The 57,619-nt window shown below is 74.2% G+C and carries 17 protein-coding genes and 1 pseudogene; 10 read left to right on the top strand and 8 right to left on the bottom strand.

Annotation, left to right across the window (positions count from 1 at the left end; genetic code table 11):
- Positions 1-124: 124 nt before the first annotated feature.
- From ACWEVP_RS25015 to ACWEVP_RS24995, 5 genes and pseudogenes are all read left to right on the top strand, one after another.
- Entirely contained in the window at positions 125-21,712 is a 21,588-nt protein-coding gene (locus tag ACWEVP_RS25015; protein WP_452064973.1) for a type I polyketide synthase, read from the top strand.
- Complete coding sequence (locus tag ACWEVP_RS25010; protein ID WP_452064972.1) at positions 21,709-30,624, top strand: type I polyketide synthase; 8,916 nt, start codon at positions 21,709-21,711, stop codon at positions 30,622-30,624. Before ACWEVP_RS25015 ends, ACWEVP_RS25010 begins: the two co-directional genes overlap by 4 nt.
- A 19-nt stretch (positions 30,625-30,643) precedes the next feature.
- A pseudogene (locus ACWEVP_RS25005) lies at positions 30,644-41,056 on the top strand (type I polyketide synthase); the annotation flags it as partial.
- Entirely contained in the window at positions 41,053-41,811 is a 759-nt protein-coding gene (locus tag ACWEVP_RS25000) for a thioesterase II family protein (RefSeq protein ID WP_452064971.1), read from the top strand. The pseudogene ACWEVP_RS25005 and the gene ACWEVP_RS25000, both read left to right, overlap by 4 nt.
- An 11-nt stretch (positions 41,812-41,822) precedes the next feature.
- Complete coding sequence (locus tag ACWEVP_RS24995; RefSeq protein ID WP_452064970.1) at positions 41,823-43,073, top strand: activator-dependent family glycosyltransferase; 1,251 nt, start codon at positions 41,823-41,825, stop codon at positions 43,071-43,073.
- Between the two features lie 33 nt (positions 43,074-43,106).
- Here ACWEVP_RS24995 and ACWEVP_RS24990 read toward each other — a convergent pair whose 3' ends face one another.
- Positions 43,107-44,303 (bottom strand): aminotransferase class I/II-fold pyridoxal phosphate-dependent enzyme, encoded by a 1,197-nt coding sequence (locus ACWEVP_RS24990; protein ID WP_452064969.1) that lies wholly within the window; start codon positions 44,301-44,303, stop codon positions 43,107-43,109.
- A gap of 264 nt (positions 44,304-44,567) precedes the next feature.
- Between ACWEVP_RS24990 and ACWEVP_RS24985 the strand changes: the two genes are divergently transcribed.
- Complete coding sequence (locus ACWEVP_RS24985) at positions 44,568-45,782, top strand: macrolide family glycosyltransferase (RefSeq protein ID WP_452064968.1); 1,215 nt, start codon at positions 44,568-44,570, stop codon at positions 45,780-45,782.
- The gene (locus ACWEVP_RS24980) at positions 45,779-46,837 is read left to right on the top strand and encodes a ketoacyl-ACP synthase III family protein (protein WP_452064967.1); all 1,059 of its coding nucleotides are present in this window, start codon (positions 45,779-45,781) and stop codon (positions 46,835-46,837) included. The genes ACWEVP_RS24985 and ACWEVP_RS24980 overlap by 4 nt, the downstream gene beginning before the upstream one ends.
- Before the next feature lie 191 nt (positions 46,838-47,028).
- Here ACWEVP_RS24980 and ACWEVP_RS24975 read toward each other — a convergent pair whose 3' ends face one another.
- From ACWEVP_RS24975 to ACWEVP_RS24960, 4 genes are all read right to left on the bottom strand, one after another.
- Positions 47,029-47,196 (bottom strand): hypothetical protein, encoded by a 168-nt coding sequence (locus ACWEVP_RS24975; protein WP_400904872.1) that lies wholly within the window; start codon positions 47,194-47,196, stop codon positions 47,029-47,031.
- A gap of 69 nt (positions 47,197-47,265) precedes the next feature.
- A complete protein-coding gene (locus tag ACWEVP_RS24970) occupies positions 47,266-47,958 on the bottom strand; it encodes a helix-turn-helix transcriptional regulator (protein WP_452064966.1) in 693 nt (230 codons plus the stop codon).
- Positions 47,959-48,308: 350 nt separating this feature from the next.
- A complete protein-coding gene (locus tag ACWEVP_RS24965; protein ID WP_452064985.1) occupies positions 48,309-49,424 on the bottom strand; it encodes a cytochrome P450 in 1,116 nt (371 codons plus the stop codon).
- A gap of 85 nt (positions 49,425-49,509) precedes the next feature.
- The gene (locus ACWEVP_RS24960; protein WP_452064965.1) at positions 49,510-50,733 is read right to left on the bottom strand and encodes a macrolide family glycosyltransferase; all 1,224 of its coding nucleotides are present in this window, start codon (positions 50,731-50,733) and stop codon (positions 49,510-49,512) included.
- Positions 50,734-50,875: 142 nt separating this feature from the next.
- On the opposite strand from ACWEVP_RS24960, the gene ACWEVP_RS24955 reads away from it, so the two are divergent.
- Positions 50,876-51,832 (top strand): ATP-binding cassette domain-containing protein, encoded by a 957-nt coding sequence (locus tag ACWEVP_RS24955; protein WP_452064964.1) that lies wholly within the window; start codon positions 50,876-50,878, stop codon positions 51,830-51,832.
- An 85-nt stretch (positions 51,833-51,917) separates the two neighbouring features.
- Positions 51,918-52,676 (top strand): ABC transporter permease, encoded by a 759-nt coding sequence (locus tag ACWEVP_RS24950; protein ID WP_452064963.1) that lies wholly within the window; start codon positions 51,918-51,920, stop codon positions 52,674-52,676.
- 4 nt (positions 52,677-52,680) lie between these two features.
- On the opposite strand, the gene ACWEVP_RS24945 is transcribed toward ACWEVP_RS24950, so the two are convergent.
- The gene (locus ACWEVP_RS24945; RefSeq protein WP_452064962.1) at positions 52,681-53,907 is read right to left on the bottom strand and encodes a macrolide family glycosyltransferase; all 1,227 of its coding nucleotides are present in this window, start codon (positions 53,905-53,907) and stop codon (positions 52,681-52,683) included.
- Between the two features lie 206 nt (positions 53,908-54,113).
- Between ACWEVP_RS24945 and ACWEVP_RS24940 the strand changes: the two genes are divergently transcribed.
- The gene (locus ACWEVP_RS24940) at positions 54,114-55,568 is read left to right on the top strand and encodes an ArnT family glycosyltransferase (RefSeq protein ID WP_452064961.1); all 1,455 of its coding nucleotides are present in this window, start codon (positions 54,114-54,116) and stop codon (positions 55,566-55,568) included.
- 1 nt (position 55,569) lies between these two features.
- Here ACWEVP_RS24940 and rfbB read toward each other — a convergent pair whose 3' ends face one another.
- Together rfbB and rfbA are read right to left on the bottom strand one after the other, a co-directional pair.
- Positions 55,570-56,541, bottom strand: a complete 972-nt coding sequence (rfbB, locus tag ACWEVP_RS24935; RefSeq protein ID WP_452064960.1) for a dTDP-glucose 4,6-dehydratase — start codon at positions 56,539-56,541, stop codon at positions 55,570-55,572.
- 19 nt (positions 56,542-56,560) lie between these two features.
- The gene (gene rfbA / locus ACWEVP_RS24930) at positions 56,561-57,448 is read right to left on the bottom strand and encodes a glucose-1-phosphate thymidylyltransferase RfbA (protein WP_452064959.1); all 888 of its coding nucleotides are present in this window, start codon (positions 57,446-57,448) and stop codon (positions 56,561-56,563) included.
- Positions 57,449-57,619: the final 171 nt, after the last annotated feature.

Below are 57,619 nucleotides of genomic sequence, written 5' to 3'. Positions count from 1 at the left end.
TCGTGCGGCCGTTCGAACCACCAGGGTAGCCGTTGCGCCTCGCGGCCCTCTCGGGTGCTCGGCGCTGCTGCGCCGCGACCGGCCGGAGGTTCCGGCCGCGCTGGCCGGCCTGGCCAAGGCGCACGTGTCCGGGCACGGACCCGGCTGGCCGGCCGTCCTGCCCGGTGGCCGCCGGATCGACCTGCCGACGTACCGCTTCCAGCGGCAGCGTTACTGGCTGGAGCCGTCTGTCGCCGCCGGGGCCGGAGACGACGCGTTCTGGTCCGCTGTGGACACCGGCACCCTCGCCGACGTGCTGGACCTGCCGGCCGACGCGGTCGGGGAACTGCTGCCGGCGCTGTCGGCCTACCGCGCCCGGCGGCACGAGCAGTCCACTGTGGACCGATGGCGGTACGGGATCGGCTGGGCGCCCGTGCCGGCCGCGCCGGCCGAGCTCACCGGGACGTGGCTGGCGGTCGTGCCGGAGGGCTTCACCTCCCCGGTCCTCGACGCCCTGGAGCGCCGCGGGTTCCTGCCCGTCACGCTCGACCGGCTGCCCGAGCGCGCCGACGGTGTCCTTTCCCTGCTGGCTCTCGATGGTGAGGCGTCCACGACCCTGCTGCGCACCATCGAGCTGGTCCGCGGTGCGACCGCCCCCGTCTGGGTCGCCACGCAGGGCGCGGTCTCCACCGGGCGGTCCGACCCGCTGCGCGCACCCGGGCAGGCTCCGCTGTGGGGCCTCGGCCGGGTCGCCGCGCTGGAGTACCCGCAGCTCTGGGGCGGTCTGGTCGACCTGCCCGCCGAGCTCGACGACCGCGCCCTCGACCGGCTCGTGGCCGTCCTGACCTCGGCCGAGGACCAGGTGGCGCTGCGCGCTTCGGGTGTCTTCGGCCGCCGGCTGCGGCGGACCGCCGGCGAGACCGCCGAGCCGTGGTCGCCGACCGGGACCGTGCTGATCACCGGCGGCACCGGCGCGCTGGGGTCGGTGGTCGCGCGGACGCTGGCCGAGAGCGGTGCCGGGCACCTCGTCCTGGCCGGCCGCCGCGGTCTCGAAGCCCCGGGCGCGGCGGCGCTGCGGGACGAGCTGACCGCGCTCGGCACCCGCGTCACCGTCGCCGCCTGCGACGTCGGCGACCGGGACGCCGTCGCCGGGCTGCTGGCCTCGCTGCCCGACCTCGACGCCGTCGTCCACACCGCCGGCGTCCTCGACGACGCCGTGCTCGAAGGCGTCACCGCCGAGCAGCTCGACACCGTGCTGCGGCCCAAGCTCGCCGCCGCGCGGCACCTCGACGAGCTGACCCGCGACCGCCCGCTGTCGGCGTTCGTGCTGTTCTCGTCGTTCGCGGGCAGTCTCGGCGCGGTCGGGCAGGCGGCCTACGCCGCCGCGAACGCCGGGCTCGACGCGCTCGCCGAACAGCGCCGCGCCGCCGGGCTCCCCGCCACCGCGGTGGCCTGGGGTCCGTGGGGTGGCAGCGGTATGGCGGCCGACGACCTGGTCGCCGACCGGATGCGCCGGGGTGGCGTGCCGCCGATGGCACCGCGCCTGGCCGTCGCCGCGTTGCGCCGCGCGATCGCCGGCGGGGAGCCGAACCCGATCGTCGCCGACGTCGACTGGGCGAAGTTCGTGCCCGGGTTCACCGCCACCCGCCCCAGCCCGCTGCTCGGCGACCTGCCCGAGGCGCGGGACGCGATGCGCACTCCCGGCGAACAGCCACTGCCGGAGCGGCTGGCCGGTCTGTCCACGGAGGACCAGTACGCGCTCCTGCTGGATCTCGTCCGTACCCAGGCCGCCGCCGTGCTCGGCTACCCCGGGCCGGAGGCGGTCGAGCCCGAGCGGGCGTTCAAGGACCTCGGCGTCGACTCGCTGACCGCCGTCGAGCTGCGCAACGGCCTCGGCGCGGCGACCGGGCGCCCGCTGCCCGCGACACTGGTGTTCGACTACCCGACCCCGGCCGCCGTCGCCACCCACCTGCGCGGCGAGCCGGCCGCGGCCCCGGCTGCCGCGCGGCCCGCCGTCGTCGAGGACGAGCCGCTCGCCATCGTGTCGATGGCCTGCCGCCTGCCCGGCGGGGTGCGCTCGCCCGAAGACCTGTGGGACCTCCTGGCCGGCGGCCGCGACGCCGTCACCACGTTCCCCGACGACCGCGGCTGGCCCCTGGCCGACCTGTACCACCCGGACCGCGGCCGCGAGGGCACCACCTACACGCGTCACGGCGGTTTCCTCGACGGGGTGGCCGACTTCGACGCCGGCTTCTTCGGCATCTCGCCGCGCGAGGCCCTCGCGATGGACCCGCAGCAGCGGCTGCTGCTGGAGACGTCTTGGGAGACCTTCGAGCGCGCGGGCATCGACCCGTCGTCGCTGCGCGGTGCCCAGGTCGGTGTCTACATCGGAACCAACGGCCAGGACTACGCGGCCCTGCTGCGCGAGGCCGGTGAAGGCGGTTCGGAAGGCCACGCCGGGACCGGGAACGCCGGCTCGGTCGTCTCCGGCCGGATCTCCTACGTGCTCGGCCTGGAAGGCCCCGCGGTCACGGTCGACACGGCGTGTTCGTCGTCGCTGGTGGCCCTGCACTGGGCGGCGCAGTCGCTGCGCTCGGGCGAATCCTCGATGGCGCTCGTCGGCGGCGTGACGGTGATGACGACGCCGGGCGCGTTCCTGGAGTTCGGCAAGCAGGGCGGCCTGGCCGAAGACGGCCGCTGCAAGGCGTTCGCGGACGGCGCGGACGGCACGGGCTGGGGCGAGGGCGTCGGCCTGCTGCTGGTGGAACGGCTGTCCGACGCGCGCCGCCACGGGCACCCGGTGCTCGCGCTGGTGCGCGGCTCCGCGGTGAACCAGGACGGTGCGTCGAACGGGCTGACCGCGCCGAACGGGCCTTCGCAGCAGCGGGTGATCCGGGCGGCGCTCGCTTCGGCCGGGTTGGCACCGTCCGATGTGGACGCCGTGGAGGCGCACGGCACCGGCACGACCCTGGGTGACCCGATCGAGGCGCAGGCGCTGATCACCGCCTACGGGCAAGACCGCGAGCGGCCGCTGTGGCTCGGTTCGCTGAAGTCCAACATCGGGCACACGCAGGCGGCCGCGGGAGTCGCGGGGATCATCAAGATGGTCCTCGCGCTGGAGCACGGCCTGCTGCCGAAGACCCTGCACGTCGACCGGCCGTCGCGGCACATCGACTGGAACGGCGGCGCGGTGGCGCTGCTGACCGAGGCGCAGGCCTGGCCGCCGGACGCCGGCCCGCGTCGTGCGGGCGTGTCGTCGTTCGGGGTCAGCGGCACGAACGCCCACGTGATCCTCGAAGGCGTGGCCACGACGGAGTCTCCGGCGGCCGCGGCCGGTCTCGTGCCGTGGGTGCTGTCCGGTCGGTCCGAAGCCGCGCTGCGGGAGGCCGCCGGTGACCTGCTGCGGCTGCCGGACGCCGATGTCGCGGACGTCGCCGCCGGTCTGGCCGGGCGAGCCGGTTTCGAGCACCGGGCCGTCGTGCTCGGGGCGGATTTCGCCGAGCTGGCGGCCGGTCTGGAAGCTCTCGCGGCCGGCGGGACGGCGGCGAACCTGATCCGCGGGGTGCAAGCCGCCGGCAAGTCGGCGTTCCTGTTCTCGGGCCAGGGCTCGCAGCGCGCCGGCATGGGGGCGGAACTGTACGCGCGGTTCCCCGTGTTCGCCGATGCCTTCGACGCGGTCTGCGCGCTGGTGGACCCGGCGCTGGAGCACCCGCTGCGGGAGGTCGTCTTCGGCGACTCCGCGCTGCTGGACGAAACCGGGTACACCCAGCCCGCGTTGTTCGCGATCGAAGTGGCGTTGTTCCGGCTGCTGGAGTCGTGGGGCGTCCGGCCGGACCACGTGGCGGGCCACTCGATCGGCGAGCTGGCGGCCGCGCACGTCGCCGGGGTCCTCTCCCTCGAGGACGCTTGCCGGCTGGTGGCGGCCCGGGCGAGCCTGATGCAGGCCCTGCCCTCGGGCGGGGCGATGCTGGCCGTGGAGGCCACCGAGGAGGAGGTCGCCGGGGTCCTGGGCGACGGCGCGGGTTTCGCGGCCGTCAACGGTCCACGAGCGATGGTGGTCTCGGGTGAGGTCGACGCCCTCGAGCCGATCGAGCGGCACTTCGCCGGGCTGGGCCGCAAGGTCCGGCGGCTGGCGGTGTCGCACGCGTTCCACTCGGCGTTGCTGGACCCGATGCTGGACGCGTTCGCGGCGGTCGCCGACGAGCTGACCTTCCACCCGCCGAAGATCCCGCTGGTGTCCACTGTGTCCGGCCGCTTGGCCGGCGACGAGATCCTGACGCCGGTGTACTGGGTGCGCCAGGTCCGCGAGCCGGTGCGGTTCGCCGATGCCGTCGCCACGTTGGCCGAGCTGGGCGTGACCGGCGGCGTCGAACTGGGCCCGGACGGCGTGCTTTCGGCGCTGGCCGCGTTCCCCTCGGTGCCGCTGCTGCGCAAGGACCGGCCCGAGGAACGGACGCTGCTCACCGCGCTGGCCCACCTCCACGTCGGCGGCCGCGGCCCGGACTGGGCCGCGGTGGTGCCGCGGGGGCGGTTCGTCGTGCTGCCCACCTACCCGTTCCAGCGCGAGCGTTACTGGCCGCGCATCACGAAGACCGCACCGGACGCCGAATTCTGGACGGCGGTCGAGCACGCCGGCCTGGCCGCGTTGTCGTCCACTCTGGACGCCGCCGAACGGGCCGGCCTCGAGACGGCGTTGCCGCTGCTTGCCCGGTGGCACAACGAGCGGGCCGGACTGTCCGCTGTGGACAAGTGGCGGTACGCGGTGAACTGGCGTCCGCTGTCCGGGCAGGCCGACCGGGCGCCGGGGACCTGGCTGCTGGTGCTCCCCGAGCACGGTGTCGAGCCGGACTTCGCCGAGGCGCTGACCGCGGGCCTCGACTGCGTTCCCGCGCGCCTGGCTGACTTGCCTGACGGCGACTTCGCGGGGGTGCTGTCCCTGCTCGCCTTCGACGAACGTCCTACAGCGGAAGGGATTCCGGCCGGGCTGGCGGCGACCCTGGAACTCCTGCAGACGCTCGGCGACACCGTGCCCCTGTGGTGCGTGACGTCGGGTGCGGTCTCCGTCGGCGGCGCCGACCCGGTCCGCAGCGCGACGCAGGCGGCGTTGTGGGGCTTCGGCCGGACCGCGGCGCTGGAACACGCGGGCCGCTGGGGCGGTCTGGTCGACCTGCCGCGGGCCCTCGACGACCGCGCGGTCGCCCGGCTCGCGAGCGTGCTCGGTGGGACCGAGGACCAGGTCGCGGTTCGCGACTCCGCTGTCTTCGGCGCGCGCCTGGAGCGCGCCCCGGCCGCGGCAGGCCGATCGTGGCGGCCCAGCGGCACCGTGCTGATCACCGGCGGGACCGGGGCGCTCGGCGCCGAAGTGGCCCGCTGGCTGGCCGGCGCCGGCGCCGGGCACCTCGTCCTGACCTCCCGCCGCGGCCTCGACGCCGCCGGCGCGCCGGAGCTGCGCGACGAACTGACCGCCCTGGGCGTCACCGCCACCGTCGCGGCCTGCGACGTCACCGACCGCGAAGCCCTCGCCGACCTGATCGGCGGCCTCGACGACCTCCGCGCCGTCGTGCACGCCGCCGGGGTCGCCCAGTCCGCGCCCCTCGCCGGGCTCACTCCCGCCGGGTTTGCCCGGTTCACCGCCGCCAAGCTCGCCGGCGCCGAGAACCTCGATGCCGTCCTCGGCGACCGCGAGCTGGACGCGTTCGTGCTGTTCTCCTCCATCGCGGGCGTCTGGGGCAGCGGGGGCCAGAGCGCCTACGCGGCCGCCAACGCCTACCTCGATGGCCTCGCCCACCGGCGCCGAGCGGCGGGGCTGGCCGCGACATCGGTCGCGTGGGGGCCCTGGGCCGGCGGGGGCATGCTCGCCGACGAGGGCGCCGAAGACCACCTGCGCCGCCGCGGTCTCCGCCCGTTGGCGCCGGACCTGGCGATCACCGCGCTGCGGCAGGCACTCGACGCCGGTGACACCGCCGTGACCGTGGCCGACGTCGACTGGGCGCGGTTCGCGCCCGGCTTCACCGCGGCCCGCGCCAGCGCCCTGCTCGGCGACCTGCCCGAGGTCCGGGACGCCCTCGACGTCCCGGTGGGAGCCGCCCCGCGTCCCGAGCTCTCCGCCGGCGAACTGCTCGACCTCGTCCAGCGCGAAGCCGCGGCCGCCCTCGGGCACGCCGACCCGGCGTCCGTCGCCGTGGACCGGCCGTTCCGCGACCTCGGCTTCGACTCCCTGACCGCCGTCGAGCTGCGCAACCGCCTGAGCACGGCCACCGGCCTGAAACTGCCGTCGACGCTCGTGTTCGACCACCCGTCGGCCACCGTGCTCGCGGACTTCCTCGTCGCCGAGCTCTTCGGCGGCGACGAGGAAGTCCCGGCTCAGCGCGTCGAAACGACCGACGAGCCGATCGCCATCGTCGGCATGAGCTGCCGCCTGCCCGGCGGCATCGCCTCGCCGGAGGACTTGTGGCGGCTGCTGGCCGACGGCGGCGACGCCATCTCGGCCTGGCCCGCCGACCGCGGCTGGGACGTCGAGGGCCTCTACGACCCCGATCCCGACGCCGAGGGCAAGAGTTACTCCCGCGACGGCGGCTTCCTGGCCGGCGCGGCCGAGTTCGACGCCGCCTTCTTCGAGATGAGCCCGCGCGAGGCCCTGGCCACCGACCCGCAGCAGCGGCTGCTGCTCGAAAGCTCGTGGGAAGCCCTGGAACGGGCGGGCATCGACCCGCGGTCCCTCGCCGGGACCAGCTCCGGCGTGTTCGTCGGCGCGGGCGTCTCCGGCTACGCCGCCGGCCTGCGCGAAGCCCCGGAAGGTCTCGGCGGGCACCTGCTCACCGGCAACGCGGGCAGTGTCCTTTCCGGACGGATCGCCTACCACCTCGGCGTCGAAGGCCCGGCCGTCACGCTGGACACCGCGTGCTCGTCCTCGCTGGTCGCCCTGCACCTCGCCGCCCGGTCCCTGCGCTCGGGCGAGTGTTCCCTGGCCCTGGCCGGCGGGGTCGCGGTGATGGCCAACCCCGCCGCGTTCGTCGAGTTCAGCCGGCAGCGCGGGCTCGCGCCCGACGGCCGGTGCAAGGCGTACTCCGCCGCCGCCGACGGCACCGGCTGGTCCGAAGGCGCCGGCGTGCTCGTGCTGGAACGGCTTTCCGACGCCCGGCGGCTCGGGCACCCCGTCCTGGCCGTGGTCCGCGGCTCCGCGGTGAACTCCGACGGCGCGTCCAACGGCCTGACCGCCCCGAACGGCCCGTCGCAGCAGCGCGTGATCCGGGCCGCGCTCGCCGACGCCGGGCTCGAACCGTCCGATGTGGACGCCGTCGAGGGGCACGGCACCGGTACCCGGCTCGGCGACCCGATCGAGGCGCACGCACTGCTGGCCACCTACGGCCGCGACCGCGACCGCCCGCTGTGGCTCGGTTCGCTGAAGTCCAACCTCGGGCACACCCAGGCCGCGGCCGGCGTCGCCGGGGTGATCAAGATGGTGCTCGCCCTGCAGCGCGAGCTCCTCCCGAAGACCTTGCACGCCGCGCAGCCGTCGTCCGAAGTGGACTGGACGGCGGGCAGCGTTTCCCTGCTCACCGAACCGGTGCCGTGGCGGGCGGGCGGACATCCGCGCCGGGCCGGCGTCTCGGCGTTCGGCGTGAGCGGCACCAACGCCCACGTCGTCCTCGAAGAGGCACCCGCGAGCGAACCCGAGCTACCCCGGCCGCGGCGCACCGGGCTCGTGCCCGTGGCGTTGTCCGGCCGGTCGGAGAAGGCGCTGCGGGCGCAGGCCGCCCGGCTGCTCGACCACGCCGCGGGCGACGTCGGCGACCTGGCCTGGTCGCTGGCGGCGACCCGGTCGGCGTTCGAGCACCGCGCCGTCGTACTGGCCGAGGACGCGACCGAACTCCGGGCCGGGCTCGCGGCCCTGGCGGAGGGCACCAAGTCCGCCGGGGTGGTGCGCGGGACGGCCGCCAAGGGCCGGACGGCGTTCCTGTTCACCGGTCAAGGCGCGCAGCGCGCCGGCATGGGCGGCGAGCTGTACCGCGAGTTCCCGGTGTTCGCCGGCGCTTTCGACGCGGTGTGCGCGCACTTCGGCGGTTCGCTGCGCACGGCGGTCACCTCGGGGGAGCGGCTCGACGAGACGGCGTACACCCAGCCCGCGCTGTTCGCGGTCGAGGTCGCGCTGTTCCGGCTCCTCGAAAGCTGGGGCGTCCGGCCCGACTTCGTGGGCGGGCACTCGATCGGCGAACTCGCGGCGGCGCACGTCGCCGGCGTGCTGTCCCTCGAGGACGCGTGCACGCTCGTCGCCGCCCGCGCTCGTCTGATGCAGGCGCTGCCCGGAGGCGGCGCGATGGTCGCCGTGCAGGCGAGCGAGGACGAGGTCACGCCGCTGCTGACCGACCGCGTGTCGCTGGCCGCGGTCAACGGGCCGTCGTCGGTCGTGCTGTCCGGCGACGAAGACGCCGTCCTCGCGGTCGCCGCGAGGTTCGGGAAGACCCGGCGGCTGAAGGTGAGCCACGCGTTCCACTCGGCCCGGATGGACGGCATGCTCGCGGACTTCCGCGCGGTGGCGGCCGGGCTGACCTACCACGAGCCCACCGTGCCGGTGCTGTCCAACGTCACCGGGGAGATCGCCACCGGCTTGGCCGACCCGGAGTACTGGGTCCGGCAGGTCCGCGCCACGGTCCGGTTCGCCGACGGCGTCCGCACGCTGGCCGGTCGCGGCGTGACGCGGTTCCTGGAGCTGGGCCCGGCCGGGGTCCTCTCCGCGATGGTCGCGGAGTCCGTGGAAGGGATCGCCGTGCCGGCGCTGCGGTCCGGCCGTCCCGAGGCCCGCACGGTGCTCTCGGCGCTCGCCGAGCTGCAGGTCGACGGCGCCGGCGTGGACTGGGCCCGCGTCGTCGGCGACGGCTCGCGCGTCGAGCTGCCCACCTACCCGTTCCAGCGCGAGCGCTACTGGCTGGAGGTGCCGGACGCCGACGGCGACCCGGCGTCGCTGGGCCAGTCCGGCGCGGCGCACGGCCTGCTGGGTGCGGCCGTGGAGCTGGCGGGCGCGGACGCTGTCGTGCTCACCGGGTTGCTCTCGGTCGACAGCGCGCCGTGGCTGGGCGAGCACCGGGTGCACGGCGAGATCCTGTTCCCGGGCGCGGGGTTCGTGGAGCTGGCGCTGCGCGCGGCCGACGAGGTGGGCTGCGACCAGGTCGAGGAACTGGTCCTCGAAGCTCCGCTGGTCCTGCCGGAGCACGGCGGGGTCCCGGTGCAGGTCCGCGTCGAAGCCACCGAGGGAACCCGGCGGGCGTTCGGCGTCTACACCCGCGGCGACGGCTGGATCCGGCACGCCTCGGGAACGCTCATCAACGGACTGTCTACTTCGGACGCGTTGACGCAGTGGCCGCCCGCGAACGCACTGCCGATCGACGACTTCTACACCCAGCGTGCGGCGGCCGGATTCGCCTACGGGCCGACGTTCCAGGGCCTGCGAGCCGCGTACCGGTCGGGCGACGACGTGTTCGCCGAGGTGGCCTTGCCCGCCGGAACCGACACCGAGGAGTGGGGACTGCACCCGGCGCTGCTGGACGCGGCGCTGCACGCGCTGGCGTTCGCCGGCCTGCCGGACATGCTGCCGTTCTCGTGGTCAGGCGTCAGCCTGCACGCGACGGGCGCGACCGAGCTGCGCGTCCGCCTGCGCCGGACGGAAAACGCGGTCCAACTGACCGTGGCGGACCCGACGGGCCAGGTCGTCGCGGCGGCCGACGCCGTCGTCCTGCGCCCCGCCACCCGCCACGCACCCACCACGCACCACCGCGTCGAGTGGGTCGTGAGTGAGAAACAGTGTTCTAACCCTGTTTCACACTCACGACCGGCCGCGGTGATCGGTGACCTCGGGCTGGGGGAGCTGCCCGCCTACCGGGAGTTCGCCGAACTGGCCGCCGCCGATGCGGTGCCCGAGGTCGTGTTCGCGTCCTGCCGACCTGAGGACACCGACGACCTCACCTGGGCCGTCTGGGCTTCCGCGCAACGGGCGCTGGCGCTGGTCAAGGCCTGGCTCGCCGACCCGCGGTTCGCCGGTGCCCGGCTGGTGTTCGTGACCCGCGGCGCGGTCGCCGTCCGCGCCGGCGAGGTGCCGGACGTGGTGGAAGCCGCCGTCTGGGGGGCCGTGGAGCCGGTGCTGGCTCAGCACCCCGGCCGGTTCGCGCTGGTCGACGGCGAGGTCGTCGAGCCGGAAGCGGATCGGCTCGCGCTCCGCGACGGCGTGGTCTACGAACCCCGGACCACCGCGGTCACGCCGGACGCCTGGAAGCCCGAGGGCACCGTGCTGCTCACGGGGGCCTCCGGCGAACTGGGCGCCGCCGTCGCGCGGCACCTCGTCGAGGAACGGGGTGTCCAGCGGCTCGTCGTGCTGGGCGCGGCGCAGGTGCCCGGGTACGAGGGCGTCGTCTGCGACCCCGCCGACCGCCACGAACTGGCGCGGGCGCTGCGGAACCTCCCGGACGTGACCACCGCTGTCCACATCGGACTGGGCGAGGGGCCGGCCGGACTGCGCGACCGCGCCGACACCGCCTTCAACCTCGCCGAGCTGGACGTCGACCTCGTGGTCCTCACCGCCGCGGGCGGCGACGGCTTGGCCGCCGCCCAGACCGCGGTGCTCGAAGCCGTCGCGCACAGCGCGCTCGCCTACCGCCCCGAGGGGACGTTCGACCTGCTGGGCACGCGGGGCGCGCTCCGCGTCGCCGAGAAGGTCCCGGCCAAGGCCAAGACCCGCCGCGCGGTCGCCCGGGTGGCCGACGCGGGCAACGCGCTGCACCAGCGGCTGGCCCGGCTGCCCGAGGCCGACCGGCACCGGGCGCTGCTCGACCTCGTCCGCACCGAAGCCGCGCTGGTCCTCGGCCACGGCGGGCCCGAGGCGGTCGGCGCGGACCGGGCGTTCAAGGAGCTCGGCGTCGACTCGCTGACCGCCGTCCAGCTGCGCACCGCGCTGAACACCGTGACCGGCCTGCGCCTGCCCGCGACCTCGGTCTTCGACCACCCGACCCCCACGGCGCTGGCGAAGGCGCTGCACGCCGAGCTGTTCGGCGCGGAAGAGGAGAGCGCCGAGGCCGTCACCCGGGTCGACGAGCCGATCGCGATCGTCGGCATGGCCTGCCGTTACCCCGGCGGCATCGCCGACCCCGACGACCTCTGGCGGCTGGTCGCCGAGGGCGGTGACGCGATCTCGCCGTTCCCCACCGACCGCGGCTGGGACCTCGAGGCCCTCTACGACACCGACCCCGACGCCCCGGGCACCTGCTACGCCCGCGAGGGCGGCTTCCTGCACGACGCGAGCGCGTTCGACCCCGGCTTCTTCGGGATAAGCCCGCGCGAAGCCGTCGCGATGGACCCGCAGCACCGCCTGCTGCTCGAAGTGTCCTGGGAGTCGATGGAACGCGCCGGCCTCGACCCGGCCACGCTGCGCGGCAGCCGCACCGGCGTCTTCGCCGGGATCACCTACCAGGACTACGGGGGCCTGCTCGGCGCCGCGACCGACAGCTTCGAGGGCTTCCTCGGCACCGGCAACTCGCCGAGCGTGCTCTCCGGCCGCGTCGCCTACACCTTCGGCCTGGAAGGGCCCGCGGTCTCGATCGACACCGCGTGCTCGTCTTCGCTGGTCGCGATCCACTGGGCGTGCCAGTCCCTGCGCGACGGCGACTGCACGCTGGCCCTCGCCGGCGGCGTCACGGTCATGTCGACGCCGGTCTCCCTGGTCGAGTTCAGCCGCCAGCGCGCGCTGGCCGCGGACGGGCGCAGCAAGCCGTTCTCGGCCGACGCCGACGGTGCCAGCTGGGCCGAGGGGGCGGGAATGCTGATGCTGGAACGGCTTTCCGACGCCGAGCGCAACGGCCACCGCGTCCTCGCGGTGATCAAGGGTTCCGCGATCAACTCCGACGGCGCGTCCAACGGCCTGACCGCCCCGAACGGGCCGTCGCAGCAGCGGGTGATCCGGCGGGCGCTGGCCAGCGCGCGGCTGGCGCCGTCCGAAGTGGACGTCGTCGAGGCGCACGGCACGGGTACCAAGCTGGGCGACCCGATCGAGGCGCAGGCCATCATCGCCACCTACGGCCAGGACCGTGACCGGCCGGTGTACCTGGGGTCGTTCAAGTCCAACGTCGGGCACGCGCAGGCGGCTTCGGGCGTCGGCGGCGTGATCAAGATGGTCCAGGCCATCCGGCACGGCGTGCTGCCGAAGACGCTGCACGCGCAGGTCCCGTCCCCGCACGTCGACTGGTCCGCGGGCGAGGTCAGCCTGCTCACCGAGACCCGGCCGTGGCCCGCCGACGGCCCGCGCCGGGCCGGGGTCTCGTCGTTCGGCATGAGCGGCACCAACGCGCACCTGATCCTCGAGCAGGCCACGGAGACCACGCGACGACCTGAGCGCGAGATGCCGGCCGCGGTGCCGTGGGTGCTGTCCGGGCGCACGGCCGACGCACTGCGAGGGCAAGCCGAACTGCTGTCCACGGTGGACTCCGACGTCGCCGATGTCGCCGTGTCCCTGGCCACCACGCGGTCGGCGTTCGAACACCGGGCCGTCGTCGTCGGCGCCGGCCGGGACGAGCTGCTCGCCGGGCTGGCCGATCCCGCCGTGCGCGGGGTCGCCCGGACACCCGGCAAGACCGTGTTCGTCTTCCCCGGGCAGGGCTCGCAGTGGGCCGGGATGGCCCTCGAACTCGCCGGCGCCGCGCCGGTGTTCGCCGAGCGGCTCGCCGAGTGCGCGGCCGCGCTCGAGCCGTTCGTCGACTGGCGGCTGACCGACGTCCTGGGCGACGCCGAAGCCCTGACCAGGGTCGACGTCGTGCAGCCCGCCTGCTGGGCGGTCATGGTGTCGCTCGCCGCGCTGTGGGAGTCCTACGGCGTCCACCCCGACGCCGTCATCGGCCACTCCCAGGGCGAGATCGCCGCCGCCTGCGTCTCCGGCGGCCTCTCCCTCGAAGACGGCGCGCGGGTGGTCGCCCTGCGCAGCAAGGTGATCCGGACGTCGCTGGCGGGCCGGGGCGCGATGGCGTCGGTGGCGCTGCCCGCCGAGGACATCGAGCTGCCGCCCGGGCTGTCGATCGCCGCGCTCAACGGCACGAACGCGGTCACCGTCTCCGGTGACCCGGAGCAGGTCGACGCCCTGCTGGCCCGCTGCGCCGCCGACGGCGTCCGGGCTCGCAAGGTCCAGGTCGACTACGCGTCGCACTCCGCGCACGTCGAGGCGATCGAGGCCGAGCTCATGGACGTCCTCGCGCCGGTCACGCCGGAGCCGGGGCGGATCCCGTTCTACTCGACCGTCACCGGCGACTGGCTCGACACCACCGAGCTGACCGCCGCGTACTGGTACCGGAACCTGCGGCAGCGGGTGCTGTTCGCGCCCGCCACCGTGGCGCTCGGCGAGCAGGGCTTCGACGTGTTCGTCGAGTCCAGCGCGCACCCCGTGCTGGGCACCGCGATCGCCGGGACTCTCGCCGACGCCGTGGTCACCGGTTCGCTTCGCCGCGGCGAAGGCGGGCTCGCCCGCTTCCTGGCCTCCGCCGGCGAGCTGTGGGTGCGTGGCGCCGACGTGGACTTCACGCCCGTGCTGACCGGGTCCGTGGTGGACTTGCCGACCTATCCGTTCCAGCGGCAGCGCTACTGGCCGACGCTGCCCGGCCCGGGCGACGTCGCCGCGGCCTCCGACGCCGCCGACGCCGGCTTCTGGTCGGCCGTCGAGCGCGACGACGCCGTCGGGCTGGCCGGCACGCTCGGCCTCGACGCGGCCGCCGTCGAGGAGCTGCTGCCCGCGCTGGCCGCGTACCGCAGGCAACGGCGCGAAGAATCCACTGTGGACAACTGGCGGTACCGCGTCGGCTGGCAGCCGGTCACCGCCGGCGCCCCGGCCCGGCTCGACGGCACCTGGCTCGTCGTGCGCCGTCCGGGCGACGAGACCCCGCTGCCCCTCGAACGCTTCGGTGCCGAGACCGTCACGGTCGAGGTCGAGCCCGGTCTCGACCGGGCCGCACTGGCCGAGCGGATCGGGGGCGTCGAAGCCGCCGGAATCGTCTCGCTGCTGGGCACGGACGTGTCCTACCGCGGGCTCGTCGACACCCTGACCCTGATCCAGGTAGTCGGCGACGCTCCCTTGTGGACCTTCACCCGCGGCGCGGTGTCGACCGGCAAGGCCGACCCCCTCCGCAATCCCGCCCAGGCATCGGTGTGGGGTCTCGGCCGCGTCGCCGCGCTCGAACACCCCGGCCGCTGGGGCGGGCTGCTCGACCTGCCCGCCGACCTCGACGACCGCGCTCTCGCCCGGGTGGCCGCCGCGCTCACCGGCGACGAAGACCAGGTCGCCGTCCGCGCGTCCGGCGTCTTCGCCCGCCGCCTCCTGCGGTCGCCGTCGAGCGCGACCCCACCGGACCGCGAGTGGACGCCGGAGGGAACCGTGCTGGTCACCGGCGGTACCGGCGCGCTCGGCGCGAAGGTTGCCCGGTGGCTCGCGCGCCGCGGCGCCGGGCACCTGGTGCTCACCAGCCGCCGCGGGGCCGATGCCCCCGGCGTGGCGGAGCTGTGCGAAGAACTCGCCGGTCTCGGCGCTCGCGCGACCGTCGTGGCCTGCGACGTCGCCGACCGCGACGCACTCGCCGCCGTGCTGGCCGAACACCCGCCGGCCGCCGTCGTGCACGCCGCCGGGGTTCTCGACGACGGCGTGCTGGACTCGCTCACCCCGGACCGGCTGCTGGGGGTGCTGAAGCCCAAGGCGCTGGCCGCGTTCCACCTGCACGAGCTGACCAAGGACCTGGACCTGACGGCGTTCGTCTCGTTCGCGTCGACGGCCGGGGTCTGGGGCGGGCCCGGCCAGGGCAACTACGCCGCCGCCAACGCCTACCTCGACGCGCTGGCCGAGCACCGGCGCTCGCTCGGGCTGGCCGCGACGTCGATCTCCTGGGGCCCGTGGGCCGACACCGGGATGGCCGACGCCGCGGCCGTCGCCGAGCGGCAGCGCCTCGGCGGCATCCGGGCGCTCGACCCGGAGCTGGCGATCGCCGCGCTGCAGCAGGCCCTCGACCACGGCGAGACCACGCTGACCGTGGCGGGCGTCGACTGGGCGCGGTACGTGCCGTCGTTCACCGCCGTCCGGCCGAGCCCGCTGCTGCTCGGCGTCCCCGAGGCCGGCGCGGCGATGGAAGCCGCGGCGGAGCACCCCCAGGGCGTGAGCGAGCGTGACGTGCTGGACTTCGTCCGCACCCAGGTCGCCGGCGTCCTGGGCTACGGCGGGCCGGGCGAGGTCGAGCCGAACCGGGCGTTCACCGACCTCGGGTTCGACTCGCTGACCGCGGTCGACCTGCGCAACCGGCTGGCCGCGGCCACCGGGCTCAAGCTGCCCGCGACGCTGATCTTCGACTACCCGACGACGACCGCGCTGGTCGCGCACCTGAAGTCCGAACTGGGCGAGGAAGCCACAACGCCGTCCCCGGTGGACGTCACAGCGAAGGCCGTCGACGACGACCCGATCGCCATCGTTTCGATGGCCTGCCGGTTCCCCGGTGGCGTGCGGTCGCCGGAGGACCTGTGGGCCCTGCTGTCCGAAGGCGAAGACGCGATCACCGACTTCCCGGACGACCGCGGCTGGGACCTCGACGCGCTCTACGACCCGGACCCCGACCACCAGGGCACGTCCTACACCCGCCGCGGCGGGTTCCTCGACGGTGCCAGCCGGTTCGACGCCGCGTTCTTCGGCATCAACCCGCGCGAAGCCCTGGCGATGGATCCGCAGCAGCGGCTGCTGCTCGAGACGGCGTGGGAAGCCGTCGAGCGGGCCGGGATCGACGCGGCGTCGCTGCGTGGTGGCCCGGTGGGTGTGTTCGCCGGTTCGAACGGGCAGGACTACACCCCGCTGCTCGCGCTCGGCGACGACGAGGGGGTCGAGGGCTACACGATGACCGGCAACGCCGGTTCCGTGGTTTCCGGCCGGATCTCCTACGCGCTCGGCCTGGAGGGCCCGGCCGTCACGGTCGACACGGCGTGCTCGTCGTCGCTGGTCGCGGTGCACCTCGCCGCGCGGGCGCTGCGGGCGGGGGAGTGCGCGCTGGCGCTGGCCGGCGGCGTGACGATCATGTCGACGCCGTCCGGGTTCATCCAGTTCAGCCGCCAGCGCGGGCTCGCGCTCGACGGCCGCTGCAAGGCGTTCTCCGACGACGCCGACGGCACCGGCTGGGGCGAAGGCGCCGGGATGGTGCTCCTCGAACGGCTCTCCGACGCCCGCCGCAACGGCCACCCGGTGCTCGCGCTGGTCCGCGGCAGCGCGGTGAACCAGGACGGCGCGTCGAACGGCCTGACCGCCCCGAACGGGCCCTCGCAGCAGCGGGTGATCCGTGCCGCGCTGGCCGACGCCGGACTGGCACCGTCCGAAGTGGACGCCGTCGAAGCGCACGGCACCGGCACGGTGCTGGGCGACCCGATCGAGGCACAGGCCGTCCTGGCCACCTATGGGCAGGACCGCGAGCGGCCGCTGTGGCTCGGCTCGGTCAAGTCCAACATCGGGCACACCCAGGCCGCCGCGGGGGCCGCCGGGATCATGAAGATGGTCCTCGCGCTGGGGCACGACCTGCTGCCGAAGACGCTGCACGCCGACGTCCCGTCGTCCCACGTGGACTGGACGGCCGGGGACGTGCGGCTGCTGTCCGACGCCGTCGAGTGGACGCCGAACGGGCACCCGCGCCGGGCCGGGATCTCGTCGTTCGGCGTGAGCGGCACCAACGCGCACGTGATCGTCGAGCAGGCGCCCGAAGAGCCCGCGGCGCCCGAACCGACGTGGTCCGGCCCGGTGCCCTGGGTCCTTTCCGGACGGTCCGAAGCCGCGCTGCGGGCCCAGGCGGCCCAGCTCGCCGACCGCCTCGGCGGGGACCGGCCGGCCGACGTCGGCTGGTCACTGGCCACCGGCCGCTCGGCGTTCGAACATCGCGCGGTGGTGGTCGGTACCGACACCGAGGAGCTGGTACGGGGTCTGCGCGGCCTCGTCGACGGACCCCTGCCCGGTCCCACGAGCGAGGGCCGGACCGGGTTCCTCTTCACCGGGCAGGGCGCGCAGCGGCCCGGCATGGGCCGCGAGCTGTACGACGAGTACCCCGCGTACGCGGAGGCGTTCGACGCGGTGTGCGCGCACTTCGACACCGAGCTGGACCGGCCGCTGGCCGAAGTCGTCTTCGGTGACGAGGACCTGCTGAACGAGACCGGCTACACCCAGCCCGCGCTGTTCGCGGTCGAGGTCGCGCTGTTCCGGCTGCTGGAGTCGTGGGGCGTGCACCCCGGGTACCTGGCCGGGCATTCGATCGGCGAGCTGGCCGCCGCCCACGTCGCGGGCGTGTTCTCCCTGGCCGACGCGTGCCACCTGGTCGCCGCGCGCGGCCGGCTGATGCAGGCGTTGCCGCGTGGTGGCGGCATGCTGGCGGTGTCGGCGACCGAGGACGAGGTCACGCCGTTGCTCACGGACACGGTGAGCATCGCCGCGATCAACGGGCCGACGTCGATCGTGGTCTCCGGCGCCGACCTCGACGCGATCGAGCAGCACTTCACCGCACTGGGCCGCAAGACCAAGCGGCTCACGGTCTCGCACGCGTTCCACTCACCGTTGATGGATCCGATGCTGGCCGAGTTCGCGAAGGTGGCCGAGCGGATCACCTACGCCGAACCCGGCCTGCCGATCGTGTCCACGGTGACCGGTGCCGTCACGTCCGTGGCCGCACCGGAGTACTGGGTCGGCCAGGTGCGCGCGGCGGTGCGGTTCGCCGACGCCGTCACGACCCTGCACGGTCTGGGGGTCAACCGGTTCGTCGAGATCGGGCCGGACGCCGTCCTCACGCCGATGGTCGACGCGGCGCCGGCGGTGCCCACCCTGCGCGCGGGCCGCGCCGAGCGGGTCACCCTGCTGAGCGCCGTCGGTGAGCTGCACGTCCACGGGCAGAGCCCGGATTGGCCGGCCGTGTTCGCCGGAACCGATGCCCGGCGGGTCGATCTGCCGACGTACGCGTTCCAGTACCAGCGGTTCTGGCCGCGCCTGACCGGGCTGCCGGCCGGCGACGTCACCGCCGCGGGCCTCACCGCCGTCGACCACCCGCTGCTCGGCGCGGCGGTCTCCGTGGCCGGCTCCGCGGAGGTGCTGTTCACCAGCAGGCTCGCGCTGGCCACGCACCCGTGGCTGGCCGGGCACGAGGTCATGGGGCAGGTGCTGCTGCCGGGCACGGCGTTCCTGGAGCTGGCCGTGCGCGCCGCGGACCAGGTCGGCTGCGCGCGCGTGGACGAGCTGACGCTGGCCGCGCCGCTGGTGCTGCCCGAGCGCGGCGGCGTCCAGCTGCAGTGTTCGGTGGGCGCGCCCGGCGAGGACGGCAGCCGGACGTTCACCGCGCACTCGCGGGCCGAGGACACCGACGACTGGGTCCGGCACGCCACCGGCGTGCTCGCCGTCGAAGCCGGTGAGCCCGGTGAACCGCTGACCGAGTGGCCGCCCGCGACGGCGGAACCCATTGCCGTGGCGGACTTCTACGATACCTACGCGGCCGGCGGGTTCGCCTACGGAGACGCCTTCCGCGGCCTGACCGCCGCGTGGCGCCACGGCGACGACGTCTTCGCCGAGATCGCGCTACCCGAACCGGCCCGTGCCGACGCGCGGCGCTTCGGGCTGCACCCGGCGTTGCTCGACGCGGCCCTGCAGGCCCTGCTCTACCTTCCGCTGGAAGGTTCCGGGCAGAGCCGGCTTCCGTTCTCCTGGTCGGACGTCACCCTCCACGCTTCCGGTGCCGCCGCGCTGCGCGTCCGCCTGAGCCTGGCCGGCCCGGACGCCCTGGCGCTGACCATCGCCGACAGCGCGGGCACCCCGGTCGCCACCGTGGGGTCGCTGGCCATGCGGCAGGTGTCGGCCGACCTGCTGACCGAGCCGCGGCGGCTGCACGACTCGCTGTTCCAAGTGGAGTGGGTCCCGCTGACCGGCGGCGCCGAACCGGACACCGCCACCTGGGCCGTCCTCGGCCCGGACCCGCACAAGCTCGGCGTCCAGCTCGGCACGGCCGGCCCGCTGAAGTCCTATGTGGACATCGACGCGGTGGTCGCCGAAGGCGGCACCCCACCCGAGGTGGTCTTCGCCCCGCTCGTGCCGGACCGCGCGGCGGACCTGCCGGACGCGGTCCGCGCGGCCACCGGTCTCGCCCTGAAGACGGTGCAGCGCTGGCTGGCCGAGGACGCCCTCGAAGCGGCGAAGCTGGTGTTCGTCACCTCGGGCGCGGTGGCTCACGGCGGCGAGGTGACCGACCTGGCCAACGCCGCGGTCTGGGGCCTGGTCCGCTCGGCCCAGGCCGAGAACCCGGGCCGGTTCCTGCTGGTGGACGTCGACGGCAAGGAAGCGTCGTACGCGGCGATCCCCGCCGCCCTCACCAGCGGCGAACCGCAACTGTCCCTTCGCGACGGTGAACCCCACGCGGCCCGCCTGGTGCGCGCGGAAACCGCGGGCGGCGTGCTCACCGCGCCCGCCGGCGGACCGTGGCGGCTCGACGTCGTCGACAAGGGCACCCTCGAGAACCTCACCCTGCTGCCCTGCCCCGAGGTCGACGGCCCGCTGCCGGAGGGGCACGTGCGGATCGCCGTCCGCGCGGCGGGCGTCAACTTCCGCGACGTCCTCAACGCGCTCGGCATGTACCCGGGCGAGGCCGGGCGGATGGGCCTGGAAGGCGCGGGCGTCGTCACCGGAGTCGGCCCGGGCGTCACCGGGCTCGCGGTGGGTGACCGCGTGCTCGGCATGTTCCCCGGCGCGTTCGGCCCGGTCGCCGTCGCCGACCAGCGGCTCGTCGCCCGCGTCCCGGACGGCTGGTCGTTCGCCGAGGCGGCGTCCGTGCCGATCGTGTTCCTCACCGCCTACTACGCGCTGGTCGACCTCGCCCGTGTGCGGCCGGGGGAGACCGTGCTGGTCCACGCGGCCGCCGGCGGCGTCGGCATGGCCGCGGTCCAGCTCGCGAAGCACCTCGGCGCCGACGTGTTCGGCACCGCGGGCGCCGGCAAGTGGGCCGCCCTGCGCGACCACGGCCTCGCCGACGACCGGATCGCGTCCTCGCGCACCCTCGACTTCGAGGAGCGCTTCCTCGCGGCCACCGAGGGCCGGGGCGTCGACGTCGTCCTCGACTCCCTGGCCGGGGAGTTCGTGGACGCGTCCCTGCGGCTGCTGCCGCGCGGCGGCCGCTTCCTGGAGATGGGCAAGACCGACGTCCGCGAACCCGCCGTCGTCGCCCGGGACCACCCGGGCGTCGCCTACCGGGCGTTCGACCTCATCGAGGCCGGCCCGGACCGGATCGCCGAAATGCTGCGGGAGATCCTCGACCTGCTCGGGAAGGGCGCCCTGCGGCCGATCCCGGTCACCGCGTGGGACGTCCACCGCGCCCCGGCGGCGTTCAAGCACCTCCAGCAGGCCAAGCACGTCGGCAAGGTCGTGCTGACCGTGCCCACGCCGCTCGACGCGCAAGGCACGGTCCTGATCACCGGCGGCACCGGCGGCCTCGGCGGGCTGCTGGCCCGGCACCTGGTCACCGAGCACGGCGCGCGGCACCTGCTGCTCACCAGCCGCCGCGGGCTCGCGGCCGAAGGCGCGGCGCGGCTGCGGGACGAGCTGACCGAGCTGGGCGCGACCGTCACCGTGGCGGCGTGCGACGCGGCCGACCGCGACGCGCTGGCCGCGTTGCTCGCCGGGATCCCCGCCGAGCACCCGCTGCGCGCGGTCATGCACACCGCCGGTGTGCTCGACGACGGCGTCGTCGGCTCCCTGGACGCGGCCCGCCTGGACAAGGTGCTGCGGCCCAAGGTCGACGCCGCCGTGCACCTCGGCGAGCTGACCCGGCACGCCGACCTGACCGCGTTCGTGCTGTTCTCCGGGGCCGCTGGGCTGTTCGGCGGCGCCGGGCAGGCGAACTACGCGGCCGCCAACGCGTTCGTCGACGCCTTCGCCACCCACCGGCACGCCCTTGGGCTGCCCGCGGTGGCGCTCGCGTGGGGACCGTGGTCGGCCGCGGCGGGCATGACCAGCGGGTTGACCGAGACCGACCTGAGCCGGATGGCCCGCGCGGGGCTGCTGCCGCTGTCGGCCGAACTCGGGCTCGCCTTGCTCGACGCGGGCGTCGCTTCCGGCGAAGCGGCCGTGGTGCCGATGCGCGTCGACCCGGCCGCGCTGGCGTCCTCCGGCGCGCCGCTGTTCCGGGAGTTCGCGACCGCTCCGGCACGGCGGGCGGTCGCGCCGGTTGCCGAGGCCGCGCCCGCGGGGCTGGCCGAGCGGCTGGCCGCGACGCCGGTCGCGGACCGCGAGGACCTCGTGACGGCGCTGGTGTCCGGTCAGGTCGCCGCGGTACTGGGGCATACGTCCACAGTGGACATCGATCCGGCGAAGGCGTTCTCCGAACTGGGCTTCGACTCGCTCACCGCGGTCGAGCTGCGCAACCGGCTCGGTGCGGTCGCCGGGAAGCGGCTGCCCGCGACGCTGGTGTTCGACTACCCGACCGTCCGGGAGCTGGCCGGCTACCTGCTCGCCGAGATCGCTCCGGCGGCCCCGCCGGTGACCGACGCCGTCGACGAGCTGCGCGGTTCCCTCGCCGCGCTGCCCGAAGGCTACGAGGGCCGTGAGGAGATCACCGAGCGCCTGCGGAGCCTGCTCGCGTGGTGGACCGGTGAACCGCGGCTGGACGAAGAAGTGGCGGCGGCGTCCGCCGACGAGCTGTTCGACCTGATCGACAAGGAGTTCGGGGCGTGACCTCCGACAACGAGAAGAAGCTGCTCGACTACCTCAAGAAGGTCACCACCGACCTGCGCGCGGCGAACCAGCGCCTGCGCGAGGTGGAGGAGCGCGACGCCGAGCCGGTCGCGGTGATCGGGATGGGCTGCCGGTTCCCGGGCGGCGTCCGCACCCCCGACCAGCTGTGGCAGCTGCTCGCCGACGGCGGCGACGGGATGGCGGGCTTCCCCGCCGACCGCGGGTGGCCCGCGGCGCTGTACTCCGGCGACGCCGGCCGAGCGGGCACCAGCTACGTCCGGGAGGGCGGGTTCGTCTACGACGCGGCCGGGTTCGACCCCGGCTTCTTCGGGATGAGCCCGCGCGAGGCGCTGGCCACCGACCCGCAGCAGCGGCTGCTGCTCGAAACGGCGTGGGAGACGATCGAACGCGCCGGGATCGACCCGCTCTCGCTGCGCGGGACGAAGGCCGGCGTGTTCGTCGGCGGCACGTCCACCGGCTACGGGTCCGGCCTGACCGCGCTGCCCGACGGCGTCGAGGGGCACCTGCTCACCGGCAACTCGACCGCCGTGATCTCCGGCCGGGTCGCCTACCAGCTCGGCCTCAGGGGCCCGGCGGTCACCGTGGACACCGCGTGCTCGTCGTCGCTGGTCGCGCTGCACTGGGCGGCCCAGTCGCTGCGGCGCGGCGAGTGCTCGCTGGCCCTGGTCGGCGGGGTGACGGTGATGTCCACGCCGGGCATGTTCCTCGAGTTCAGCCGCCAGCGCGGGCTCGCCCCGGACGGGCGGTGCAAGCCGTTCGCGGCCGCGGCCGACGGCACCGGCTGGTCCGAGGGCGTCGGCCTCGTCCTGGTCGAGAAGCTGTCGGACGCGCTGGCCAACGGGCACCCGGTGCTGGCGGTGGTCCGCGGCTCGGCGGTCAACTCCGACGGCGCGTCCAACGGGCTCACCGCGCCCAACGGCCCGGCCCAGCAGCAGGCCATCCGCGCCGCGCTGGCGAGCGCCGGGCTCGCACCGTCCGACGTGGACGTCGTCGAGGCGCACGGAACGGGCACCACCCTGGGCGACCCGATCGAGGCGCACGCGCTGCTGGCGACCTACGGCCAGGACCGCGAGACGCCGCTGTGGCTCGGCTCGGTGAAGTCCAACATCGGCCACACCCAGGCCGCGGCCGGTGTCGCCGGGGTGCTCAAGGTGATCCTGTCGATGCGGCACGGGCTGCTGCCGCGCACGGTCCACGTCGACGAGCCGTCGCCGCACATCGACTGGACGTCCGGGCGGGTCGAGCTGCTCACGGAGAACGTCGAGTGGCCGGCGGGGGAGACCCCGCGCCGGGCCGGCGTGTCGTCCTTCGGCATCAGCGGCACCAACGCGCACGTGATCCTCGAAAGCCACGAGCCGGCTCCGGCCCCGGCGACCGAGGCGGCCGGAGCCGTTCCCCTCGTCCTCTCGGCCCGGTCCCGCGAAGCCCTGCGGGAGCAAGCCGTCCGGCTGCGGGAGCACTTGACGACGGGCTCGTCGCTGGCGGACACCGGGTGGTCGCTGGTCACCGGGCGGTCGGCGTTCGAACACCGGGCCGTCGTGCTGGCCGCCGACACGGCTTCGGCGGTGACCGCACTGGACGCGCTGGCGGCCGGAGCGCCGTCGGCGTCCGTTGTGGACGGTGTCGTCGGCAAGGCGGGCAAGACCGCGTTCCTGTTCTCCGGTCAGGGTTCCCAGCGGATCGGGATGGGCGCCGGGCTGCGCCGCGAGTTCCCGGTGTTCGCCTCGGCCTTCGACGAGGTGTGCGCGGGTTTCGGCGTTCCACTGGCCGAGGTGATCTCGGGCGAGTCCCTGAACGACACCGGCCACACGCAGCCGGCGCTGTTCGCCGTCGAGGTGGCCCTGTTCCGGCTGCTGGAGTCCTGGGGCGTGAAACCGGACTTCCTGGCCGGGCACTCCATCGGCGAACTGGCCGCGGCGCACGTAGCCGGAATCCTCTCGCTGGCCGATGCCTGCCGGCTGGTCGCCGCGCGCGCCCGGCTGATGCAGGCCCTCCCCGCCGGCGGGGCGATGGTCGCCGTGCAGGCGACCGAAGCCGAGGTCACCCCGCTGCTGGGCGAGCGCGTGAACCTGGCCGCGGTCAACGCGCCCGGCTCCGTCGTGCTGTCCGGCGACGAAGAGGCGGTGCTCGCGGCCGCGGCCGAACTGGCTTCCCGCGGTCGCAGGACGAAGCGGCTCTCCGTGTCGCACGCCTTCCACTCGGTGCTGATGGACCCGATGCTGGCCGAGTTCCGCCGGGTGGTGTCCGGGGTGACGTTCTCGGCGCCGGAGATCCCGATCGTCACCGGCGACGCCGCCGACCTCACCGACCCGGAGTACTGGGTGCGGCACGTGCGCGAACCGGTCCGGTTCGCCGACCGGATGGCGGACCTGGAAGCCCGTGGTGTGACGCGGTTCGTCGAGGTCGGCCCGGACGGGACCCTCGCCGGGATGGCGGGCGTGCCCGTCGTGGCGGTGCTGCGCGCGGCGCGTGACGAACGCGAGTCGGCGCTGGCCGCGCTCGCCGAGTTGCACGTCCGGGGTGGTACGCCCGACTGGACGGCCCTGCTCGGCGGCGCCCGGCGGGTCGACCTCCCGACGTACGCCTTCCAACACGAACGCTTCTGGCTCACCTCGCCGGAAGCCGGCACGACCGTGGACACCGACGCGGACCGCTTCTGGTCGGCGGTCGAGCACGAGGACCTCGCCGCGTTGACGAACGCGCTGGAGGTGCCGGCGGAGACCCCGCTGAGCGAGGTCGTCCCCGCGCTGGCCGCGTGGCGCCGCCGTCAGCACGAAGAATCCCTCGTGGACCGTTGGCGCTACCGGGTCGCTTGGCGCCCGGTCACCGGGCCGGCCGCGAACCGGCTCTCCGGCCGCTGGCTCGTGGTGGGCGAAGATGCCGGCGACGTGGTCGAGGGCTTGCGCGACCGGGGCGCGGACGTGCTGCACGTCCCGGCCGTCGCCGCCTTGCCGGGCGACGAGCCCGCCGGGGTGCTTTCGACGCTGCCGGTGGCCGGCACGCTCGCGCTGATCCAGGCGCTCGGCAAGCTCGGCTGGTCCGCGCCGCTCTGGTGCGTCACGCGAGGCGCGGTCTCGACCGGCCGGTCCGACCCCCTCGGCCACTTCGAGCAGGCCCAGGTGTGGGGCCTCGGCCGGTCCGCCGCCGTGGAACACCCGCGCCGGTGGGGCGGGCTGGTCGACCTCCCCGCGCGGCTCGACGACCGCGGCCTCGACCGGCTGTGCGGCGTGCTCGCCGACGGCGCCGAAGACGAGGTCGCCATCCGGCCCGCCGGGGTCTTCGCCCGCCGGCTCGTGCGCGCCCCGCTGTCCGGCGATTGTCCCGAGTGGACGATGGCCGGAACGGTGCTGATCACCGGCGGCACCGGTGCGCTCGGCGGCCACCTCGCGCGCTGGGCACTCGACCGCGGCGCGGCGCGCGTCGTGCTGGCGAGCCGGCGCGGCGCGATCGACCCTGCCCAGCCCGGGATCACGGTCGTGGCCTGCGACTGCGCCGACCGGGACGCGGTCACCGCGCTCGTGGCGTCCCTGCCGGACCTGTCCGTCGTGGTCCACGCGGCCGGGGTCCTCGACGACGGCGTGCTCGACGGGCTCACGCCGGAAAAGCTCGACCGCGTGCTGCGAGCCAAGGCGACCTCCGCCCGGGTGCTGCACGAGGCCACCGCGGACCGCGAGCTGGCGGCGTTCGTGCTGTTCTCCTCGCTCGCCGGCACCGTGGGCTCGGCCGGGCAGGGCAACTACGCGGCGGCGAACGCCGCCCTCGACGCGCTGGCCGCGTACCGGCGGGCCCGGGGGCTTCCGGCGACCTCGCTCGCGTGGGGGCCGTGGGCCGACGCGGGGATGGCGGCCGACGCCGCCGTCCGCGACCGGTTGCGCCGCGGCGGTCTCACCCCGCTCGACCCGGAACTCGCGGTGGCCGCGCTCGACCGGGCGCTCGCGGCCGGGGACGTCTCGGTCGCGCTCGCCGACGTCGACTGGCCCGTCTACGGCCCCGCGCTCACCGCCGTCCGGCCGGGCCGGCTGCTGTCCGAACTGCCCGAGGCGGCCGGTACCGCGCTGGTGGATCCGTCCGATGTGGACATGCTGACCCTGGTGCGCCGTCAGGTCGCCGCGGTGCTCGGGTACACCGAAGAGGTCCCGGCGGACAAGTCGTTCAAGGACCTCGGGTTCGACTCGCTGACTGCCGTCGAGCTGCGCAACCGGCTCGGCGCGGCCACCGGCACGGACCTGCCCGCGACGCTGGTCTACGACTACCCGACGGCGGCCGACCTGGCCGCGCACCTGGCGGGCACCTCGAGCGAGGAGCCGGTGGTCTCGCGCGCTGCGGTGTCCACTGAGGACCCGATCGTCGTCGTGGCGATGGGCTGCCGGTTCCCCGGCGGCGTGCGGACGCCGGAAGACCTGTGGGAGCTGCTGGTTTCCGGGCGCGACGCGGTCTCCGGCTTCCCCGCCGACCGGCACTGGGACGTCGCCGGCCTCGCGGCGGCGGGGGTCGTCACGGGCGGCGGCGCGTTCGTCGACGGCGTCACGGAGTTCGACCCGGCGTTCTTCGGCATCTCGCCGCGGGAAGCACTGGCGATGGACCCGCAGCAGCGGCTCGTGCTGGAGACGGCCTGGGAGACCTTGGAACGCGCGGGCGTCGACCCCTCGGGCGGCCCGGACGTCGGGGTGTTCCTCGGCACCAACGGGCAGGACTACCCGGCGGTGCTCGCCGGCTCCGGCGAGGACTTCGGCGGGTTCGTCGGCACCGGGAACGCGGCTTCGGTCGTCTCGGGCCGGGTGTCGTACGTGCTGGGCCTCGGCGGCCCGGCCGTCACCGTGGACACGGCGTGCTCGGCGTCGCTGGTCGCGCTGCACATGGCGGCGCAGTCGGTGCGCGCGGGGGAGTGCGCGATGGCGCTGGCGGGCGGGGTGACGGTGATGGCGACGCCCGGCGCGTTCGTCGAGTTCTCCCGGCAGGGCGGGCTCGCGGCGGACGGCCGGTGCAAGGCCTTCGCCGACGGCGCGGACGGCACGGGCTGGGGCGAAGGCGCCGGCGTCGTGCTGGTCGAACGGCTGTCGGACGCGCGCCGGCAGGGGCACCCGGTGCTCGCGGTGCTGCGCGGCTCGGCGATGAACTCCGACGGCGCGTCGAACGGGCTCACCGCGCCGAACGGGCCGTCCCAGCAGCGCGTGATCCGTTCCGCGCTGGCCGCCGCCGGGCTGTCACCGTCCGATGTGGACGCTGTCGAGGCGCACGGCACGGGGACCGCGCTGGGCGACCCGATCGAGGCACAGGCGCTGCTGGCGACCTACGGCCAGGACCGCCGCACGCCGTTGTGGCTGGGTTCGCTGAAGTCCAACATCGGGCACACGCAGGCGGCGGCCGGGATCGCCGGGGTGATCAAGATGGTGCTCGCGCTGGAGCACGGCGTCCTGCCGAAGACGTTGCACGCGGACCGCCCGTCCCGGCACGTCGACTGGAGCAGCGGCGCGGTGGCGCTGCTGACCTCGCAGCAGCCGTGGCCGGCCGGCGAGCGGCCGCGCCGGGCGGGGATCTCGTCGTTCGGCTTCAGCGGCACGAACGCCCACGTCATCATCGAGGAGCCGCCGGTCTCGGAAGTCACTCCGGTCGAGGTCGGCGTCGTGGCGTGGCCGCTGTCGGCGCGGTCGGAGCCGGCGCTGCGGGAGCAGGCGCGCCGGCTCGCGGCCTTCGGCTCGGACGCCGCTCCGGCCGACGTCAGCCTGACCCTGGCCGGCCGGGCGGCGTTCGACCACCGGGCGGTGGTGACCGGCGCGTCGCGGGCGGACCTGCTGGCCGGGCTGGCCGTGGTGGCGTCGGGCGGGAAGGGCCCCGGAGTCGTCGCCGGGCAGGTCGTCGGCGGTGCGACGGGGCTGCTGTTCGCCGGGCAGGGTTCGCAGCGCGCCGGGATGGGGGCGGAGCTGTACTCGCGGTTCCCGGCCTTCGCGGACGCGTTCGACGCGGCCTGCGCGGTGCTGGACCCGTCGCTGGACCGGCCGCTGCGGGACGTCGTGTTCGGCGACGCTGCCGCGCTCGACCGGACGGGGTACACGCAGCCGGCGCTGTTCGCCTTCGAGGTCGCGCTGTTCCGCCTGCTGGAGTCGTGGGGCGTCCGGCCGGACTACCTGGCGGGCCACTCGATCGGCGAACTGGCCGCGGCGCACGTCGCCGGAGTGTTCTCGCTGGCGGACGCGGGCACGCTGGTCGCGGCGCGGGCCGGCCTGATGGAGGCGTTGCCGCCCGGGGGCGCGATGCTCGCGGTGCAGGCCGCCGAGCAGGAGGTCCTGCCGGTGGCGGCGGGCCGCGCGGACCTGGCGGCGGTGAACGGGCCGCGGTCGGTGGTCCTCTCGGGCGAGGCCGGCGTCCTCGCCGAGATCGCCGCCGAGCTGACGGCCCGCGGGGTGAAGTCTAGGGATTTGCGGGTCTCGCATGCGTTTCACTCGGCTCGTATGGACGCGATGCTGGAGGACTACGCCGAGGTGGCGCGCGGGATCGGCTACGCCGGGCCGCGCGTTCCCGTGGTGTCCACGGTGACCGGGCGGGTCGCGGAGGAGCTGACGGATCCGGGGTACTGGGTCCGCCAGGTGCGCGAGCCGGTGCGGTTCGCCGCGGCGGTCGAGACGCTGCGGGCGGCCGGGGTGACCCGGCTGGTCGAGCTGGGCCCGGACGGCACGTTGTCGGCGCTGGCCCCGGGGTCGGTCCCGATGGTGCGCAAGGACCGGCCGGAGGTTTCTTCGGCGCTGCTGGCGCTGGGATCGTTGCACGTGAGCGGGCAGCCGGTGGACTGGGCGGAGTTGTCGTCCGGGACGCGGAAGGTGGTGTTGCCGACGTACCCGTTCGAGCGGCGGGTGTGCTGGCCGGAGCCCGCGGCGCCGAGCGGCTCGCCTTCGGACGCCTGGCGTTACCGGGTGGCGTGGCGGCCGGTGACGGATCGGCCCCGGGCGGGGTCGACCGGCCGGTGGCTGGTGGCGGTGCCCGCCGGGTTCGACGGTGATCCGCTGGTCAAGGGAGTGCTGACGGCGCTCGCGGAGGCGGGGGCCGAGCCGGTCCCGGTGCTGCTGGGAGAGGCCGACCTCGACCGGGAGACGCTGGCTGCGCGCTTGCCGGCGGGCGGTGCGGGTGCCGAGCCGGCGCCTGGCGCGCTCGGCGGGGCCGGCTGGACCGGGCCCGGCGACACCGGGCCGTGGGCCGACCGCGGCCCGGCCGCCGGTGCGGAGCCGGTGCCCACCTCGCTCGCCGAAGCCGGCCTCAGCCCGGTCATCGGCGTTCTTTCCCTGCTCGGCCTGGCCGTCCACGCCGTCGCCGACCTCCCGTCCGTCCCGCTCGGGCTCGCGCTGAGCACCACCCTCCTCCAGTCCCTCGGCGACGCCGGCATCACCGCGCCGCTGTGGCACGTCACCGCCGGAGCCGTCGCCGTCGAAGCCGAAACCCCCGCGGAGCCGCTGTCCGCCGGGATCTGGGGCCTCGGCCGGACCGCCGCCCTGGAACACCCCGACCGGTGGGGTGGTCTCGCCGACCTGCCCGCGGACGCCGGTGAACCCGAGCTGGCCGCCCTGATCGCCGCGCTGGCCACCCGCGAAGGGGACGACCAAGTCGCCATCCGCCCCTCCGGCACCTACGCGCGGCGGCTCGTGCGCGCCCCGATCACTCCCGCCGAGCCGTGGGCCCCGCGGGGAACCGTGCTGGTCACCGGGGGTACCGGCGCTCTCGGGGCCGAAGTCGCCCGGTGGCTGGCCCGTGCCGGCGCTTCCCACGTCGTGCTCGCCGGACGACGCGGTCCCGCCGCCCCCGGCGCCGCCGCGCTCGAGGCCGAACTCCGCTCGCTCGGTGCGGAAGTCACCGTCGCCGCGGTCGATCTCGCCGACCGCGACGCCGCCGCCGGACTCCTCGGCGGGCTGCCCGATCTCGACGCCGTCGTGCACGCCGCCGGTGTCCTCGACGACGGTGTTCTCGACTCCTTGACCCCGCACCGGCTGGCGACCGTGCTGCGGGCCAAAGTGGACTCGGCGCGCAACCTCGACGAGCTGACCCGCGACCGGGACCTCTCCGCCTTCGTCCTGTTCTCCTCCCTCGCCGCCACCCTCGGCGCGGCCGGGCAAGGCAACTACGTCGCCGCCAACGCCGTCCTCGACGCCCTCGCCGAGCGGCGGGCCGGCCTCGGCCTGCCCGCCACCTCGATCGCGTGGGGCCCGTGGGCCGGCGCCGGCATGGCCGCCGGGACCACGGCCCGCGCCGAACGCGGCGGGATCCGGCCGATGGCTCCCGCCCTGGCCACCGCCGCCCTGCACCGAGCGCTCACGGGCAGCGAGCCGGTCGTCACGGTGGCCGACTTCGACTGGGACCAGTTCCGCGCCGGGCGGCTGTTCGACGAGCTGCCCGAAGCCAGGCAGGCCACCCCGGAGGTGGACTTCCGCGCGAAGCTCGACGCCCTGACCGGGCCCGAACGGGACCGCGCGCTGCTCGAGCTGGTGCGCGCCGAGGTCGCCGCCGTGCTCGGGTACGCCGGCCCGTCCACAGTGGACCCGGGGCTGGCGTTCAAGGAGCTGGGCCTCGATTCGCTCACCGCGGTCGAGCTGCGCAACGGCCTCGCCGCCGCCACCGGCCTGGCCCTTCCCGCGACGCTCGGCTTCGACTACGCGAACCCGGCCGCGCTCGCCGCGCACCTCGGCCGCGAACTCGGCCCGGCCGACCCGGCCGAAGCCGCGTTCGAACGCATCGAAGCGGTTCTCGCCGGCCTGACCGCCGAGCAGGGCACCCGCGTCGCCGGCCGGTTGCAGGCCCTGCTGGGCCGCCACGGCGGGGCACCGGCGGAAAGCCTGCGGCGGAAGCTCGAAACGGCAGGCGAGACCGAGATCTTCGACTTCATCGACAACGAGCTGGGACTCGCGTGACGGGGGCGACGTGAACGAGGAGAAGCTGCTCGGCTACCTGCGCAAGGTCACCGCCGACCTGCACGAGACGCGTGAGCGGCTGCGGGCCGCCGAGGCGGGCGCGCCCGAGCCGATCGCGATCGTGGCGCTGGCGTGCCGGTTCCCCGGCGGTGTCGAGACGCCCGAGGACCTCTGGCGGGTCCTGGAGACCGGCACCGACACGCTGACGGACTTCCCGGACGACCGCGGCTGGGACCTCGACGCGGTCTACCACCCCGACCCGGCGCACCCGGGCACGAGCTACGTCCGCCAGGGCGGGTTCGTCCGCGACGCGGGCGCGTTCGACGCCGCCTTCTTCGGGATCTCGCCCCGCGAGGCCGTCGCCATGGACCCGCAGCAGCGGCTGCTGCTCGAAACCTCTTGGGAGGCACTGGAACGCGCCGGGATCGACCCGCTGTCCCTGCGGGGCGAACCGGTCGGCGTGTTCGCCGGCACCAACGGCCAGGACTACCCGGGGCTGCTCAGCCTCGCCCCCGGCGTCGGCGACGGCTACGAGAGCACCGGCAACGCGGCCAGTGTCCTTTCCGGACGGATCGCCTACGCGCTCGGCCTGGAGGGCCCGGCCGTCACGGTCGACACGGCGTGCTCGTCGTCGCTGGTCGCGCTGCACTGGGCGGCGCACGCGCTGCGCGAGGGGGAGTGCGCCCTCGCGCTCGCCGGCGGGGTCACGGTCATGACCACGCCCGGCGCGTTCATCGGGTTCAGCAGGCAGCAGGGACTGGCCGCGGACGGCCGGTGCAAGGCGTTCGCCGACACCGCCGACGGCACCGGCTGGGGCGAAGGCGCCGGGGTCGTCCTGCTGGAACGGCTGTCCGACGCCCGCCGCAACAACCACCCGGTGCTCGCGCTCGTCGCGGGCTCGGCGATCAACTCCGACGGCGCGTCGAACGGGCTCACCGCCCCGAACGGCCCGTCGCAGCAACGGGTCATCCGCGCCGCACTGGCCGACGCCGGCCTGTCGCCGTCCGAGGTGGACGCCGTGGAAGCGCACGGCACGGGGACCGGCCTGGGCGACCCGATCGAGGCGCAGGCCCTGCTGGCCACCTACGGACGCGACCGCCGGACGCCGCTGTGGCTCGGCTCGGTCAAGTCGAACCTCGGGCACACCCAGGCCGCCGCGGGGGTGGCCGGGGTGATCAAGATGACCCTCGCGCTGCGCAACGGCGTCCTGCCGAAAACGCTGCACGTCGACCGGCCCTCGTCGCGCGTGGACTGGTCGGCCGGCGACGTCCGCCTGCTGACCGAGCCGGTCCCGTGGCCGGAGGAAGGGCGGGTGCGCCGCGCGGGCGTCTCGGCGTTCGGCGTCAGCGGGACCAACGCGCACGTGCTCCTGGCCGCGCCACCTGCCGAAGAACCCGCGCCGGTGACCGCAAGCACACCGGACGTCGTGCCGTGGGTCCTTTCCGGACGGTCGGAAGCCGCTCTGCGCGCTCAAGCCGCGCGGCTGGCCGGGGTCGAGGGTGATCCCGCCGGGATCGGGCTGGCGCTCGCCACGACCCGCTCGGCCTTCGAGCACCGGGCAGTGCTGGTCGGCGACGCGGCCGAGCTGGCCGCCGGAGCGCGTGCGCTCGCCAAGGGCGAGGAGGTCCCCGTACGTGGCATGGTCACCGAAGGGCTGACCGCGTTCCTGTTCACCGGCCAGGGCGCCCAGCGCGCCGGCATGGGCCGCGAGCTGTACGACCGGTTCCCGGCCTACGCCGACGCGTTCGACGAGATCTGCGCCCACTTCGACCGCCACCTCGACCGGCCGCTCAAGACGGTCGTCGATTCCGGGGTGGACCTCGACGAGACGGCGTTCACCCAGCCCGCGTTGTTCGCGGTCGAGGTCGCGCTGTTCCGGCTGCTGGAATCCTGGGGCGTGACGCCCGACCACCTCGCCGGGCACTCCATCGGCGAGCTGGCCGCCGCCCACGTCGCCGGCGTCTTCTCCCTCCCCGACGCGGTCGAGCTGGTCGCCGCCCGCGGACGGCTGATGCAGGCGCTCCCGCGAGCCGGGGCGATGGTCGCCGTCCAGGCGACCGAAGCCGAGGTGACGCCGCTGCTCACCGGCGCCGTCTCGCTCGCCGCCGTCAACGGCCCGGATTCGGTCGTGGTGTCCGGCGACGGCACCGGGGACATCGAGCGGCACTTCGCCGCGCTCGGCCGCCGGACCCGGCGGCTCACCGTCTCCCACGCGTTCCACTCCCCGCTGATGGACCCGATGCTGGCGGAGTTCGGGCGGGTCGCGGCGCGGATCACCTACACCCGCCCGCGGCTCCCGGTCGTCTCGACGGTGACCGGGACACCGCTGACCGACGAACTGGCGACGCCGGAGTACTGGGTGCGCCAGGTCCGGGAACCCGTGCGGTTCGCCGCCGCCGTGGCGGCGCTCGCGGACCTCGGGACCACCCGCTTCCTGGAGGTCGGGCCGCACGGCGTGCTCACCGCGATGGCCGAGGAGTGCCTGCCGGGCGCGACGGCCGCCGCGCTGCTGCGCAAGGACCGCGACGAGGTCCGGACCGCGCTCACCGCCGTGGCGACGCTGTACGTCCGGGGCGCGCGAGCCGGCTGGGGCGCGCTGTTCCCCGGCGCGCGGGCCTGCCCCCTGCCGACCTACGCGTTCCAGCGCGAGACCTACTGGCCGGAGCTGCCCCGCCCGGCCGGCGGCAGCACCGGCGACGCCCTGCTCAAGCTCGGCTGGGTGCCGGTCCCGGCGGCCGAGCCCGTCCCGGCGACCTGGGCGCTGCTCGGCTCCGGCCACCGGGAACTCGCCGCGGGCCTGTTCGCCGAGCTGGGTGCCCTGTCCTGTCACCCCGACCTCGACGGCGTCGCCGAAGCGGGCTCGCTGCCCGACGTCCTCGTCGCCCCGTTCCTTTCACGGTCCGAAGTGGACACGCCCGGCGAGGCGGCCCGCCGCGCGCTGCACCTCGTGCGCTCCTGGCTGGCCGACCCGCGGTTCGACGGCCGCACCCTGGTCGTGCTGACCCGCGGCGCCGCCGTCGCCGACGGCGTTTCGGACCTCGCGCAGGCCCCGGTGTGGGGTCTGGTGCGCTCGGCCGCGGCGGAGAACCCCGGCCGGTTCGTGCTCGCCGACGTCGACGACCCGGCGGCCGCGCGTCTGCTGCCCGCCGCGCTCGCCACCGGCGAACCCGAGTTCCTGCTGCGCGACGGCGAAATCCGGGCGTCCCGCCTGACCAAGGCGGCCGAGCCGGGGCCGTCGGCGTCCTTCGGTCCGGAAGGGACGGTCCTGGTCACCGGCGGGACCGGGGCGCTGGGCGCGCAGATCGCGCGGCACCTGGTCGCCCGGCACGGCGTGCGGTACCTGCTCCTCGCGAGCCGCCGCGGCCCGGCCGCCGCCGGCGCCGCCGAACTGGCCGCCGAGCTGACCGAGCTGGGTGCCGAACCGGTCGTCGCGGCGTGCGACGCCGCCGACCGCGACGCGCTGGCCGCACTCTTGGCGGCCATCCCGGCCGACCGGCCGCTGACCGGGGTCGTCCACGTCGCCGGGGTCCTCGACGACGGCGTGGTGTCCGCGCTGACCCCCGAGCGCCTCGACACGGTGCTGCGGCCCAAGATCGACGCCGTCACGAACCTCCACGAGCTGACCGCGGGCGCCGAGCTGACGGCGTTCGTTCTTTTCTCCTCGATCTCCGGCACGCTCGGCCCGGCCGGGCAGGCGAACTACGCGGCGGCCAACGTCTGGCTCGACGCGCTGGCCCGGCACCGCCGCGACCGCGGCCTGCCCGGGCTCGCGCTCGGCTGGGGCCTGTGGGCGCAGGACGGCGGCATGACCGGCGGGCTCGCCGACCGCGACCGCCGCCGCCTGGGCGCCACCGGGATGATCCCGCTGTCCACCGGGGAAGGTCTCCGGCTGTTCGACGCGGCCTGCCGCGGCGGCGAACCCGCGGTGCTGCCGATCCGGTTCGACTTCGACGTGCTGCGCGCCGCCCCGGCCCTGCCGCCGGTCTTCGCCGGGCTCGTCCCGCCCCGGCCGGCCGAACCGGTGGCCGAGCGGCCGGCCGACGTGCTCGACGTCGTCCGCACCGCCGTGGCGCTGGTGCTCGGCTACGCCGGCCCGGCGGCCGTGGCGCCGGAACGCGCGTTCAAGGACCTCGGCTTCGACTCGCTGACCGCCGTGGAACTGCGGAACCGCCTCGCCGCGGCCACCGGGCAGCGGCTGCCCGCCACGCTGATCTACGACTACGCCACCCCGAAGGCGCTGGCCGCGCACCTGGCCGGCGACGCGGCTCCCGCGGCACCGGTCCCGGTCGCCCCGACCGGCGACGACCCGATCGCGATCGTGTCGATGGCCTGCCGGTTCCCCGGCGGCGTCCGCACCCCGGACGACCTGTGGGCCCTGCTCGCCGACGGCCGGGACGCGATCGGCGGGTTCCCGGCCGACCGCGGCTGGGACCTCGACGCGCTCTACGACCCCGACCCCGACAGCGAAGGCACGTCGTACGCCCGCGAAGGCGGTTTCCTCGACGACGCCGCGTTGTTCGACCCCGGCTTCTTCGGCATCTCGCCGCGGGAAGCCCTCGCGATGGACCCGCAGCAGCGGCTGCTGCTCGAGACGTCGTGGGAGGCCCTGGAGCGCGCGGGGATCGACCCGGAGTCGCTGCGCGGCGCGCCGGTGGGCGTGTTCGCCGGGACCAACGGCCAGGACTACCCGGCGCTGCTCGCGCTGGCACCGAAGAGCGCCGAAGGCTACCTGGGCACCGGCAACGCCGCTTCCGTGCTCTCGGGCCGGATCTCCTACGCGCTCGGGCTCGAGGGGCCCGCGGTCACCGTCGACACCGCTTGCTCGTCTTCGCTGGTCGCACTGCACTGGGCGATCCAGGCCCTGCGCGCGGGGGAGTGCTCGCTCGTGCTCGCCGGCGGCGTCACCGTGCTGTCGACACCCGGGTCGTTCGTCGAGTTCAGCAGGCAGCGCGGGCTGGCCCCGGACGGGCGGTGCAAGGCCTTCTCCGACGACGCCGACGGCACCGGCTGGGGCGAAGGCTCGGGAATGCTGGTGCTGGAACGGCTTTCCGACGCGCGTCGCAACGGGCACCCGGTGCTCGCGATCGTGCGGGGCAGCGCGGTCAACCAGGATGGTGCCTCGAACGGGCTGACCGCGCCGAACGGGCCTTCGCAGCAGCGGGTGATCCGGGCGGCGCTCGCTTCGGCCGGGTTGGAACCGTCCGATGTGGACGCCGTGGAGGCGCACGGCACCGGGACGTCGCTGGGCGACCCGATCGAGGCGCAGGCGCTCATCGCGACCTACGGGCAGGACCGCGACCGGCCGCTGTGGCTCGGGTCCGTCAAGTCCAACGTGGGCCACACCCAGGCGGCGGCGGGCGTCGCCGGCGTCATGAAGATGGTGCTGGCACTGCGGAACGAGGTGTTGCCGAAGACCCTGCACGCCGACGTGCCGTCGTCCCATGTGGACTGGTCCGGCGGGGACGTGCGGCTGCTGTCGGATCCGGTGCCGTGGCCGGACGACCGCGTGCGCCGCGCCGGGGTGTCGTCGTTCGGGGTGAGCGGGACGAACGCCCACGTCATCATCGAAGCCGCACCCGAAGCGGAGCTTTCACGTGAAAGCCCCGCTCCCGGCTCGCTGACGGCGTGGAGCGTGTCGGGCCACAGCCCGGAGGCCCTGCGGGCGCAGGCCGGGCGGCTGCTGAACCACGTCGCGGCCGAGCCGGCCGAGATCGGCACGGCGTTGGCCGCACGGACCGTCTTCGCCCATCGGGCGGTCGTCGTGGGCGCCGGCCGGGACGAGCTGGCCGGCGGGTTGGCCGCCGTGGCCGCTGGCCGGCCCGCGCCCGGCGTCGTCACGGGCGTGCGCGCCGAGGGCGCGACCGCGTTCCTCTTCACCGGCCAGGGCGCGCAACGGCCCGGCATGGGTGCCGAACTGCGTCGCGAGTTCCCGGTGTTCGCCGACGCCTTCACCGAAGTCTGCGCGGAGTTCGACACCCACCTCGACCGGCCCCTGCGCGAAGTGATCGACACCGAACCGGCCCTGCTCGACCGGACCGGGTACACCCAGCCCGCGCTGTTCGCGGTCGAGGTGGCCCTGTTCCGGCTCCTGGAATCCTGGGGCGTCCGGCCGGACGCGCTGGCCGGGCACTCGATCGGCGAGCTGGCCGCCGCGCACGTCGCCGGCGTGTGGTCGCTGCCCGACGCCTGCACCGTCGTCGCCGCACGAGGCCGCCTCATGCAGGCCCTGCCCACCGGCGGTGCGATGCTGGCGATCGAAGCGAGCGAGAGCGAAGTCGTCCCGACGCTGCCCGCGGGGGTCGGCCTCGCCGCGGTCAACGGGCCCACGTCCGTCGTGGTCTCCGGTGCCGAAGACGGCGTCCTCGAGGTCGAGCGGCACTGGGCCGGCCGCAGGACCCGGCGGCTGCGCGTTTCGCACGCCTTCCACTCGGCGGACATGGACGCGATGCTCGCCGGCTTCGGCCGGGTCTTGAACGGCGTCACCTTCACGCCGCCGGCCATCCCGGTCGTTTCGACGCTCACCGGAGCGGTCGCGACCGAGCTGACCTCGCCGGAATACTGGCTGCGCCAGGCGCGCGGGACCGTCCGGTTCGCCGACGCCGTCGCCACCCTCACCGGGCTGGGCGTGACCCGGTTCGCCGAGCTGGGCCCGGACGGCGTGCTCACCGCGATGGCCGCCGCCTGCCTCGACGACCGCGCGCAGGCTGTCGCGCTGGTGCGCGAGGACGAGCCGCGGGACCTGCTGACCGGACTGGCGAAGCTGCACGCCGCCGGCTCCACTGTGGACTGGGCCCGCGTCCTGGGCGGGCGGGGCGACCCGGCGGCCCTGCCGACGTACGCCTTCCAGCACGAGCGGTTCTGGCCCGAGTTCTCCCCGGCACCGGCCGGGGACGTCACCTTGGCGGGCCTCGACCGCCCGGACCACCCGCTGCTGGGCGCGTCGGTCACGAACGCCGAGAACGGCACCGTGGTGTGCACGGGCCGGATCTCCCCGCGCACCCACCCCTGGCTCGCCGACCACGTCGTCGCCGGTCGCACGCTGTTCCCGGGCACCGGGTTCGTCGAGCTGGTCCTGCGCGCGGCCGAGCAGGCGGGTGCCGGCGGCATCGACGAGCTGGTCATCGAGACACCCCTGGACCTCCCCGGCGAAGGCGTCCAGCTTCAGGTCGTCGTCGGCGCGCCGGACGAGCCGGGGACGCGGGGAGTCACCGTCCATTCGCGACTCGACGACGAGCCGTGGACCCGGCACGCCAGTGGCAGGCTCGCCGCCGGACCCGGCCCGGCGCCCGACGACCTCGCGGAGTGGCCGCCGGCCGGCGCCGAGCCCGTGGACCTCGACGGCCTCTACACCGACGGCAGCGAATTCGGCTACGGCCCGGCTTTCCAGGGCCTGCGGGCGGCCTGGCGGCTCGGCGACGAGGTGCACGCCGAGGTGGCCTTGCGGCCCGAGGAACACACGGACGCTGCCCGGTCCGGCCTGCACCCGGCGCTGCTCGACGCGTCCCTGCACGTCTTGGGCACGGTCGCCGAGTGGGCGGGCCGCGCCTACCTGCCGTTCTCCTGGAGCGGGGTGACGCTGCACGCGAGCGGTGCCACCGCGGTCCGGGTCACGGTGACCCCGAACGGCCACGACACCGTCAAGCTGAGCCTGGCCGACCCGGCCGGCCGCGCGGTGGCGACGGTCGACGCGCTGGTGCTGCGGCCGCTGGCCGGGGCGGCCGCGCGACCGGTCCGGAAGGCGCACGACTCGCTGTTCCGGCTGGACTGGCGGCCGGTCCCGATGCCGCCGGTCGACGGCGCCCGGCGGTGGGCGGTGCTCGGTGCCGACGAGCTCGGGCTCGGGCCGGCGCTCGACGCGAGCGGCGTGACCTGCGAGTCCTACGTGGACCTCGACGCGCTCGGGACGGCGGTGGGGCTCGGCATGGCCGTGCCCGAGGCGGTGCTGGCCGTCCCGACGCCGGCGGCGGGTGCGCTACCGGATGCCGCGCGGGCGAGCGCCCATGAGGTGCTGGCCTTGCTGCGGGAGTGGCTGGCCGACGAGAGGTTCGCGGGTTCCCGGCTGGTGGTGGTGACCCGCGGCGCGGTGGCCGCCGCGGCCGGCGACGACATCCCCGCCCTGGCGGCCGCGCCGATCTGGGGCCTGGTCCGCTCGGCGCAGTCGGAGCACCCCGGCCGCGTGCGGCTCGTCGACTTCGCCGCGCCGACCGGCCGCGACCGGTCGGCGGCCGGGGTGCCCGGCGAAGAGCCGCGGCCGGCCGAGCGTGGGGCGGAGCGCCTCGACCCGCCGACCGGCCGCGACCGGTCCGCGGCCGGGGTGCCCGGCGAAGAGCCGCGGCCGGCCGAGCGTGGGGCGGGGCGCCTCGACCCGCCGAGCAGTCCCGACCGGTCCGCTGCCGCGCTGGCGGCCGCGGTCCTCAGCGACGAGCCGCAACTCGCGGTGCGCGAAGGCGCCCTCCTCGCCGCCCGGCTGAGCCGGGCCACCACGGAGTCCGCCACCGGGAAGCAGCCGTTCGGGCCGGACGGCACGGTGCTGCTGACCGGCGCCACCGGCAGCCTGGGCCGCGTGCTGGCCCGGCACCTGGTCACCGCGCACGACGTCCGCCGGCTCGTCCTGACCAGCCGGAACGCCGCCGTCGCCACCGACCTCCGGGACGAGCTGGCCGCGCTCGGCGCGGACGTCCGGCTCGCCACGTGCGACGCGGCGGACCGGGACGCGCTCGCCGAGCTGCTGGCGGGGATTCCCGACCTCGCGGCGGTCGTGCACGCGGCCGGCGTCCTCGACGACGGCGTCATCGAGGGCCTCACCCCGGGGCGGCTGGACGCGGTGCTGCGGCCCAAGGTCGACGCCGCCTGGCACCTGCACGAGCTGACCGCCGACCGCCACCTCTCGGCGTTCGTGCTGTTCTCCTCGGTGGCGGCCACCTTCGGCGCACCGGGGCAGGGCAACTACGCCGCGGCCAACGCCTTCCTCGACGCGCTCGCCGCCCACCGGGCCGCCCGCGGGCTGCCCGCCCAAGCGCTGGCCTGGGGCCTGTGGGAAACCGGGATGAGCGCCAAGCTGGACTCCGCCGACCGGAACCGGATGTCCCGCGGCGGCGTCCGGGCACTGCCGGTCGAGCAGGGGCTGGCGTTGTTCGACGCCGCCACCGCGCTCACCGAACCCGCGCTGGTCCCGGCGAAGCTGGACCTGTCCGGCGGGCCGGTCGCCGCTGTCCTCAAGGGACTCGTGCGCCCGGCCCGGCGCGCCGCGGCGGCCGAGGTGTCCGGAAAGGACACGCTGGGCAGGGCGTTGGCCGGCAAGTCCGCCGGGGAACGGGAAGCCGTCCTGCTGGATCTGGTCCGCGGCGCCGCGGCCACGGTGCTGGGGCACGCCGGTCCCGAAGCCGTCCGCCCGGACGTCGGGTTCCTCGTCGCCGGGTTCGACTCGCTCACCGCGGTCGAGCTGCGCAACACCCTCGGCGCGGCCACCGGCCTGCGGCTGCCGCCGACGCTCGTCTTCGACTTCCCGACCCCCGAGGACCTCGCGGCCCACCTGCGGGCGGAACTGAAGGTGACCGACGAACCGAAGGTGTCCACTGTGGACGCCGGAGAGACCCTCGGCGCGCTGTTCCGCACGGCCTGTGAGCTCGGCAAGATGAAGGAGGGCTTCGAGCTGCTGCACAACGCGGCGCTGCTGCGCCCCACCTTCGGCTCGGCCGCCGACCGGGAGAACGACCTCGGGTCGGTGAAGCTGGCCGCCGGGGAGCGGACACCGAAGCTGATCTGCTTCAGCTCCTACGTCGCCTTGGCCGGCGTGCACCAGTACGCCCGGTTCGCGTCGCCGTTCCGCGGCGACCGGGACGTCCACGCGCTGCCGGCACCGGGCTTCGTCAAGGGCGAGGCGCTGCCCACCAGCGTCCGCGCGGTCGCCGAGGTGCAGGCGGACGCGGTGCTGCGGGCCGCCGCCGGTGCGCCGTTCGTGCTGCTCGGTTCGTCCTCGGGCGGGATGCTCGCGCACGCCGCCGCCGAACTCCTCGAAGAGCGGGGCACGCCGCCGCTGGCCGTCGTCCTGCTCGACAGCTACCTGCCGCGCGCGGACTCGCCGCTGGACCGGTTCCGCGACGAGCTGTTCGGCGGCATGTTCGACCGCGAAGCGGTGTTCGCGCCGATGGACGCCGCGCGGTTGTCGGCGATGAGCTGGTACTTCCGGCTGATGGCAGGCTGGGAACCCGCGAAGCTGTCCGTGCCGCTGCTACTGGTCCGCTCGTCCGAGCCCCCGGTCGCCGACGCGGGGCTGGCGCCCGAGGAGTGGCAGACGCACTGGGACACCGCCGACACCGTCGTCGACGTGCCGGGCAACCACTTCACCATGGTCGAGGACCACGCCGCCACGACCGCCGAGACCGTGCGCGGCTGGCTCGGCACCACCCTCCAGGACGGAGTCCACGCATGACCGACGACCCGGAGCTGTGGCTCCGCCGCTACCACGACGCGGACGCGGGAGCCGTCCGGCTGTTCTGCCTGCCGCACGCGGGCGGCTCGGCCAGCTTCTACTTCCCGATGTCCGCCGGGCTCGGCCGCTCGGTCGAGGTCCTCGCCGTCCAGTACCCGGGCCGCCAGGACCGGCGGCTGGAGCCGGGGATCGACAGCCTGCCCGTGCTCGCGGACCGGCTCGCCGAAGTGCTCGCCGGGCGGACGGAGCGGCCGTTCGCGCTGTTCGGCCACAGCATGGGCGCGACGCTGGCGTTCGAGGTCGCCGCCCGGCTGGAACGGACCGGGGTGACCCCGCTGCACCTGTTCGCCTCCGGCAGGCGGGCGCCCGCCTGCCGCCGCGACGAATCCGTGCACCTGCTCGACGACGACGGCGTCATCGCCGAGGTGCGCCGGCTCGGCGGCACGAACGCGGCCGTGCTGGGCGACGAAGAGATCCTGCGGATGGCACTGCCCGCCATCCGCAACGACTACAAGGCCGCGGAGACGTACGTCAACGGACCGGGACCGAGGCTGGCCACGCCGATCACCGTGCTGACCGGTGACGCCGACCCGAAGACCACCCTCGACGAGGCGCGCGCCTGGGCGGGCCACACCGACGGCGAATTCGAGCTGAAGGTGTTCCGCGGCGGCCACTTCTTCCTCGCCGACCACCAGCCCGAGGTGCTGCGGCTGATCTCCGCGCGGCTGGCGGGCACGCTCTCCGGCCACCACTGAAAGGCGAACCCGTGCGCGTGCTGTTCGTGACCCTGGACGAGAAGTCCCACCTGTACTGCATGGTCCCGACGGCCTGGGCGCTCGTCGCGGCCGGGCACGAGGTGCGGGTCGCGGCGTCGCCGGGGTTCACCGACGTCGTGACCGGCACCGGGCTGACCGCGGTGCCGGTCGGCGCGGACAACACGATGCACGAGGGCATGAAGCGCAACCGCGACGCCCAGGAAGCCGACATCGCGAACTGGAACGACACCGATCCGGCGTCGCACACCTGGGAGGCCCTCCACCAGCGCTACACGTTCACCGTGTGGGCCGGGTTCGCCATCTACAACGACGACATGGTCGCCGACCTGGTCGCCTACGCGCGGGAGTGGCGGCCGGACCTGGTCGTCTGGGACGCGCTGACCTACGCCGGGGCGATCGCGGCGAAGGCCTGCGGCGCCGCGCACGTCCGGCAGCTGTGCTGGGCCGACGTCTGGTGCGCGATGCGCCGGACGTTCCTCGAGGTGCTGGCCGCGCAGCCGCCCGCGGAGCGGGAAGATCCGCTGTACGACTGGCTGGAGCTGACCGCCCGGCCGTACGGGGTGGGCTTCGCCGAGGAGCTGGTCACCGGCCAGGCGACGATCGACCCGCTGCCGGAGGCGCTGGGCGCGCGCTCCGGCGTCCGGCGGCTGCCGGTGCGGCACGTGCCCTACAACGGCCGCGCGGTCGTCTGGGACTGGCTGCGGGAGCCGCCGTCGCGGCCGCGGGTGTGCTTGACACTGGGTTCGTCCAACACGGACGCGTTCGGCGGCGACTACGTGTCCATTCCGGACATCCTCGACGCGTTGTCCGCCTTGGACATCGAGGTGGTCGCCGCTCTGGTGCCCGAGCAGCGGAAGCTGCTGGACGAGGTTCCGGCGAACGTCCGGGTCGTCGAATCGGTCGCGTTGCACACGGTGCTGCCGAGCTGCTCGGCGATCGTGCACCACGGCGGGTTCGGCAGCTACGGCGCGGCGCTGGTGGCGGGCGTGCCCCAGCTGACGGTGACCACGCCGATCGCCGACCACTTGCTGCGAGCTCGGCGGCTGGTCGACGAGGGAGCGGGGTTGTTGTTCACCCACAACGGTTTCACGGCCGGCGACCTGCGGACGTCGGTGGCGAGACTGGTCGGGGAACCCGGGTTCCGGGCCAACGCCCTGCGGTTGCGTGACCTGGCCTTGGCCCAGCCGACCCCGCACGAGCTCGTGGCGGACCTGGTGAAGCTGGTCGCCGAAAGGTCGTGAACGAGTCGTTCACGACCTTTCGGGGCGGTGTGCTCAGCGCGCGCGGGCGGCGAGGCGGCGGCGGATCTCGGGCGCGTGCTCGACAGCGAAGGCGATGAGCGCCGAGACCTCGCGAACCTGTTCGCCGGTGACCGAGGGCCCCGTCGGCAGGGTCAGCACCCGGCGCGAGAACGCGTCGGTGGCCGGCAGTGAGACCGGCCGCTCGGTCCGGTACGGCTCGCACTCGTGCACGCACGGCGAGAAGTACCGCTGTGCCAGCACGTTGTCCGCCCGCAGCAGCTCGAGGATCGTGTCGCGGGACAGGCCGGACTCCCCCTCGTCGACCTTGACGACGTTGTACTGGTAGCTGTTGCGGTTGTCCTCGTCGTAGCGGTGCATCTCCAGACCGGGGAGCCCGTCCAGCTCGGCGGCGTACTCCTCGTAGTGCGCGCGGTTGGCGGCGATGGTCGCGGGCAGCGCGTCGAGCGAGGTCAGGCCCATCGCCGCGGACGCCTCGCTCATCTTGGCGTTGGTGCCGGCGAACTCGGTGACGTGCTCCTCGCCCCAGCCGAAGTTGTGGGTGTAGCGGGCGCGCTGGGCGAACTCGTCGTCGTTGGTGACGATCGCGCCGCCTTCGAACGTGGTGACGACCTTCGCCGCGTGGAAGCTGAACATCTCCGCCTTGCCGAAGCCGCCGAGCGGCTGGGCGCCGAAGGTGCAGCCGATGCCGTGCGCGGCGTCGAAGAAGAGGGTCAGGTCGCGGGCCTCGGCGATCTTCTCGAGTTCCTGGACGGCGGCGGGCTGGCCCCACAGATGCACCCCGATCAGGCCGGTCGTGCGCGGGGTGATGAGGCTTTCGACCTGCTCGGGGTCGATGCACCCGGTCGCCGGGTCGAGGTCGCAGAAGACCGGCGTCAACCCGAGGTAGCGCATCGCGTGCGCGGTCGCGACGTAGGTCATCGACGGCATGATGACCTCGCCGGTCAGCCCGGCCGCCCGCGCCATCACCTCGAGGGCGATCGTGCCGTTGCAGGTGGCGACGCAGTGCTTGGCGCCGGCGTGGTCGGCGATTCGCGCCTCGAACTCCTTCACCAGCGGGCCGCCGCTGGTCAGGCGGCCGCTGTCCAGGGCGACTTCGAGCCGCTCGTAGAACTTCGCCCGGTCCCCGGTGCTCGGCTTCCCCACCACCAAGGTCTTCTCGAAGGCCATCGGGCCGCCGAACAGGGCCAGGTCGTCAACGCTCGTCTTCATGAAGGTCCTTCCCCAGGGGTCGCGGACTGCCCTTACCCGCGGCGACGTGCAATTCGTTGCTTTTAAACGATTGTTGAGATCCCCCTCGATGCGTCGTCTGCAGGATAGGGACGGTGTGCAGCGGCAAAGGTTTTCACCGCGGAAGTCTGTGGAACCACCTAGTCGTCGGCGCGGAAGCGACGGTCGATGTGGACTCCGGGGAAACCGCCAGACCTCGCGTGGTAGTCACTGTCCCCTTCGGACCCGGTGCCCGACGATGCGGTGGTGAGCAGGCACATCGCCGTCTTCAGCTTCCCCGCGTACGCCCACGTCGCGCCGGTCCTCCCGGTCGTCGCCGAACTGGTGCGCCGCGGCCACCGCGTCACCTTCGCCGTGGTCGACGAGTTCGCCGCGAAGGTGGCGGCGACCGGGGCCGAAGTGCTGCCCTACCGCTCGACGTTCCCGTGGGCGACCGGCCTGGGCGACACCGCGTCCGACGGCTACGCGCTGCGGGCCATGCTGGCGTTCATGGGCGAGGGCCTCGCCCCGCTTCCGGCCGCGATGGCCCGGTTCGCCGGCGACCCGCCGGACCTCGTCCTGCACGACCTGGCGGCGTCGGAGACGGCGCGGCTGGTCGCGCGGAAGTGGTCGGTACCGACGGTGCAGTCGTGCCCGGAGTTCGCGTCCAACGCGCACTTCCGCCTGAACGAAGCGCAGGCCGAGTCCGACGCCGCCCAGCCGCCCGACCTCACCGACCCGGAACTGACCGCGTTCGTGGAGCACGCCCAGCGGCTGCTGGCCGAGCACGGTCTGTCCGATGTGGATGCTTCGGGTGGCGAGCCGCCCTACCACCTCGTCTACCTGCCCAAGGCGTTCCAGATCCACGGCGAGACCTTCGACGAGCGCTTCGCGTTCGTCGGACCGTGCTTCGACCGGAGCGTGGTCCCGGGGGAGTGGACGCCGCCCGCCGACGGGCTGCCGGTCGTGCTGATCTCGCTGGGCACCTCGCGCAGCCGGGAACAGGTCGGCTTCTTCCGCAAGTGCGTGCGCGCCTTCACCGGGCAGCCGTGGCACGTCGTGCTGACGCTCGGCCGGTGGGTCGACCCGGCCGAACTCGGGCCGCTGCCGGAGAACGTCGAGGCGCACCCGTTCGTCGCGCACGCGGCGCTGCTGCCGCACACCCGCGTCTTCGTCACCCACGGCGGGCTCGGCAGCACCATGGAAGCGCTGCACTACGGCGTGCCGATGGTGATGACGCCGTCCCAGAGCGACCAGGTGGTGACCGCGGCCCGCGTCGCCGACCTCGGGCTGGGCCAGGTGGTGTCGCGGACCGACGTCACCGAAGCGGAACTGCTCGACGCCGTCACGAAGACGGCGTCCGACCCGGTGGTCGCGCAGCGGGTCCGGTGGATGAGCGAGCAGGTCGCGCTGGCCGGCGGGGAGACCCGCGCGGCCGACGCCGTCGAGTCGTGGCTGCGCGCCGAAGTGGAGGCGAAGTGAAGCTGGCGGAGGTCTACCTCAGCGGGATCGGCACCTACGTGCCCGAGACCACCGGCGTCGGGTTCGCGGTCGAGCAGGGGTGGATCACCGCCGAAGACGCGGAGGCCTCCGGGCTGACCGGCGCGGCCTGCGCCGGCGAGACCCCGGCCCCGGACATGGCGCTGTGGGCCGGGCAGCAGGCCGTGGCCCGCGCGGACGTCGACCCGGAGGCACTGGACGTCCTGCTCTACGCCGACAACTACCACTCGGGCCCGGACGGCTGGTTCCCGCAGTTCTGGCTGCAGCGGCACCTGGTGGGCGGCGACCTGCTCGCGGCGCAGCTGCGCCAGGGCTGCAACGGCATGTTCGGGGCGCTGGAGCTGGCGGCGACCTACCTGATCGCCCGCGGCGGCGGGACGGCGATGACGGTCGCCTCGGACAACTCGACGTCCCCGCTGGTCAACCGCTGGCGCTGCCTGCGCCCGGACTTCATCATCGGCGACGGCGCGACGGCGGTCGTGCTGAACACGACGTCCGGCTTCGCCCGGCTGAAGTCGGCGAGCTCGATCACGGTGCCGGAGCTGGAGGGCATGCACCGCGGCGACGAGCCGATGTTCCCGCCCGGCGCGACGATCGGCCGGTTCATGGACTTCGCCGAGCGCATCGACTTCTTCGGGTTCGAGCACCGCGACACGATGCTCCACAGCGGACTCAACCTGCTGAAGACGCGGTCGGAGCTGATCGACCGCGTGCTGGCCGAGGCGGGCATCGGGCTCGACGGGGTCAGCCGCATCGCCTACAACCACGGCTCGCGCAAGTACGTCGAGGACGGCCTGCTGACGATGCTGGGGATCCCGCTGGAGAAGTCGAACTGGGACTTCGGCCGCGGCCTCGGCCACCTGGGGGCGAGCGACCAGGTGGCGTCGCTGGCGAACATGCTCGGCACCGGGCAGCTGGCGCCGGGGGACCACGTCCTGATGGTCGGGATCGCACCCGGGGTCAGCGTCGCGGGGGCGGTCGTGGAGATCCTCGACGTGCCGGAGTGGGCCGAGCCGGTGGTACCCCGGTCGCGTTGACCCGGGTGCGGTCGTCACCGCGGGTGCGACCGCTGTTGCCATAGAGTAGCCGCGGTGCGGTACTGATGGAAACTGTCCAACAGGTGGTGAACTTCTCGGCACGAGCACCGTCGAATGCCCCGAAACACGCGAACCGGGCGGGTCGAGGTCTCCCTCGGCCCGCCCGGTGCGGTGGTCGTCAGTCCGGTGGCTCAGCCGCCGGAGCCGCCGCCGTACGCGCCGCCCAAAAGGCGGCTGCGGCGCTTGCGGTTCTTTTCGTCGTCAGCCTTGGCGTTGTCCGCCTTGGTGTCAGCCGGCTTCTTCTTGGAATCGTCTTCCTTTTTTCCGAAAATTCCCACCAGTTCATCCCTTTCCGGCATTCTGGAAATCGAACCGTGCCCTCGCAGGATAGCGCAGGGTTTCTTCGCCCGCACACCGCCGGAAGCGGCTCAGCGGATGTACTGCGGAGTCACCTTCGGTGGCCACTGGCCGATGCAGAGGATGCCCTGCGAGTACGCCTTCGAAACCAGTGCCGAGCGGTTCGGCGACTTGAACTGCCGCAGCATCGCGCCGACGTGGTACTCGATGCCCTGCCTGCTCAGGTAGAGCTTCGAAGCCAGCTGCACCGTCGAGATCCCGGCGGCGACGCCTTCGAGGACCTTCGCGTCGAGCTCGCTGAGCAGCTTGGTCTTTTCGACGGCCGGCCGCGGGGTCTCCGCGGCGCGGTCCGGTTTGATCAGCACGACGATCGTGGTGACCTGGCCGGACCGGCTGCGCACCGCGATGCCCGTCAGGCCGCCCGAGAGCACCGGCTGCGCGGGCCGCACGCCGACCAGGCGCGCGCTGAAGCGGTCCCGGCGGCCTTCGTTCAGCCGCGCCAGTTGCTGCAGCGTGAACTGCTTGGCGCTCGGGTGCACGAAGTCCACAAAGCTCTGTCCGAAAACGTCGGACGCGGTCCGGCCCAGCTGCCGGAGAAAGTCGCCGTTCGCTTCGATGACCCGGAGATCGGGACCGAGATTCGCGATGCAGACGTCGGACATGTCGAAGGACGGGACGTTCTGGTGCTGTCTTTCGGAGCCGGCGGGCAGGCCGTGCGATACGGCGACCGGCCGATCGACCACGGAATCCACACGTGTGTTCATCGAGTTCGAACCCCCAGATTCGGTTCTGCGTTCGAGGCATTGGCCACGGACAAAAGACGTCGACGACCCTCGAGCTCCCCTCAAGAGGGTCCGCGGCGGCGGTCCGGACGGTTCTTCACACCACCCCAGCGGAAACCTCGAGTCCTTCCCCAGAACGATCCTCGAGTCCACCCGGACACCAGCCGCTTCGGTCCGTTTCGTTGGAAACAAACCAAACGACGTCTCGTACGCTAGCCAACGGGGTATGGCCCGTCAATGCCGCCACGGCGGATCGGCGCTAACACTGTGGTCCCCCCGACCGCAGGTACGGCACCCCCGGCGCGGCCTTCGGTCGGTGCGGTTCCGCAGGGTCAGCGGTCGCTGCCGAACGTGGTCGTGACCGGCAGCTGCTGCACGCCGAACACGCCGCCGGCGTGGAACGGGACCTCCGCACCGGGGGTCACCCGCAGGTGCTCGAACCGCTCGAACAGCAGCTCCAGCGCGACCCGGCCCTCCAGCCGCGCCAGCGGCGCACCCAGGCAGAAGTGGATGCCGTGCCCGAACGCGGCGTGCGAGTTCGGCTTGCGGTGCAGGTCGAACCGCCACGGATCGGCGAACTCGCGCTCGTCGTAGTTCGCCGACACCACCCAGGCCCAGACGATCGAGTCGGCGGGGATGACCGTGCCGGCCACCTCGACGTCGGCCGTGGTCACCCGGACCACCCGGGGGAACGGCGGCCGCAGCCGCAGCACCTCCTCCAGCAGCGGCTCCACCAGCGCCGGGTCCGCCCGGACCCGTTCGTAGGCGCCGGGCGCGTCCTCCAGGCAGAGCAGGACGTTGCCGAGCAGCATGGTGGTGGTGACGTGCCCGGCGAGCAGCAGCAGCGCGGTGAAGTTGCCGACCTCCTCGTCGGTCAGCCGCTCGCCGTCGATCGAGGACTCCACCAGGCGGGTCAGCAGGTCTTCGCGGGGCCGCGCGCGCCGGTCGGCGATCTGCGCGGCCAGGTAGGCCTCCATCTCCTCGATGGCCACCGCGAGCTTCTCACCGGTGCTCGGGTCGTCCACCTGCAGCGCCATCAGCGCCTCGGCCCAGCCGCGGAACAGCTCGCGGTCCGTGGCGGGCACGCCGAGCAGCTCGGCGATGACGATCACCGGCAGCGGGTAGGCCAGCACGTCGACCAGGTCGAACGCCGTCGCGTCCGGTTCGACCGCGGCCAGCAGCTCCCGGGTGACCTCGGTGATCCGCGGCTCGAGGTCGGCGACCACCTTCGGGGTGAACGCCTGGCTGACCAGCCGGCGCAGCTTGCGGTGCTCGGGCGGGTCGATGACCAGCAGGGTGCCCGGCGGCGCCTGGTCGCCCGGCGAGGTCAGGCGGGTGGTGTCCGAAGAGAACAGCTGCGCGTCGGTGCTGACGCGGCGGACGTCGGCGGACCGGAACACGTGCCAGGCGCCGGCCTCGTCCCGCCAGACCGGCGTGTCCGCGCGCATCTTTTCGAGCCAGGTCAGCAGCGCGGCGCCGCCGTCCGGGGCGATTTCCGGGGCGGCGGTCGGCTCGGTGGTGTCCACTTCGGATTCACTCCCGGGGTCGGGCGGTCAGTCGGGCTTCGACGCGGTCCGCGGCCGCCGCGGCGCCACCGGCGCCGGTGATGTGCGCCCGCATCCGGGCCACGCGCTCGTGCGCGGCGGCGTCCTCGGCGAGGCCGGTGACGGCCGCCCGCAGCGTCTCCGCGTCGACGTCGGCCGGGTCGACCCGGACTCCGAGGCCGAGCTCGGCGACCCGGCCGGCGACGATCTCCTGCTCCAGCGTGCGCGGCACGACCACCGGCGGGACACCCAGCGCGAGGGACTCCATGGTGCTGCCCATCCCGGCGTGCGAGACGAACCCGCTCGCCCGGCTCAGCACGGCGGGCTGCGGCACCCACGGGTGCAGCTCGAAGTTCGGCGGCACCGGGCCCAGGTCGGCCGGCGAGACCAGGCGGCCGATCGTCATGACGACGTGCCAGGGCGTCCCGGCGAAAGCGTCGAGGCACGAGGCGAAGAACTCGCGCTGGCGGTGGTAGCCGAAGCTGCCCATGGCGATCAGCAGCACCGGCCGGCTGTCCGGCGGGGTCCACCCGCCGGCGCGGTCGCCGAGGCACGGCCCGACGAAGGCGAACCCGTCGTCGAAGCTGTCGCCGCCGGGCTGGAACTCCCGCGGCAGGAACACGAGCCTGGTGTCTTCGTTCCCCTGGGCGAACTCGGCCGCGGACGCGCCCGGCAGGTGCTCGGCGAGCGTGTCCTCGACCACCGCCGCGGCCTTCGCCAGCGCGGGGTGCGCCGGATCCGGCGCGGGCACCTTGCCGGCCATGGCCGCGTACGGCGAGAACCGCTCGTTCGCGACGAACGTCGAGCACAGCAGGATCGCGGGGACGCCCCACTTGCGCGCGAGCAGCCGGCCGGTCGGGTAACCGAAGGCGTCGTACAGGAAGACGTCGGGCCGGTCGCTCTCGAAGGCGCCGAGCGCGGTCCGCAGCGGCGCGAAGCCTTCCAGCGCCTGGGCGAGCCCGGCCTCCGCGACGACGTCGCCGGTGATCTCCTCCGGGATCGCCACGGTGTCCCAGGACTTCGGCACGTGGGACTCGTACGGCAGGACGGCCGCCCCGGTCGCGCGCACGGCGCCGGCGTACTGCTCGGCGACGACGTAGCTCACCCGGTGGCCGCGCCGGACGAGCTCGGCGGCCACGGGCAGCGTCGGGTTGACGTGCCCGTGGGCGGGATAGGTGAGGAAGGCGATGTGGCTTCCCGGCGGGGGAGTCATGGTTCGAGGGTCGGGCCCCGCCCGGCGCCCGGTCAACCATGTCTAGGCGAACCCCTCGGGTCGCCCTTCCGTGCGGGGAAAGGGGTTTCCCGGTGTGCTAACTGTAGCGATGTCCGATCCGGCGCAGCGGAAGGAAACGGCCGTGACCCTGTTCGTCGAGGCCGAGGGGATCACCAAGACCTTCGGCAAGGTCCGCGCGCTGGACGACGTCAGCCTGCAGGTGCCGCGCGGCACCGTCTGCGGCCTGCTGGGCCACAACGGCGCCGGCAAGACCACGTTGGTCAACGTGCTCACCACGCTGGTGACGCCGACGACCGGCCGGGCCAGCGTCGCCGGGCTCGACGTGCAGCGCGATGCCGTGGCCCTGCGCAGCCGCATCGGGCTCACCGGTCAGTTCGCTTCGGTGGACGAGCAGCTTTCCGGCTTCCGCAACCTGATCCTCATCGCCCGCCTGCTCGGCGCCTCCACCAAGGCGGCCAAGGAGCGGGCCGACGAGCTGCTGACCGCGTTCGGCCTCCAGGAAGCCACCGGCCGCCCGGCGAAGACCTACTCCGGCGGCATGCGACGGCGGCTCGACCTCGCCGCCAGCCTCGTCGGCCATCCCGACGTGATCTTCCTCGACGAGCCGACGACCGGCCTCGACCCGGCCGCCCGGATCGCCATGTGGGAGATCGTGGAACAGCTCGTGCGCGACGGTTCGACCGTGCTGCTGACGACCCAGATGCTCGACGAGGCCGACCGGCTCGCCGACAAGATCGTCGTGCTGGCGCAAGGGAAGGTGATCGCCGCCGGCACGGCGGCCTCGCTCAAGGCGCAGGTCGGCAAGCGCACGGTCACCCTCACCCTGGCCGATCCGCCCGACGCCGAACGCGCGGCCGACGCCGTGCGCGGCGCCGGACTGGAGCCGCGGGTGTCCGGAGTGGACGAACTGATCGTGCCGGTGGAGAAGTCCACCGACCTCGCGCGCGTGGTCCGCGCGCTCGACGACGTCGCGGTCGAGCCGGTCGAGCTGGCGCTGGTCGACCCGCGGCTCGACGACGTGTACCTCGCCCTTTCCGGCGGGCCGCGGGATCCGCACACCGAAACCGAGAGGCCCTGACCCGATGAGCGCACCGACACTGTCCACTCCGGACTCCGAGTCTGCCGTGGCCGGACCAGCGCCGTGGCGCGGTACGTCCGTGCCGATGCAGATCCTCATCCTGACCGGCCGCTCGCTGCGCGCGGTCGTGGCGTCGCGGGCGCTCGTGCTGCTGGGCCTGCTGCAGCCGCTCATCGTGCTGATCCTGTTCAGCCAGGTGTTCGCGAGCCTGGCCGGCACCAGCTCGTTTCCGGCCGGGGTGTCCTACATCGACTACCTGATGCCGGCGGTGCTGGTGATGGGTTCGCTGTCGGTGGCGCTGCAGTCGGGCGTCGGCCTGCTCGACGACATGCGCAACGGCGTCGTGGCGCGCTTCCGCACCCTGCCGATCGCGTCGGCGTCGGTGCTGGTGGCGCGCAGCCTCGCCGACGTCGTGCGGCACGCGCTGCAGCTGGCGATCATGCTGGTGCTGGCGGCGACGCTGTTCGGGTTCTCGCCCGGCGGCGGGTTCACCGGCGTGCTGCTGGCGTGGCTGATGTGCATCGCGGTGGGCTGGTCGCTGTCCTGGATGTTCATGGCGATCGGCGTGTGGATCACCAACGTCGAGGTGATGCAGGGCGTGACGTCGATGGTGATGTTCCCGCTGATGTTCGCGTCTTCGGCGTACGTGCCGCTTTCGTCGCTGCCGGCGTGGCTGCGCGCGGTGGCGACGGTGAACCCGCTGACGTACTCGGTCGACGCGTCCCGCAACCTGGCGCTGGGCAACCCGGTGGGGGTGGGCGGCCTGGCGGCCCTCGGCGCGGCCGGTCTGATCGGCTTGACGGGTGCGATCGTCGCCACGCGGGGCTTCCGCCGCTCGGCCTGATCGCTTACGGGAGCAGGGCTTCGAGGGCGTCGGCCGCGGCGGGCGCCCCGCCCGCCTGCTCGATCTCCTTGGCCATCAGCGCGAGCCGGCCGGCCAGCGAGCCGTCGGCCGCGAGGGCCTCGACCGCCGCGTGGATCGCCGGACCCGTCGCCTCGGTGACCGGGATGTGCGTGCCCAGGCCCAGTTCCGCGACGCGGTGGGCGTTCGCCAGCGTCTCGCCGCTGTGGGAGACCGCGACGACCGGGACCTCGTAGCGCAGCGCCTCCAGGACGCTGCCCATCCCGGCCTGGCAGACCAGCGCGGAGGCGTACCGCAGCACGGACGGGTGCGGCATCCACTCGTGCGCCTCGACGTTCGGCGGCAGCTCGCCGAGCGCGGCCAGGTCGGCGCCGCGGCCCAGCGTCAGCACCACATGCCACGGCGTGCCGCGGAACGCCTCGATGCAGCCGGTGAAGAACCCGATGTCCTTGCTCATCGACGTGCCCAGCGAGATCAGCACCACCGGCCGGCCGTCGCCCGGCGGGGTCCAGTGGCCTTCCAGCGCGCGGCAGTTCGCGGTCGGGCCGACGAACCGGTACCGCGGCCCGTACGTCCCGCTCCCGTAGTGGAACGACTGGGGGATGTAGACCAGGCGCAGCTCGTCGCCGACGGGCGAAAGGCTGTCCGTCGCCAGCCGCGGATCCAGGCCGTACCGCGTGAGCAGCGCCGAGACGCCCGCGCCGAACTCCTCGCCGAACCGCGCCAGCCGCGGGTCCCGGTGGTCGAACTCGGTGGCGGCCGGGTGGTCGTCGGGCGGCTGGGGCGCGCCGGGGATCTCGTCGGCGTCGTTTTCGATGAAGACGGGGCAGCTTTCGGCCAGCGGGACGTCCCACGCCCGGCCCAGCACGCGCGCGGCGTTCCCGCTGATGGTGTCGTGCACGATCAGGTCGGGCCGGTCGCCGGAGAACCGCGCCAACGCCGCCTCGAGCGGTGCGAAGCCTTCGCGCATGAGGTCTATGATCATCGTGACGGCGTCTTCGGCGCTGTCCACTTTGGTCACCGCCGCGGGGAACTCCGAGTGGTACGGCAGGACCTCGGCGGAGCTGTCGCGCAGCAGGTGCGCGAACTGCGCGGCGACGGCGAACGTGACCCGGTGGCCCCGCTCGGCGAGCGCTTCGACCGGGCCCAGCATCGGGGTGATGTGCCCGACGCCGGGAAAGCTGAAGAAGGCGATGTGCCGACCCTGGGTCATGGTCGCCAGTATCCCGGGAAACCGCAGCTCAGCCCCGGTGCGCGCGGGAAGTCTAGGGGATTCGCTACCCTCACTTTCCGTGTTCAAACCTCACTTCCGAGTGACTACGAAGGTTGCGGATCCACCGGGCGTGATCGACTTTCGTTGTGCGGAATGGGCACTCTCGGCCGCAGAAACCACCAGGTCGAAGCCGGTCTACTGACGCCATGACCCTTACCGGAGAGACCACCGAAACCCGCACGGCGTTCGCGCGGACCCCGGTTCTCCTGATCGCCGGAGTCGCCGGAGTCCTGCTCCTCGTCGCCAGCCGCAACTACGGCTTCTCGTTCGACGAGGCCTACTTCGTGGTGGCCGGCCGCGACCACCCCGCGTGGGGCTACTTCGACCAGCCGCCGCTGCTGCCGTTCCTCGCCGCCGGGCTGGACCACCTGTTCCCGGGTTCCCTGGTGGCCTTGCGGCTGCCCGCGACGCTGGCCGCGGTGGGCGGAATCGTGCTGAGCGCGCTCATCGCCCGCGAGCTGGGCGGCCGCCGGGTCGCGCAGACCGTCGCCGCGGCCGCGTACGCGATGTCCGGCGCGACGCTCATCTGCCACTACCTCGCGACCTACTCGCTCGACCCGTTCTTCTGGTCGCTCATCCTGTTCCTGGTCGTGCGCTGGACCCGGGTGCGCGACGACCGGCTGCTGTTCGCCGCCGGGCTCGTCACGGCCGTGTCGCTGCAGGCGAAGTTCCTGGTCCCGGCGCTGTGGGTGGCGCTCGCCGTCGCGTCGCTGGTCTTCGGGCCGCGCGACCTCGTCCGCCGCCCGCTGCTGTGGGCGGGCGCGCTGGTCGCGACCCTGACCACCGTGCCGACGCTGGTCTGGCAGGCCGCGAACGGCTGGCCCTACACCCGGATGTCCGAGGTCGTCTCGGCCGAGTTCCCCGGCACCGGCGCGTTCCTGCTCGAACTGCTGTCCGGCCCCGGCCTGGTGATCGGCGTGCCGCTCGCGCTGTTCGGCTTCGCGCGCCTGCTCATCGCGCGGGAGCAGCGGTTCCTCGGCGCCGCGTTCCTGCTGCTCGTCGTCGCCTACCTGCTGACGTCCGGCCGGTCCTACTACGTCTACAGCCTGTACGCACCGCTGTTCGCCGCCGGTGCGGTGGGCCTGCAGGACGTCAAGTGGCCCACGGCCGCGAAGGCCGCGGGCTGGGTGCTCGTCGCCGCGTCGGTCCTCCAGGCGCTCGTCGCGCTGCCGATCTACCCGAAGTCGTGGGCCGAGCGCATTCCCGACGTGCCGCTGGTGCCGTTGACCGCCAAGGTCTTCGTGCGGTCCGACGGCCAGCTCGGCCAGCTGTCCGACGCCGTCGTGCAGGTGTACCGGTCGCTGCCGCCCGGGCAGCGGGCCCGGACGGCGATCATGACCGACAGCTACGCGTTCGCCGCCGACCTCGAGCTCTTCGGAGCCGGACGCGGCCTGCCGTCCGTCTACAGCGCACACCGCGGCTACTACTACTTCGGGCACCCGGGCGAAAACGTCGACAGCGTGCTGTTCGTCGGCGACGCGAGCCCGGCGGTGACCGGGGCGTTCGCCCACCGCCAGGACGTCGTGCCCCAGCTGATGACCGTCCTCAGCGGACGGAACACCGCCTGGGACGCGCTGTGGCCCCGGCTGCGCACGCAGTGACTCAGCCCTTGAGCGGTTCCCACCAGGTGCGGTTGTTCTTGTACCAGTCGACGGTGTCGCGCAGCCCGGTGTCGATGTCGACCCGCGGGGCGTAGCCGAGCTCGGTGGCGATCTTCGTGATGTCCACCGAGTAGCGGCGGTCGTGGCCCTTGCGGTCTTCGACCGGCCGGATCGCGGTGTGGTCCCGGCCGGTGATGGCGAGGAGCCGCTCGGTGAGCTCCCGGTTGGTCAGCTCGGTGCCGCCGCCGATGTTGTAGACCTCGCCCGCGCGGCCCTTCTCCGCGACCAGCTGGATGCCGCGGCAGTGGTCGTCGACGTGCAGCCAGTCGCGGACGTTGAGGCCGTCGCCGTAGAGCGGGACCTGCCGGCCGTCGACGAGGTTGGTGACGAACAGCGGGATGACCTTCTCGGGGTATTGGTACGGCCCGTAGTTGTTGGAGCAGCGCGTGATCGAGGCGTTGAGCCCGTGGGTGGTATGGAAGGCGCGGACCAGCAGGTCGGAGGCCGCCTTGGACGCCGAGTACGGCGAGTTGGGGGCGACCGGGTGCGTCTCGGGCCAGGAGCCGGAGTCGATGGAGCCGTAGACCTCGTCGGTGGAGACGTGCACGAACTTGCCGACTTCGCGCTCGAGCGCGGCCTGCAGCAGCGTCTGGGTGCCGAGGACGTTGGTGCGCACGAACTCCGCCGACCCGGCGATCGACCGGTCCACGTGGGACTCGGCGGCGAAGTGCACCACGAGGTCGGTGCCGGCCAGTTCCCGCTCGACGACGTCGGCGTCGCAGATGTCGCCGATGACGACCTTGAGCCGTTCGTCGCCCTCGACCGGCGCGAGGTTCGCGCGGTTGCCCGCGTAGGTGAACTTGTCGAGCACGACCAGCTCGTCGGGCGCGAAGCCCGCGTACTGTCCGGAAAGGACGTTGCGGACGTAGGCCGAGCCGATGAACCCGGCACCGCCGGTGACCACCATGCGCATGGGAAGGATCCTCCGGGGTTCAGACCGCGGTGAGCGGCCGCGCGCGGCGCGCGAAGTCCATGACGTACTCGCCGTAGCCCGAGCTGCCGATCCGCTCGCCCAGCGCGTAGCACTGGTCGGCGTCGATGAAGCCCATGCGCAGCGCGATCTCTTCGAGGCAGGCGATCTGCACGCCCTGGCGGGCTTCCATCGTCTGCACGTACTGCCCGGCGTCCAGCAGCGACTTGTGCGTGCCGGTGTCCAGCCAGGCGAAGCCGCGCCCGAGGTCGACGCACGCGGCGCGGCCCCGGTCGAGGTAGACGTTGTTGACGTCGGTGATCTCCAGCTCACCGCGCGCGGACGGCTTGAGGCTCTTGGCGATCTCGACGACGTCGTTGTCGTAGAAGTAGAGACCGGTGAGCGCCCGGTTCGACCGGGGGTTGGCGGGTTTTTCCTCGATGGAGACGAGGTTCCCGTCGGCGTCGCACTCGCCGATGCCGTGCCGGTGCGGGTCGGAGACCTCGTAGCCGAACAGGACGCAGCCCTTGAGGTCCTGGGTGGCGGCACGCAGGACGTCGGAGAAACCCTGGCCGTGGAAGATGTTGTCACCGAGGATGAGGGCCGAGGTGTCGTCGCCGACGTGCTCCTCGCCGATGATGAAGGCCTCGGCGAGACCGTTCGGGTGGGCCTGTTCGGCGTAGCCGAGCCGCAGTCCGAGTTCCGCGCCGTCGCCGAGCAGGCGCTTGAACGCGGGCAGGTCGTGCGGGGTCGAGATGAGCAGGATGTCGGTGATGCCGGCCAGCATCAGCACCGAGAGCGGGTAGTAGATCATCGGCTTGTTGTAGACCGGGACGAGCTGCTTGGAGACGCCCAGCGTGACCGGGTGCAGTCGGGAGCCACTGCCGCCGGCCAGGATGATGCCTTTCATGTGGGCTCCACGTGGTGGGTCGGGAGGTTCGCGTCCGGCCCCGACCCTAGGCGGGGGAGCAGTAGGGGAATGCCCAGTCCTGGCGAGGCGGAGGCAGTGCGGGAGCGGGGGTGGCTGCGGCACCGGCGGCCGCGGCGCGGGCGGCCGACCCGCGCGGGCGGGTGGTCCGGC

Source organism: Amycolatopsis sp. NPDC003865 (assembly GCF_053605345.1).
This window is presented reverse-complemented; position numbering and strand designations above follow the sequence as displayed.

What these genes read in the sequence shown, in the direction of transcription:
- ACWEVP_RS25000 (WP_452064971.1), top strand. Translation starts at nt 41,053, where the DNA reads ATGACCGACGACCCGGAGCTGTGGCTCCGCCGCTACCACGACGCGGAC.
- ACWEVP_RS24990 (WP_452064969.1), bottom strand. Translation starts at nt 44,303, where the DNA reads ATGAAGACGAGCGTTGACGACCTGGCCCTGTTCGGCGGCCCGATGGCC.
- ACWEVP_RS24975 (WP_400904872.1), bottom strand. Translation starts at nt 47,196, where the DNA reads ATGCCGGAAAGGGATGAACTGGTGGGAATTTTCGGAAAAAAGGAAGAC.
- ACWEVP_RS24970 (WP_452064966.1), bottom strand. Translation starts at nt 47,958, where the DNA reads ATGAACACACGTGTGGATTCCGTGGTCGATCGGCCGGTCGCCGTATCG.
- ACWEVP_RS24965 (WP_452064985.1), bottom strand. Translation starts at nt 49,424, where the DNA reads ATGCGCGCGGACACGCCGGTCTGGCGGGACGAGGCCGGCGCCTGGCAC.
- ACWEVP_RS24960 (WP_452064965.1), bottom strand. Translation starts at nt 50,733, where the DNA reads ATGACTCCCCCGCCGGGAAGCCACATCGCCTTCCTCACCTATCCCGCC.
- ACWEVP_RS24950 (WP_452064963.1), top strand. Translation starts at nt 51,918, where the DNA reads ATGCAGATCCTCATCCTGACCGGCCGCTCGCTGCGCGCGGTCGTGGCG.
- ACWEVP_RS24945 (WP_452064962.1), bottom strand. Translation starts at nt 53,907, where the DNA reads ATGACCCAGGGTCGGCACATCGCCTTCTTCAGCTTTCCCGGCGTCGGG.
- ACWEVP_RS24940 (WP_452064961.1), top strand. Translation starts at nt 54,114, where the DNA reads ATGACCCTTACCGGAGAGACCACCGAAACCCGCACGGCGTTCGCGCGG.
- rfbB (WP_452064960.1), bottom strand. Translation starts at nt 56,541, where the DNA reads ATGCGCATGGTGGTCACCGGCGGTGCCGGGTTCATCGGCTCGGCCTAC.
- rfbA (WP_452064959.1), bottom strand. Translation starts at nt 57,448, where the DNA reads ATGAAAGGCATCATCCTGGCCGGCGGCAGTGGCTCCCGACTGCACCCG.